Raw genomic sequence first — 57671 nt, 5'->3', positions numbered from 1 at the left:
ACTACTCATTCGCCAACAGCTGCCGCGGACAAAAAAACAGGCCCGCAGCCCATCGGCTGGTCAGAATTTTTTGATGGGGAGGACCAGACGACGCCTTCTGAACGATTCTGGGATCTTAGCGGCTCGACAGTTACGATCAAGGGGTTTATGGGCGAAGTGTTATCCTTTGAGAAAAACTGGTTTCTGCTCATTCCCGAGCCGGGGGCGGAATGTCCGTTCGATAACGGCGATGAGACATATTGGAACAAAATTATGATTGTGTTCGTCCCGGATGATGTGAAATTGAGATGTAAGCCGGAGCCGCTGCAAATAACAGGCCGTCTTGACGTTGGCATAAAAATCGATGAATCCGGTTATAAAACGATGTTTCGCCTGTATGATGCCTCCTTCAAAGAAATAAAATCATAGCAATGATTTTAAAAGACTTCTCATGGGTAATACTGGTCGGGAGGAGTCTTTTTTTATCGGAACAGGCTATACCAGGAGGGATCTCGAGCTGAAAATGGATTTAATTGTTAGCGAATTCCAAGTTGACACGTTTCAAAAAAAAAATTATTATGTCTAAGTACAAAAAACAGGACTTAAATTTGATAATACGGGTGATGACTATGTCTTACAGACCGAGTGTTGAGAACATGACCAAGGCGAGCAGCAACGAGAAGGAAGGGCTATACGAGTTTATCGTTAAGATGACTGACGGTACGGCGTGCCGGGTGTTTTTTCGCCGGGATCCGGAATGGCGGCTTACGGACATCAGCCGGCTGCAGAAAACTCCCTGTCCGGTCTGCCGCAAAGATTTTATTTGCAAATGCATGGACAGATTCAGCAGTGAAATCAGACGGCAAATTGAGGATGGTCAGTGGATCGATAAAGCGCTGGCTCAGTAAGATAATAGTCAACCAACGTTAGAAATAGTGTCATAAAAGGCAAAGCGGGCCGATCAAGGGACTTCCTTCTGATCGGCCCGCTTGCTATTTATATTGCCGGGCCTGTAAATAGCTGCCGCTGCTTCCCTAGAGCGGAAATGATATAATCACTCTGAAGCGAGGTGGTACGATTTGTCTAAACATACGGAGCAGGAACAGCCGCAAAATGTAATTTTGTTCGATGGGGTCTGTCATCTTTGTCAGGGAGCCGTCAAATTTATTATTAAACGTGATCCGCAGTACCGCTTTCACTTTGTCTCGCTGCAATCGGAAGCCGGGAAGAAAATATTGCAGGAAAGCCAGAGCGGGGAGCTTTCCTCCAAGCGGATAGATACGATCGTACTGTATCAGAATGGCGCTTATTATACCCGCTCAACCGCTGCGCTTCGCATCGCGAAGGGATTGCGTTTTCCCTGGCCGCTGGCCTATGGATTTATCGTTGTACCGCGATTTATACGGGATGCCGCATACCGCATAGTCGCTGCCAACCGTTATCGGTGGTTTGGCAAGGACGAGACCTGCTTGATTCCCACACCGGAGAACAAGGCGAGGTTTTTAAAGGACGGATGATCACCCGGGCTACCGGCACATGGCGAATAGCAAAAAAAACCTTGCACGAGTTCCATAACTATGATATTCTAACTGTAAATTTCAGGAATGAACGGCGGAAGCACCGTCCAACAACCGGAGACCGGTTATTGGATGGTGCTTTTTTTGCGTTCAAAAAGGTTGGTGATATCAATGGTTCCCGTTCGGCTTGTCCTGTCTGTGGAGGATGAGCAATATATTGAGCCTTTTCTCCACTATGTCCGTCAGAGCGAATTCGACCGCCGTCTCTCCGTAACGGTATTCAGTCGACCGGAAGCCTTCCTGCGCTATATGGAGACGAGCGAGCAGTTGGTAGACGTTGTTTTGGCCGAGAATAAGTTTTTGGATATGCTGCTGAATGCCGGCGCCCCCCGGGTACCGGTGATCTGCCTTGATGAAGGCGGGGAGATCAGTGAGAAGGTGAAGCGTATGTCCAAATATCAGCCGCTGCATCAACTTTTATCGGCAGTGCTGGAATATGTTCGCGGAGGCGCGGGGGGAAGAGATGCAGCAGATGGGAAATCTCTTGTTATCGGAGTGTACTCAGCCGTTGGAGGCTGCGGGAAGACGACCGTGGCGATTCATCTGGTAAAGCAGCTTGCCCGGAAGGACTGCAAAGTGTTTTATCTTAATTTGGAGACGGTATGCAGCGGCAGCTTATTTGAGGGCCAGTCGCTATATGAAAGTCGGTCGCTGTATGAAGGCCAGACGGCTGCCGGGGGCCGGGGGCTGGCCAGGCTGCTTTACGATTTAAAGGCGGCAAGTGAGCGGGGGGAAGCTTTGCAGCAGCCGATGTCCTCCTATGCGTATGGGCATCCTTTCTTGGAGGGAGATACCTTTGGACCGCTCGACAATATTAAAGAAATGCTGGAAATGGGGCGGAACGATACGAAAGGACTTATTGACTTCATCGTGGACAGCGGGCTTTACGATGCTGTTGTTGTGGATGTCGATTCGTATCCGAATGACAGGACGGAAATGGTGGCGGAGCGTGCCGATAAGCTGATCTGGCTTCTGGCCGATGACTGGAATGTCATGCGCAAAACCGGGATTTGGATGTCTCATTTAGAGAAAGCAGATCCTGTTGCATTTGGCCAGAGGATGGGAAAGTCCCTATTTGTGGTCAATAAATGTATGGGGGAAATCTCCAATTCATTACCGAGGCCAGGAATGACGGCAGAGATTGCGTTATCGCATATTCCATCTTGGAATGAGGGAAACCGGCCGGGGGCCCTTCAGCATTCTCCGATGTTTCAGAAGGATATGCTGAAGCTGTGCCGCAGTGTATACACCCGGAACTATACCTACGGAACAGGGGGAAGCGCAGGATGACAGAGGACCTTTTTGCCTCATTGCGTTCAAGTATTCGTTCCGGTCTGGATATGACTTCCACTTTAACGGATGAACAGTTGATGGACTATATCGAACATCGGGTGCTGGAGGAGGAGGCACTATACAAATTAACTGCTGCGGAGAAAAGAAAATGGGTGCGCAGGCTATATGACTCTTTTCGAGGATTGGACGTGCTGCAGCCCCTTGTTGATGATATATCGGTGTCTGAAATTATGATCAACAGTCATGAGGAGGTTTTCGTTGAGCAAGATGGTCAAGTGAGCCGTATTGGGGTTCGCTTCGAATCCAAAGAAAAGCTGGAGGACATCATTCAGAATATCGTTTCGAGCGTGAACCGGATCGTCAATGATTCTTCACCGATCGTGGATGCCAGGCTCGCCAACGGGTCGCGGGTAAATATCGTCCTTCCGCCTATCGCGCTTAAGGGGCCGACGATAACGATCAGGAAGTTTCCAGACCAGCCCGTAACGATGGAGCGGCTTGTGGAGTGGGGCTCGTTGAGTGAGGAGGCGGCCTTGTTTTTGCAAAGCCTGGTTAAGGGGAAATACAACATATTTATTAGCGGAGGAACGGGTTCGGGAAAGACGACGTTTCTAAACGCGCTGTCCCAATATATTCCGTCCGATGAGCGGGTCATTACGATCGAGGATTCGGCAGAATTGCAAATCGTGACCGTGCCTAATCTGGTTTCATTGGAGACGCGTAACGCCAATACGGAAGGGAAGGGCGAGATCTCTGTGCGGGACTTGATCCGGGCATCCTTGCGTATGAGGCCAAACCGGATTGTCGTCGGCGAGGTACGGGGAAGTGAAGCGCTGGACATGCTTCAGGCGATGAATACCGGGCATGACGGCAGCTTATCCACCGGGCATGCGAACAGCACCAAGGACATGCTTAGCCGTTTGGAAACGATGGTTCTGAGCGGTGCGGATCTGCCCATTCCGGTGGTGCGCCAGCAAATCGGCTCGGCCATCGATATTTTTGTTCACCTGTCTAGGCTTCGCGACCGCTCGCGGCGGGTGATGGAAATAACGGAAGTGTGCGGCTTATTCGATGGGGAGGTGGTGCTGAATCCGCTTTACGTATTTGAGGAAACGGAAGAGCGGGCCGGGAAAATACTCGGGCGACTGGCCAGACGGGGGAGCTTGCTCCATACCGATAAGCTGCGCATGGCCGGCATAATGCCGAACGAGGAGCGCGCGGAGAGAGTAAATGCGAAAGGAGAGCAGGCATGAAAATATTTTCGCCTCCAAGCAAGCTTGCAAATGTTTCCGGCGATCAGACAGCTTTGCTTCCAGATTACCGGAGTTATACCCTCTCGGGAAGACAAACGGTACTTTGTTTGACAGCAGGCGGCTTGCTGCTTTTTGCAGTCGGTTATATTTTTTTCCATTCCTGGCTGTTGGCGCTTTTTGTTACCATGGGTGCTGTATTCGTTCCAAAGCCGTGGAGCCGGTATTTGCTGCGCAGAAGAAGAGAGGCGCTGAGTCTGAACTTCAAACAGGCGCTGTATTCCTTATCTTCTTCCATGGCGGCAGGGCGCTCCGTTGAGAACGGATTTCGCGAAGCCATTCAGGATTTGCAGCTGTTATATCCCGATGGCGGTAATGATCTCATGAATGAGCTGAGGATCATATGTACCCGAATGGAATACGGAGAGCCGGTGGAGGTTGCGCTGCAGGACTTTAGCAGAAGAGCGGGGATGGAGGACATCAGCAATTTCGCCGACGTATTTACGACTTGCAAACGCTCCGGCGGAGATTTGGTGGAGGTCGTGCGGAGAACTTCAGCAATCATTAGCGAGAAGCTGGAGATTAGCCAGGAGATCAGTGTCATGATTGCGCAGAAGCGCTTTGAAGCTAAAGCGATGCTTGCTTCCCCTGTTTTGTTTCTACTGTTTATGGACCTGTCCTCGCCAGATTATATGCAGCCGCTGCATCAGGGGATCGGCCTGATCATTTCTGCCGCAGCTCTTATTCTCTTTGCTCTGTGCTCTTGGATCATGATGAAAATAATGGATATCCGCGTGTAAGGGGGATGGAAGTGAAGCTGCTTTGGGGGGCCCTTTTGGTCATTATGCTGCTTGCTTGGGCATTGCTGTACGGGAAATCCTTCCGGCAATACCCTCGCACTGCGACAATGCAAATGGAAGGATTAAGGCTGCAGCGCATCGCCCCGCCGATGCTTTATTTGCTCGAACAATGCAAAGTGTCACAGCGATTCCCGCTTTTTTTCTTCAAAATCCAGCGCTCGATCCAGCGGATAAGCGGCCAGCAGCGCGGCGGGGAATATACGATGCTGTTTCTAGCGGAAATGCTCTCATATAGCTGCTTGCTGCTTTCAGGAGGCTGTCTCCTATCCTTGTTAATGGACGGAGAGGCCAGCGGATTCATTATGGGAGGCGTATTGGCCGTATTGCTTCCTGTCGCCCTGATTCGGGATCTTCAAAGTAAGGTAAAACGGCGGGAGCAGCAGATTATCCTTGAGCTGCCTGAGCTGCTAAACAAAATCGTACTGCTGGTTGGCGCCGGATCAACCGTACAGCAGGCGATTAAGCAATGCCTGGAACGGAAGCGTGGCGAAGAGGAACATCCTTTGTATCGGGAGCTGTTTCAAATGCAAAGAGAATGTGAAGGGGGATATTCCTTCCCGCAGGCGCTTGAGAGCTTCAGCAAGCGTTGCGGTATTCAGGAGGTTTCCGCCTTTACGACTGCTGTGCTGCTGAATTTTCGCCGGGGCGGCAGCGATTTCGTTTTGGCGCTTCGCGATTTGTCCCATACGTTATGGGAGAAGCGGAAAGCTGTCGGCAAAATACTGGGGGAGCAGGCTTCATCCAAGCTTGTATTTCCAATGGTGTTGTTATTTATTATCGTAGTCATCCTGGTAGGGACTCCAGCATTTATGATGATGGATTTATAAGCTGAACTATTTTAAGGAGGAGTTAACGATGTTGAAGGCGATGCGGATGAAGGCGGGGGAGCTTTGGCGGAATGAGGCAGGGCTTGGCATGCTGGAAATGATTTTGATTATTGCGGTCATTGTCATCATTGCCATCTTGTTCCGGGAAGAGCTGTATAAAATAGTAGAGAATTTGCTGTCCAAGGCCGGAAAGAAAACAGACACTTTCATGGATGGAAAATAGTGAACGTATTCCGGGATAGAGAAGGGAATTTTACGATTGAAGCCTCACTCGTCTTTCCGGTCATCTTTTTCGCGGTATTGCTGCTCCTGTTTTTCTGCATGTATTTGTATCAAAACGTTGTGCTCGGCCATACGGCGGCTGTCGCGGCCGAGCGCAGCGCTTATACATGGGATAACAGCTACCGTGATCCGCGGACGGGAGCTTATGAGGAGGGCCAGCAGGATTCCCTTTACTGGCGTCTGCATGACGATGGCATACTGCAGGCTTTGTTCGGCTGGGCCGGGGGGAGTTCATCCGCTGTGTTTGAACTGCCAAACGGGGATCAAACCGGCGGATCCCTTTCATTAAAGAAGCTTGGAAATACGGGGAGTGAGATTCCGGGGGAAATTGAAGGGGACATGCGGTACGATAACAAGCTGCTGTTTCGCAAAGTTTCCGTTTCTTTGAACAGGCTTGTTCCCCTCGCCCCGCTTGAAGCTTTCATGGAAGATGTTATGCAATCGGGTCATTCCACAGCGTATGTCGTGGAGCCGGTCGAATGGATTCGGACCGTGGAGCTTGCGCGTTATTACGGTGCGAAATTCAAAGGGAAGGGAAAGGATCGCGTAGATCAGGCTGAAGCAGGTAATGCATTGAAAATACATGCAAAATAGGAGGTTGTTCATGTTTGACAAGCGCCGTTCAGAACAGGGGGCAGTGACGGTATTTCTGATCGTTATTTTTGCGGCTGTCTTCGCTTTTGTGGCCATTTTTATCGATTTTGCCAGAATGTCTGCGCTGCAGGCGAAGACAGAGGCGCTTGCTCATGCTGCAGCCCGTTCGGTAATGTCCGCGTATGATAAGCAGTTGCTGGAGGAATACGGCTTGTTTGCATTTGGCGAAACGGATGAAAGTTATATTATGTCCAAGGTGCTTCAGGACAATTTTGCTCTAGCGATCCGGAGCGATGATTTGCCGATCATGGGAGCGAGGCTGGATTCCTCATCGGTAGAATTGCTGAGTCCTTTGGGGACTTATTCTGTATTCAGTCAGCAGATTAGAGAAGAAATGAAATATAAGGCGCCGATTGATTTAACGATAGAGGTGATCAACCGTTTCAAACCGTTGTCCCAGGTTATGAAGGAAGCTTCCAATACGGTAGATTTGCTTGGCAAGCTGCACAAGCTGTACGACAAGCGAGAGGATAAGCTGGATGAACTTCTTGGCAAACAGAGAAAGGCTGCGGCCACAGTAAGCAAATATGCAAAACGATTGCCGCGCGGAAATGCTTCCTATATTCCAGACAGCTATCTTGGGGGCTATATTCAACTCCTTTCTGAGGCGGCAGCCCAGTACGAGGATTACGTATCGAAATGGGAAGAGGATCAGGAAAGAAATGTAGTGCTGCGAATTTATACCGAGCTGCTGTCCAATTACCGGAATTATACGATGCTTGCTTTCAGCGATCTTTATCAAATAAACGAGGCTGCGGAGAAGGAGCATGTGCGATTGCTGCCGGAAGCTAGGGCGTTGCTTGAAGAAGTGCGGCAAATTAACGAGCAGATGCGTCAGGTGATTAAAGAGTCCGAGGCACGTCCGGCTCAAAATGGATATAATGCGGTATCCCAAGGTCCAAGCACAGGCGGGAGCGAAGCCATCGCTGGAGACGATGAAATCGCGGCAATTCGCAGTAAAAGTCAATCCTTGTTGCTGCCCGAGTCCCTTTTCACCGATTTGGAAGCCGGGATTGAGAAGCAAGAATCCGCCTTTAACGATGTTCATCAGCAAGCAAACTCTTTAATGTCTCTAAGTTCCGATGTAATCTCCGCCAGTGAGGATTCAGTTACTTTTAAAATGGCGGTTGCTCGCGCAAGCCAGACAAGCGATCAGTACTTGCGGAAATATGCAGACTCCGGAAACGAGAATGCGCTTGGGCAAATGGAAAAGTTATTACAGGCTTACCGTTCCAATGACGTTGAACGTAAAGAAACGGAAAAAAATGCGGCAGCCGAGCTAAAAGAAGCGTCTAATTTGCTGCAAAAAATTGAAGAGTTGAAAAACAAGCTTGGTGAGCATCAGAAACAATTCGATCGGCTGGAAACTTATTATAACGATAACCGGAGCCTGAATCAGAATGAGGCGGAAGAGGGGCGAAATAGAAATGATCGCATAGATGATCCTTATGAGACTGGCAAGCGGGCGATGGGAAATATGGACGGGTTGTATGATTTTTTGGCGGGGATGCTGTCGAGTATGACCGATCATGCTTACCAGACAGAATATATTGTCAGTTATTATGATTTTTTCGATGTGAGTACTCTTGATGAAATGATGAAAGGAAGCTCAGACAAGCTGGATACGATCGTGCAGCAATTTGCACCGGAACGGCAGCAAGTAGAGTATATTTTGTACGGATTCCACAATCCGGTCGGCAATGTTGCAGCAGCTTACGGTGAAATATTTATAATGCGGCTAGCAATTCGCACGATGGAAGGGCTGATCAAAAACGCTTATAAGGCCGAACCGCTCTTTATCCTGGCTTCTGCTCTGCTCCATGGGGTGAGGGAAGCCGCCAAAGATATGATCATGCTTTGCCAGAAGGGCAGTTTGCAGCTTAGCAGTTTTTTGAAACTCGATTTAACTTACAGGGATCACCTGCGCTTATTTTTACTGCTGCATGGGGGGAGCGAACAACGGTTCTCGAGAATGCTGGGTCTCATTCGCTTCAATACGGGAATTAACCCGGATGAACGCCCTACTTATATTAAGGGAGAAGTTACGGTCGCTTTACCGTTATGGTTTTTGCCGGGGGTGTCCAAAGCGATTGGAGATGCCGGAGCTTTAAATGGTCGAGTGGAAGGAAGCAGATATTATGCTGTCAAGCAAGCGCACTACTCCTATTAACGCCGGCGGCAGCAGTTCACAGGGGAGTATCGTACTGGAAGCTGCCCTCGTAATGCCTGTTTTTATTATTGTAATGTTCTTTTTCATATATATGGTTCAAATGACGCTCTACTCAGTGCAAATGAATACGCTGGCTTCGAGCGCGGTAAAACAAGTGTCAGCGCATATATACCCTGTCGCTTTAGCTGTGGAGCAGCATTCACAGCAAGGCTCTGTGTCCAGTGATAGCGGACGGGAGAGTGCGTTTGAATGGACTATGCCGAAGCTGTCGCTAGCGGATTGGGCCGGCCAGTATACTGAAGGTCTTCCAGAGCCGTTGGCACAATGGATAACAGATGCGGTAGCCAAAGGGGAAGAGCCGCTGCATGATTTGAAGAACAGTGCGGTAGAGGCAGTTCTTGATCCTGTAGTCAAGCCGCTGTTGCGGCCGTTTCTGCAAGATACAATGTTGAATGATGAGCGCCTGCATGTCAGCGGAATTATCGTTCCAAATTTAAAAACAGGAAAAAACCCGTATTTTGCCCTCGAAATCAGTTACGAGCTGCCGGTGAAAGTGCCATTTTCCAACCGCCGGGTAGTACTTCAGGCGAAGGCTCAGGAACGGCTTTGGATCGGGGATACCGGAGAGTTGAACGATAATGCCGATAGCGAGGAGCAGACCGAGGGACAAGCCCCGATTATTTTATCAAAGCCTGAGCCGGCTTATGCCGGCAGTAGGACGCGGATCACTGCGCGTATTCCCGAGGGAACGGTCGCCAACTTGACGGTTTACTATAAAAGCGGCGTCAGTCAAGCGAAATTTTTGGGCGAGGCTTCCGTCAATGACGACGGAATCGTAGAGTGGCAATGGCTTGTCGGGGGGAATACGACGCCAGGTACCTGGACTTTCGTTGTGGAGACGCCGGACGGATTGCGTACAACTGGTGAATTTGTTGTGGAGAGTCCAAGTAAAAAATAAGGAGATTTGACCAAGTATGCCTTTGGAAATTTGGGGATGTTTTATTTTGTTGATTGCTGCATTCATTACAGATATACGCACAATGAAGATTCCTAATGTGATTACGGTTACGGGGCTGGCAGCAGGGATCGTGTTCCATACGATAACTAACGGCGGATCAGGATTTCTTTTTGCAGTGAAGGGAGCTGCCGTCGGGTTTGGACTAATGATCATACTGTACGTAGTGCGGGCAGTTGGAGGCGGAGATGTGAAATTGTTCGCTGGAATTGGGGCCTGGGTAGGCGTATCACTTACCTTATCTATGCTGATGTACTCGATTTTGACCGCGGGGGGTATCGGAATCCTTATTTTGATATGTAGAAGGGAGATGCTGGCTCGGTTAGGCGGTATGCTTCGCCGTGTACTGGGGATCGCCATGCTGCGTAAAACTCATTCGGGGCAATCATTTGCAACGATGGATGAACCGCTCACCTTCCCTTTTATGCTGGCCGTGCTGCCTGGTGCTATATTGGCTGTCTATTATTTTTAGAAGGGGGGGGACCGTTTGATGACGGCATTTGTAACCGATTTTGTCAGGAACGGTGGAACATATATGATTATTAATACAAGCGAAGGGCTTCGCACCGGCCAATTGAACCGGGTTCAAAGAAATATGCTCGCTGCGGTATCCGTACCTCATTTGCTAAGGCTGGATGTAAGGGAGATTGATTTTGAGATTACGCTGCACTATGAAATTACAGGCAAAAAAATGTTGTCCCAATGTCTAAAGAGCGACTGGATAACGATGACTGAATTTTATAGCCTTCTGCTGCAAATCGTTACAGTGCTTGATGACAGCAAGGAGTACATGCTCTCAACCGGAAACTACCTGCTCGATGAGGAGCATATTTTTGTAGAAGATCCATTGCCCAGCGGCACCGTTTATTTGGTTTATTTGCCACTGCTCCATATGCCGCAGGATCATTCCACAGCCCAATCTATGCTGAATCTCGTCAATCGGCTAATGACAAAGGTTAAGAATATAGAGGGGAGCGGCATCCAGAAAATTATCGGTTTATGCGGAGGAGAGCAGTTCTCCGTCGCCGGGTTAAAGGATTTGCTGATATCATTGCTGCTTGATGAAAATTCAACGGGAGGGCAAGGATCAAACGTACATATCGCTGATTCCGGGAGAAGTCGGCGAGAGTTAGATGCCCCTGGAATGCCGATGCCGCCGCAGTCCAAAGACGAGCCACTACAAATTCCGTTTTCCGCCCGTGAACCAAGCCGAAGATCAACTCCGAGCTCGAACTCACATTCAAACTCACACTCACACCTAAACACAAACCTAAATCTAAACCCAAGTCCAAGTCCAAGTCCAAGCCCAAACCCAAACCCAAACCCAAACCCAAACCCAAACTCAAACTCAAATCCAAGCGGGATAAATGCATGGTCCAGTTCTGCCAGCATTCATGCAGGGACTTTGATGGAGGGAGAGGAAGGCAGACATGAGGAGGAGGCAGGGAGCCGGACAGAAATTAAACCTACTTACATATGGCTAGGCGCTGCGTTACTGGTTGCGCTCATCTGGAAGTTTGCGTATTTGGATGGGCCTTCTGGCAGTGGATTTTACATTAGTGCGGGAGCATCACTGGCTGTATTATTTATCGTGCTGCTAATAAATAGCGGCAAGTTCGACCTGTTTAGTTATTTTAGGAACAAGGGCAGCAGTGAGGAAGGGGATTTACAAATTGACAATCATGTTCGTTTAGCTGGGGAGGAGGATCATGAAGAATCTAGGTTCACCAAGCGCCGCAAGCTGGACCGCTATGAGGAAAAATGGAGATGGAATAACCTATCCCCATCTATAGCGCCTTCCCCAAAGCAGTCATCCGAATTCTATGAACCGATTCGGACACCGGTATTCGAGCCGTACCGCGAGCTAGTTGAGGCACGTCCAGTTGAAGCACAGCCGCCCGCCACGGCGTTCCCGGCAACCGTATTGTTGAAGGATTTATCGAAGTCAGAGCAAGGACAGGCTGACAGCATAAACTATTTGGAGAAAATAACTTCTTTAGGTGCTGGATCCGAACGAATCCCTCTATCCAAAGGGAGCTTTATTATTGGCCGCTCCGAGGAATTAGCACAATATGTGGAGAAGGAGGCCGGGGTATCCCGTGCCCACGTCGAGCTCATGATTCTGGAAAGTGTCTGCCGCATCAAGGATTTAGGCTCCAGAAACGGCACCAAGTTAAACGGCGAATTGCTCGCGCCATATAAAGACTATCAGCTCGAGCCGGGAGATTCGTTTTCCATTGCCGAGGTTACGTTTCGTTACGGCAGGGAGATTCAAAATTCTGCATGACGAAAGGAAGAAGTGACTTGTAAGAAATGTGTATGCACAGCCCGCTGTCTCTGTATGGATGACGGGCTTATTGGCGTTTCTTCAAATCCGCTGCGGCTAATTCCAGCTCCGGATACTGAAAACGGAAACCGTGCTGCATCGCCGTTTGGGGCAAAACCTTTTGTCCTTCCAGCAGCAGAGCAGACATTTCGCCAAGCATCGTCTTTAATGCGAAGGCTGGGAGCGGAAGCCAGTACGGCCTGCTGTGTACCCGGCTAACGATTCTGCCGAATTCATCGTTAGTGACGGGATTTGGGCTTACTGCATTGATGGGGCCTTCTATCTCCAATTTTTTGACGCAAAAGTCAATTAACTCTACGATATCTTGGATATGAATCCAGGGCACCCACTGCCGGCCGGTTCCGATTTTTCCGCCCGCTCCAAGCAAAATCGGAAGACGCATGAGTGGATAGGCTCCGCCTTTATTTCCGAGCACTACGCCCGTCCGCAGCTTTACGAGCCGAATGCCCTGAAAGCCATCCTCTGCTGCGGCTTCCCAGCGACGGGTCACATTTGCGAGAAAGTCATCCGCTTCAGGCCGGGAGCTCTCGTCAAATGTATCCGTAAAGGAAGTTCCGTATATTCCGACGGCTGAGCCTTGAATAACTACCTCAGGTTTGGTGTCCAGGGACTGTACCCATTTGGCGGTTAAATCCGTCGCTTGCAGCCTGGATTGCATAATGCTGTCTTTGGCTTTACCGGTCCAGCGCTGATTCAGGGTGGTGCCGGCCAAATTGACGACCGTATCCACCTCGATGCCGCGCGAAAAAGGCTGAGCAAGCTGCTCCCAGGTCAGAAAGGCAACAGGGGCGGCGCCCTCCCTAGCCTGAGGTTTGGAATCGCCTTGACCGTACTGCTCGGGCTGGCGGCGCGTGATGACCGTAACATCATGTCCCTGCTGCTGCCAGAAGGAGGCTAAGGCGCTCCCGATAAATCCTGTTCCCCCGGTAATACAGATTTTCAAAGCGCTCCCTCCTAGAATATATATTCGCGATAGCTATAACAAAAACATCCGGCTATGGCGTTATTCAGACGTCGCGACCGGATGTTTAACCTGTGTTATTTATTGATCAAATGCTGATAGGGACGGTAGTCGATATTACTCTTTTCCAGAAAGTTCATCAGGAATTTGTAATCCCGTTTAGGCGTAGCAATAATATAACCTTTGATGCAGTGCTCCTGGGTTACCTCGCTCGCCTCCTCCTGCAAAGCGATTTTACCGATCTCTGCTGCAATCGAATGCTTGGCGATATCGCGGAATGGGGATGGCACCGGCTGTACAAGCTGATCCAGAAAAGCCTTAGCTTCATCGGTCCACAGATGCCTGCTCGTCTCAACCCAGTGATTTTGCCAGTCCAGCTTGGACATGCCGTCCGCTTTGGGCAGCACCTTCAGAAATTTACGAAACATAAAAAATCCGCCAATGCACATGACCCCAAGCATGACAAATCCCCAAAACGCTACCGAGTTCATAAACCAGCGATTAGGCTGAGATGAAGCCAGTGACAACAGAGTTATGTTCAGATGCAGCATCTATTCATTCACCTCAATTTATTAATCCTCTAACCCTTTAATCTTTAAGAATTATACCTTATTTGTGGATTTAAATCGATATTCAAGATAAAATAGGTTTGTTCAAAGATCGTTGTCCATAAGGGGGATAAAGGAAATGTTAAAAATTGGTTCGCATGTCTCATTCTCGGACAAGGGGCTATTAAGCGCTACTGAGGAGGCCGCATCCTACGGCTCCAGCTCGTTTATGATATATACCGGCGCACCGCAAAATACGCGCCGGAAACCGATTGAAGCGATGAATATAGAGGATGGCAGGGCGGCGATGGCCGTCGCCGGGATCGATGAAATTGTCGTTCATGCACCGTATATTATTAATCTTGGTTCATATAAGTCGAATACCTATCAGCTTGCCGTAGATTTTCTGCAGGAAGAAATCCGGAGGACCCATGCACTGGGCGTACGAAATATCGTACTTCACCCTGGTGCGTTTACGGATATGGATGCGGAATACGGAATAAACCGCATCGCTGAAGGGCTGAACGAAGTATTGAATGGAACGAATGAGACGGAAGTCAACATCGCGCTTGAGACGATGGCGGGCAAAGGTACGGAGATGGGGCGCAGCTTTGAGGAAATTGCCGCCATTATCGATAAAGTACAGCATAACGAGCGTCTGACGATTTGCCTGGACACCTGTCATATCCATGATGCCGGTTATGATATTGTGAATGATGTGGATGGCGTGCTTCAAAAATTTGATGAGCTGATCGGTCTGAACCGAATTGCTGTTGTTCATGTCAATGACAGTAAAAACCCCGTCGGCGCCGGGAAAGACCGCCATACGCCGATTGGAACAGGCTGGATCGGGTTTGAGGCGTTGAACAGAGTCGTACATCACGAGAAGCTGCAGGGACGCCCATTCATTCTGGAGACGCCGTGGATCGGTAAAGAAGCGAAAACCCAGCGTCCGATGTACGAAGTGGAAATCGCTTTGCTCCGCGGCGATCTTGCGGGAAGATTCGGGGAATCCTTCCTGTCCGAGCTTGAGCAGTTGAACAGCTTTTTTGCGAAGCGCGAAATTGATCAGCGGGCCTTTGTTCTGGATACGTGGACATTGCTTAAAAACGATGCCAAAGCGAGAAAGGCCGATCCGCGAGAGCCGCTTGAAAGGCTGTATGATCTCGTATGGGAAGCAAATCTGTTCCCGGATTATACTGAAGAGCAAATTAACTTCAGGCTCATTGGCTGGCTCGCCGCCAAGGATTTGTCCGTCATAGTATAATAGATGTTTACAATAGTTAGCGGGAGGACTTGAGAGAAAGATGGATCTACATGTCAAGACAGGCGTTAAACCTGTAAAATCTTATGAAAATCATCGTGCGCGGATGCTGATTTCGTGTCCGGACGGACCTGGCATCGTCGCGGCGGTTTCGGACTTTCTGTATCAGCACGGGGCAAATATCGTGCAGTCGGATCAGTATACGATGAACCCCGAAGGCGGCATGTTCTTCATGCGCGTCGAGTTTGATTTGGAACGGCTTCAGGATCGTCTGGGCAGTTTGCAAGAGGATTTCGCCGTCATTGCCGAAAAGTTCGAGATGAAGTGGGAAATTTTCCCGCTGAGCCATAAGAAGAAGCTGGCTATTTTCGTTTCGAAGGAAGATCATTGTCTCGTGGAATTGCTCTGGCAATGGCAAGCCGGGGATTTGGATGCCGACATTTCCATGGTCATCAGCAATCATCCCGACAATAAAGAATACGTCGAATCGTTCGGTATTCCGTTTCATCACATTCCGGTTACCCCGGACACGAAGAAGGAAGCGGAGCAGAAGCAGCTTGAATTGGTCAATGGCAAAGTCGATCTAATCGTTCTGGCCAGATATATGCAAATTTTGTCGCCTGCATTGATCGATCCTTACCGCAACCGGATTATTAATATTCACCATTCTTTCCTGCCTGCTTTTGTCGGCGGGAAGCCCTATGCGCAAGCCTATGACCGCGGCGTGAAAATCATCGGCGCAACCGCTCATTACGTCACCGAAGAACTGGACGGCGGACCGATTATCGAGCAGGATGTCCAGCGCGTTAGCCACAGCGATGACGTTGGCGAGCTCAAGCGGATCGGCCGTACGATTGAAAGAGTCGTATTAGCGCGCGCTGTGAAATGGCATATCGAGGATCGTATTCTCGTGCATCAGAATAAAACTGTCGTATTCAGCTAATAGCGACAAGGATATTAAATTACCTTAACAACTAGAAAGCCGTCTCAGTTGGCATGCCTGTCATACTGGACGGCTTTAGTTGTATGTTTTTGGCGGATACTTGTAAGTTGCTGCCGGTTTTTGCAGAGAAATAGAAGCCGGCTTGTAAACATTTTACGCATTGAATACGTCCTAATATATAGGATCATTTTCATGATGAGAGGAGAGAAGCATTTGTTTTTACATGACAAGAAAAGGGGAACCTTGGCCATGCTGTGGCTCTTAACCGCCATAATTACGCTGCTGCCGGGGGTTGTAAGTCCTCAAGCTGTATACGCGGCAGAGCCGTCGATCAGTATTAAGACGGAAGTCGGCCACGACGGCCATTACAAAATCGGAGAATGGACACAGCTAAAAATTACGCTGACCAGCGACACGGATATTTCCGGGGATATTGTTGTCCAAACAGAGTACCCGTACAATTCAAATCGGGCTTCGTACGCGGCAAGGGTCGATTTGCCGGCGGGAACCCCAAAGGAAGTTACTTTCGGCATCTTGGGAACTTCCTTTCATAAAGATAACAACTCCATTCGTTTTTATAAAGATTCGGCAGAAACGGGGAAATACATCCCATTTAAAGCCTCGACCCCGTATTTGAATACCAGCGGGGACACGGGCACCTTGATTGGCGTACTCGCTTCGGATCCGGACAGCATGAATTTTCTAAACGTGCTGAACGGCAAAGGGAAGGATGTGAAGGTTATTCCGCTCAAACCGGAGCAGTTGCCGGAGGACGGCGTGCTGCTGGAGGGGCTGGATATTCTTGTCATCAATAACTATCCGGCGGGCAATCTCGGGGATAAGCGAACGGAAGCAATTAAAGCGTGGGTGAAGTCAGGGGGAACGCTCGTACTGGGCGGAGGGGCAGGTTATGCGAAAACGGTCCAGGGGCTCGAGGATTTATCGCCCGTAGACTATTCGGGACTTGCCGATGTCACCTCGCTGCAGGAACTTGAGAAAGCGGCAGGCAAGCTGATATCCCTGGATGGGGCCTTTCCAGTCTCGGCCGCTAAGCTGAAGGAGGGCGCACGAACACTCGTAAAAGGCGAGCAGCCGCTATTTGCCTCCTGGAACGTGAGCGGGGGCGGCGTCATCTATGCGGCCTACGATGTTTCCATGGAGCCTTTGCAATCGTGGTCCGGCCATGCTGAGGTATGGAATACGGTGCTTCAGCAGCATTCCCCTTTGGCCTCAGCTTCGCAAGGCAATATTCCTGGGAGAGGGGATTTGGCACAAAGAATCAACTATTTGCTGGACTATTTTCCGAGCCTGACACTGCCTCCTTATTCCTTGCTGCTCTGGCTGCTGCTGGGATATGCGCTCGTCGTTGCACCGGGACTCTATTTCGTATTGAAAAAGCTCGATAAGCGCGAGTGGGCCTGGCTGCTCATTCCGGTTATTGCCGTATTGGCCAGCGGAGGCATCTATGTGGCTGGCACGACAGGGAAAAGCACCCTGCGAACGAACACGCTCAGTATCGTCGAATTGGATGGCCATGGGCATGCCGAGCGAAGCACGTCCACGGGATTATTTATCCCGCGAAGCGGCGATTACAAACTAAGCTTTCCGGCTGGCACGCACATCACAGTGCAGCGTGAAGACGGACTTATTTCCGGCGGACAGGCGGCTGGCTCGGAGCGGCAGCTGATTCGGTTCGGTGACAGCGGTACGGCTGTCGATTTAAAAGGAATGACGCATCGCTCCCTCGCCAAGCTTACCGTGAAGCAGCTGGAAGAACGTCAGCTGGGCCAGGTGGAGTTCGACATCTCCATTAATGACCGGGGCGTTCCTGAAGGGACAGTGACCAACAAGACTATTGCGGATTTAACGGACACAGCGATCATTTTGAACGATAAAATGTATCTGCTTGGCGATATTGCCAGAAATCAGACGGCAGCGATTACCTCCTTGCCGTTGACCATTAACCACTATGATTACGGCTACCTAATGTTTCCTTCCCAGGGCAATCGTTTGGAGGATATGAAGCTGGAGCGGCCCCGCGGTCTCGTTAACGCCTATTTCAGCCAGAACAATATGATGGATAACTATGCCTTTATCGGCTGGAGCAAGGATGAACTGCTGAATTATGAGGTGAATGGTAAAAAAGTAGCCGCCGACCCGCTGAACATGTGGGTTCAGCGCGTTGAGCCGGAATTCCACAAAGAGGGGCAATGGAACATACCTTACGGTTATATCGCGCCTGCCGTCAGCAAGGCGACTACTACGGACTGGGGATATGAAACAAGCCGCAGCATTCATATGTCCGCGGGTGAAATGGAGCTCGAATACATTTTGCCAAGCCATGTGAATTATTCAGAGCTTGCTATGCGCCAGAACAATCGGGGGCACAACATGTCCGTGGCGGTATGGAATGCGTCCAAGGGAGAGGCTGAGCCGATCCAATGGAATCAAGGGACAGCGCAGCTTCCCCAGCCGATCGAGCAATACCTGATTGGGGGAACGACGCTGCGTGTTGTCGTCACGGCGCAGGATTGGAGCAGTTTCGACCTGCCCGAAATCTCTGTAAAGGGGAGCAGCAGCCAATGATCGAGATACGTAATTTAACTAAAACTTACGGCGGCTTCGAAGCGCTGAAGTCGGTGAATATTTCCATTTCCAAAGGCACCGTATTCGGCTTTGTCGGGCCGAACGGAGCAGGCAAATCAACGACGATGTCGATCCTGGCAACGCTGCTGCTGCCGACCTCCGGCACGGCATCGGTAGGCGGTTTCGAGGTGACTGAGCAGCCGCATGAGGTACGCAAGAGAATAGGCTATATGCCGGATTTCTTCGGGGTATACGACCAATTCAGAACGACGGAATACCTTCATTTCTACGGAGCCAGTTACGGCATTCCGCGGCCTGATCGCGAGAAGCTTATTCCGCAGCTGCTGGACTTGGTTAATTTAAGCGATAAACGGGATGCCTACGTGGACAGCTTGTCCCGCGGCATGAAGCAGCGGCTGTGCCTGGCTCGCTGCCTCGTGCATGACCCGGACGTGCTGATTCTTGATGAGCCGGCATCCGGCCTTGATCCGCGGGCGCGGATCGAAATGAGAGAGATTTTGAAAGAGCTGAAGCTGATGGGCAAGACGATTATCATTTCATCGCATATTCTGCCCGAGCTTGCGGAGATGGTGGATGAGATCGGTGTCATTGAGCACGGCGAGATGGTTGCTCAAGGCAAGGTGGCTGACATTCAAAATCGCCTGCGCGTTAAGCGGGTGCTGCATATTCGCGTCATGGACCGCGGAGATGAGCTCGCCGCCATGCTGCGGGATGAGCGTCATGTCAGCCAGGTGCTGAGCGACGAAACAGGGGTTCATGTGCACTTCGGCGGTGGGGACGCCGAGCAGGCCCAACTGTTGAACAAAGTCATCGGCGCAGGTTATGGGGTCGTATCTTTCCATGAAGCACAGACGAATCTCGAGGATGTATTCCTGGAGATCACGAAGGGGGGCGCGGCAGATGGATTGGCGTAGAGTTCTAATCAATCCCGTGATGGATAAGGAGTTCAGACTGCGAATGCGCACCTCTCGTTCCGCGGTGACGGTGTTTGCATACGTACTGGTCATGGGGCTTCTGGCGATGGGCATCATCTATGTCATGATGAGCAGCGGAGCCGGATTGTCAGGGCGGATCGATCCAAGCACCAGCCGCGTCATGTTCTACGCGCTCAGCATCGCCCAGCTTGTTCTTATCGCATTTATGACGCCTGCGTTAACGGCGGGAGTCATAAGCGGGGAGCGGGAGAAGCAGACCCTGAACATGCTGCTGACGACACAGCAGAGTTCGTCGACGATTATTTTGAGCAAACTGGTATCTTCCTTGAGTTTCATGACGCTGGTCATTTTGGCGACGCTGCCCGTATATAGCATTGCGTTTCTTTACGGCGGGGTTGCCCCGAAGCAGCTCATATTCGTTTTCTTGTTTTATTTGTTCATCATGCTGCTGCTTGGCTCGCTTGGGGTGCTTTTCTCTACACTGTTCAAGCGGACGATCGTTGCGGTCATTATGACTTATGGTGTAGGGCTTGTTATATTCCTCCTTACCGGGATCATTTACTTGCTTGCCATGGGCGTTGTCCAAGCTAATTACTATGCTGCGGGGACGGTGACGGCCCCGGACTATTCGTGGGTTGGATTCATTCTCGGGCTTAATCCCGCTGGAGCATTGATCAGCATTTTTGAACCTTCGTTCTCGGATTCTGTCTTTCTGACGCGGTGGAGCAGCCAGCAAGCCGGCGCGCCGATCCAACTGTGGCAGCAGTTCCTGCTTGTATATAGTGTTGTCATTGTATTGGCGCTATGGCTGGCCATCCGCTATATTCGTCCGGTCAGACGAACCCGGGTCAAGAAGCGGCTGCAGACAGACTGGGAGCCGCAGGAGCAGGAGCAGGAACAGGAACAGGAACATGAGCATGGCAGGCAGCGAAATAAACAATAACTGTTCCAAGCAGAGGGTTGCAGATTGATTGAGGAAGGGAGGCCGGCAGCATGAAAGAAATTCACGAGCAGCTTAATGTAGTCCGGCGCCGCATGCAGCAGCTCAGAGCCTGGAAAGGGACCCGCTACGGACTGCTTGCCGGGCTTGGAGCCGCATTGTTATGGTTCACCGCCGGGCGTGTGTGGCCTATAGATGGCTTGCTCTGGCAAGGAGCGGTGTTAGTCGTGCTCTGCGCGCTGTGCGGGCTGCTATGGGGATACTTTGCCAAACGAGTGTCTCTGCAGGAGGCAGCTCGTATGATGGATCGGGCGGTTGCCGGTGAAGAGCGCCGCGACGACATGGCGACGGCCCTGGCGTATGGCGAATCCGACGCGTTAGCGGCCAAATGGCAGCGGGCGCAGGCCATTCAGTACGGTTCAGCCTACATTAGGGAAATCAAGCGGCGTCTACCCTTCCCGATTCGCCGTAAATTTTGGCTCTCGGCCGTCAGCTTGTTTATGGCGCTGGTCATTTTGGCCATCCTGCCGAACCCGATGCAGCAGGAGATTGCCAAGCGCAAGGAGCAGAGGGAATGGGTGAACGCTCAGCAGCAGGAAACGGAGGGAAAGCTGAAGGAGCTGGAGGCGCGCAAGCTTGAGCCGATCGCGAAGGAGGCGCTGGCGAAGGAAATCGCCGAGCTGCGGCGGGCGCTGGAGCTCAGCAAAGAACCGGAAGAGGCGCTGGATAGCGTAGAGCATGCGATGAAGAGCCTGAAGGAAATGTCCGACAAAATGGAGCTGAAGCAGCAGGAGATGGAGAAATGGCTGGAGGACTGGAAGGCCAATCCGCTTTCCCAGAGCCTGGCGGAGTCGCTGAAGCAGCAAAATCAGCAATCTCTGAGCGAGAAAATGGAGGAATTCCGTAAAAAGGCTGCTTCCATGTCCACCGAGGAGCGCAAGCGTCTGGCTGAGGATTTGCAGCAAATCGCAGAAGCCGCTCCTCAGGATAACGAGAAGGCTCAGCGTCTCGCCGAAGCTCTAAAAAAAGCAGCCGAAGCGCTTGAGAAGGGAAATCCGCAAGAAATAGAGCAGGCTCTGGAGCTGCTTGAGCAAGCGATCCAAGAGAGTATGGCTGGCCTGAAATCCGACCTTAACCAAGCTGAGGCTGCCGCGGCTTTAGCGGCGGCGCTGGCCAAGCAAGGGATGGGGCTGGCAGAGCAGATGGCCGCCTCCGGGTTCGCCGTATCCGATACGTGGAGCATGGGTGGAATCGCCGAGCAGTGGACCGGCGAAGCTATGCTGGCCGGCGGGGAACCGGGAAGCGGAGCATCTGGCGAAGGCGGAGCGGGCGGCAGTTCGGGACAGGGTCAAGGTCAGGGTAGTGGCCAGGGGAGCGGCCAGGGCTCAGGATCCGGGGCTGGCAGCGGTAACGGTAGCGGCGGGCAGGGAGCCGGGAACGGCCAGGGCGCTGGACTCGGCAGCGGTGGACGCGAGCTCGTGACGACACCGCGTGATCTGAAGGGCAGTGGAAACGTGGAGCGGGACAGCGGCGAAATCCACGGCGGCGGCGGAGATGTGCAAAAGGGCGGCAAATCGCCCGTATTTGACGGTGTGAGCCGGCCCTATGACGAGGTGTACAGCGACTACGCTGCCGAAGCCAAGCGCTCTCTGGAGCGGAGCGAGCTTCCGCAGAGCGTGCAGAGCCTGGTGGAGAGCTATTTTACAGAAATTGATCCGGGATATTGAGTTGAGGATGAAGGAGAAGGGGGACATATGATGTTGGAAGCAAATGCGCAGGTAGAGTCGTGGAAAAATACGATATCCGGCGTGCGGGAGCAGATCGGGAAAGTCATCGTTGGCCAGGAGGAGATCGTAGAGCAGCTGCTCTGGTGCGTCTTTGCCGGCGGGCATGCGCTGCTTGAGGGCATTCCGGGACTCGGAAAGACGATGCTCGTCCGGACGATTTCCGATACGCTTGACCTGTCATTCTCGCGGATTCAGTTTACGCCCGACCTGATGCCAAGCGATATTACCGGAACGAATGTCATTCGCTTCGGCCCGCAGGGCAGCGCGGATACCGTTTTTCAGCCGGGGCCCGTATTCAGCAGCATCGTGCTAGCGGACGAGATTAACCGCGCGACACCAAAGACGCAGAGCGCCATGCTTGAGGCGATGCAGGAGCAGACGGTCACCGTCGGCGGGGAGACGCACAGGCTGCCGCAGCCTTTTTTTGTCCTGGCGACCCAAAATCCGCTGGAGAACGAGGGGACGTATCCTTTGCCGGAGGCGCAGCTGGATCGCTTCCTGCTGAAGATCCATGTCAGCTATCCCTCGCCAGACGAGTTGAAGGAAATCGTTCGCCGGACGACCTCCAGCAGCCAGCCGACGGCCGACAAGCTGGCTTCGGCTAGCGAGCTGCTGGAAATCAGGCAGGCAGCGAAGGAGGTTCTGCTTGCCGATGATGTGCTGGATTACGGAGTGCGCCTGCTGATGATGACGCATCCCGAGGAGACCTCGGCACCGGATTCCGTCCGCAAATATTTGCGATTCGGATCAGGACCGCGAGGAATCCAGTCGATCGTATCGGTGGCGAAGGTAAGAGCGATCTCCAAAGGAAGGATGCATGTATCCACGGGAGATATTGCTGCGGTTGCTGTTCCTGCGCTGCGCCACCGTCTGTTTCTGAATTTCGAGGGGCAAGCGCTGGGGATCTCCACGGATTCGCTGATCCAGGATATTCTGTCCGCGCTTGAGGGGGAAAGAAGATGATCGAGCCTCTTCTTTCGCCGTCGCTTCTACCCCGCCTCGAGCGTCTGTCGATTGCGTCTAAGCGCCGGGTGCGCGGAACGATGCAGGGCAAGAGGCGCTCCAGCCGTTTTGGCTCGTCCCTGGAATTTGCCGATTACCGCGAATATGCGCCCGGGGACGACATTCGCCGCTTCGACTGGGGCGTCTATTCGCGGACAGGCCGGCCCTTCGTGCGCCAGTATTGGGATGAGCAGGAGCTGCAGGTGAGTCTGTTTGTAGACGTATCCGCCTCGATGGATTTTGGGGGCGGGGGGGCGCCGGGCCTGACGGATGGGCTAGCGTCTGATGGGAGCAAGTCTAATGGGAACAAGTCCGACGGCAAGAAACACGGGGGGAACAAGACCGACCGGAACAAGCTGATTTACGCGAAGCGGCTTGCCGCCTCGGTTGGCTATATGGCGCTAGCGTCCTATGACCGCGTGCAGGCAGCCGTATTCGACTCGGAGGTAACGAGGCAACTGCTGCCTGTACGGGGGAAGGCCTCCGCGGCTCGGTTGTTTTCGTTTCTGCAGTCGGCGGAGCCGGGCGGCGAGGGCAGGTTGTCTCAGGCACTGCGGCAGCCCAAAGCGCTTTCGAAGCAGCCGGGAATGACCTGGATTTTTTCCGATTTCTGGCTGGATGGCGGCATGGATGAACTGGCGGAGGCATTGTCTTTTTACCTTGCTGCGGGGCAGGAAATCGTCCTGGTCCACGTATTATCGCCGGAGGAAATCTCGCCTGTCTTAAGCGGAGATTTGCGGCTGGTGGACAGCGAGCTCGGGACGGGCAAGGAGATAGCTCTGACCGGAAAGGTGCTGGAGGAATATGGGCGGACGCTGCAGGCATATCAAGCGGAAATTGCGCGATTCTGCAGCGAGCGGGCTATTTTTTATATACAGGTGAACACGGGCGTTCCGCTAGAGACAGGAATCTTCGAGACGCTGCGCGGAGCGGGTGTGCTCGGCTAGCATGCAAGGGTTATGCAACAAGAAGGGGGTGAAAGGATGGGAATTGCCTCTTGGTCCGGACTGTGGTTCGCTTTAGCGATCCCGTTGATCATACTGATGTATCTGTTTAAGCGGAAGTATGTGGATACGCTGGTTCCCAGCCATATGCTGTGGAATCGGGTTCTGCGCAATATCGAGGCCAACCGTCCATGGCAAAAGCTGCAAAACCGGCTGCTGCTGTGGCTGCAGCTTCTGGCCGCGGCGCTGCTCGTGCTCGCCCTGATGACGCCATTCATTTGGGTCAAAGGCGGCCTGTCGGGACATACCGTCATTGTTGTCGATGCTTCGGCGAGCATGAGCGGGCAGCGGAACGGAGAACCGGGAAAGGATACTCCTTCATCCTCTACGGCGATGGATGACCTCAAAATCAAGGTTCATGAATATATCGACGCGATGGGCGCGGATGGCGAGGTTACTTTGCTCAAGCTGGGGACGGAGCCGGAAGTGCTGCTCACTCGTGAGACAGATCAGAAGGCTATCCGCGATCAGGTAGACAAGCTGGAGGCCGAATTCGGCAAGGCCGCCTACCGGGAAACGATATCCCTTGCAGCGGCCATGACGCGGGACGATCCCGATGCGAGAGTGCTCGTATTTACCGATGAACAGTGGAGTGAGCGGGCGGACGATATTTCGTTTGCTGCTCCGGTGGAGATTGTATCCCTGAAAGGCGAAGGGACAAGCAATGCCGCAGTAGAGCAGTTTGGGGTAAAACATGACGGTGATCTCGGCACAGGGGTGGCGGTCATCCGGAATTACGGCGAAAGGCCGTTTGAGACCGGCTTGAATTTGTTTGGGGACGGCCAGCTTCTGGCTTCGAAGTCCGTGAAGGTGGAGGGCGGCAAGGCCGTGACCGTTACCTTCGATGAGCTCCCCTCCTCGGACGTTTATAAAATAAAACTGGAGCGGGACGACGATTATGCGGCGGATAACGAGGCTTTCGCTTTTCGTGAGAGAGGCGGCGCTCCCCATGTGCTGCTTATATCAGAGGGAAATCTGTTCCTGGAAAAAGCGCTCCAGTTGTCCGGCGCGAGGGTGACCCGAATGGAACCGGGGACAAGCACGCCATCAAACGAGTCGGATAGGGAAGGGGATAAGGGACCGGCTCTTCCCAAGGATACGCCGGATATGATGATCATCGATGGCGCCCCTCCTGCCTATCTTAAATCCGGCGAATGGAGCCGCCTGGTTAAGGAGACGCCATCCTGGATGCTAGGCGGAGACGGCGAGAAGATTCAGCCGGAAAGCGGAAGAACCACCGCCGCCAATCATCCGGTAACTCGCTATATATCGCTGAATGATCCGCCGACCGCAGCCCTGCTTGCAGGAGACATCCCTTCATGGAGCAAACCGCTCTTGGAAATCGGTTCTAAACCGGCGGCCTATGCTGGTACGGAGAATGGGGTTAACCGGCTCGTCTTTCTATTCTCGTTAAGTGACGGCGATTTGCCGCTTCGTCCGGAGTTCCCGGTCCTGGTCAATAACGCCGTCCAGTGGCTGCAGGAAGGCAGAACGACAGGACTCGGCCGCCTGGTTGCCGGCGCGGAGCTGGAGATACCCTTGAACGTGGAGGCGGTGCAGGCTTCGTGGGTTGCTGCGGACGGTTATGCTTTGGACATGAGCGCTGCTCCGATTCCGGCGGCTGCTAAGGAGCACAGCGTGGCAGCGGTACAAACCGTACCGCAGCTTCCCGGTTTATGGCGTTTTGAGATGAAAGGCGCGGATGGCAGTGTATTGCCTGGATATAACCTAGAGGTGATCGCCCATCCGTCCGAATCCGCGATCGGTCAGGCGAAGCCGCTTGGTTTTGGCGGCGGTGGGGGTGCGTCCGCAGGCGCAGGCGGAGAAAATGGTACAGAGAACAGCACAGAGAACAGTACAGAGAACAGCACAGAGAACAGTACAGAGAACGCGGGGGCAGGACAGACTTCAGGAGATGCTCGTACTAGTCCGGATGCTTCCGGCAAGGCTTCGGGCGGCGCAGGCCCTAACCCTGAGCCGAGTTCCAAGCGTTCCTTTACGTATTTGGCCGCATTGCTGGCTCTGATCGTCATTATTGCAGAATGGGGGGTGTACCAGCGTGGGCGTTCAATTTAATCATCCGTGGGTATTGCTGCTGCTGATTCCCGCCGCTGCTGGTGCATTTTACGCGTATCGCTCGGATTTCCGCCTGCATGGCGGGAGAAAGAAATGGGCCGTTGGCCTGAGGGCAACGATTGTTATTTTGCTTATATTGGCTTTGGCTGGTTTTCAGACTTTTACATTGGTTAAAAATAAAGAAGTCGTGTTTCTGATCGACCGTTCCGCCAGCATGGAGGATACCGATGCCGCGTTGGCCTGGGCCGCGCAGGCAGCGGGAGCCAAGGGGGAGCAGGACAGCATTGCTGTCGTATCGGCGGGGCTGGACGGCGCCATCGAGAAGAACCTTGATCCCCTGCCCTTGTCTAATGGCGGAGCCCGGGCCGAGGTGAATGCGTCTTTTACCCATCTGGAGAAGGGGCTTCAACTGGCTGGCAGTCTGTTCGGGGGCAAAGGGAATCAGCGGATCATCGTCATCTCGGACGGTGAAGAAAATGTTGGAGATTCGTTCTCTGCAGCAAGAACGCTGAAGGAGAGAGGCATCAGCGTTGACGTACTCCAGGCTCCGACTATAGAGCGGAAGGATGCCGCCATCGAGTCGCTGCATCTTCCGGAGAAGCTGTACAGAGCAGAGTCTTTTACGTTCGAGGTAGCGATACGCAGTACTTTTTCCGGCAGTGCCGAGCTTCGCTTGTATGAGGACAACCGGGAGATCGGGCGCAAAACGGTTGCGCTGGAGCGGGGGGAGAACCGCTTCGCACTGCAAGGCCTGGCCAAGGAACCGGGGCTTCATCGCTACAAGGCGGAAATATTCATGGACGGAGACGAGCAGGCGGCGAACAATGAAAGTTATGCCTTTACCCGCGTCACAGGCAGCCCTAGGGTGCTGATCGTGGAAGGCAAGCCGGGAACGTCCTCCAACCTGGAGAATGCGCTGAAATCAGGATTGATTCAATATGCAGTCACCGAGCCGGGCATGCTCCCGGTGGAGATGGCGAAGTATGCCGGCTATGACAGCATTATTTTCAATAATGTGTCCGGCGAGCAGGTCGGCGGCAAGCAGATGGAGCTCATCGAGCAGGCGGTACGTTCCTATGGCATCGGTTTTATGATGGTCGGCGGAGAAGAGAGCTTTGGCATGGGCGGATATTTCAAGACCCCGATCGAGAAGCTGCTTCCGGTATCGATGGAGCTGCAGGGCAAACGCGAAATACCGTCTCTGGGGCTTATCCTCGTCATTGACCGGTCGGGCAGTATGGAAGGAGACAAGATCAGGCTGGCCAAGGAATCGGCGATGCGGACGGTAGAGATGCTGCGTTCCAAGGATACGGTCGGGGTCGTTGCATTCGATGACAGGCCGTGGTGGGTCGTTGAGCCGACGAAGCTCGGCGATCAGAAGGACGATGTCCTCGCCAAGATTAACAGCATACCGAGTGCGGGCGGGACGGATATTTACCCTGCCGTAGCGGATGCTACGGATAAACTGCTCGGCATCGAGGCCCAGCGGAAGCATATCATTCTGCTGACGGATGGACAGTCGGCGATCAACTCCGGGTATAATGAGCTGTTAAACACGATGAATGACAACCACATGACGATGTCGACCGTGGCTGTCGGCGACGGGGCGGACACACAGCTGCTGGAATCGCTCGCCCGGGGAGCCAAGGGGCGTTATTATTTCGTTAAAGACGCAACAACGCTGCCTACGATATTTAGCCGAGAAGCCGCTGTGATCGCCAGAACTTATATTGTGGACAAACCTTTCGTTCCGGCGCTCGTGCAGCCTGGGGACTGGCGCGAATCGTTATCCGGCGGACTGCCGACCATCTACGGGTATGTAGCCGCATCAGCCAAATCGACGGCACAGACGGTGCTGGCAAGCCCGGAGCCCGATCCGCTGCTCGCCCGCTGGCAGTATGGCTCTGGACGAACTGTCGCCTGGACGAGCGATCTGACGGGAAAATGGTCGCGGGATTGGGTGAATTGGCCAGGATTCCCGAATGCGTTTGCGGATATGGTGAAATGGACTTTTCCCCAATTTTCGGCGGCTCCATTTGAAGTGAGTACGACGATGAAGGGGAACGAGGTTTATTTTGAAGTGGCCGCATCGGAAGGTGTAGCACCGCCCGATGAGCTGGAAGCGGTCATTTCCGGCGAGGATTTGAATGATGCTGCCGTGCCGCTTATCCAGACGTCACCTGGGATATATAGCGGTGTGACGGCGGTAAGGGAGCCGGGCTCCTTTCTGCTGCATTTGCAGGGCAAGCGCGGGGATGAAGTCGTGGAAGGCGGGGGAACGGGCACCGGGTTCGTGATCCCCTATTCTCCGGAGTATCGGATCGTGACGGAGGACGCCGGGGAGAAGCTGGCCAAGCTGGCCGATTTAACGGGCGGACGCGTGCTGGCTTGGGAGGCACCGGGCGCGGCGTTCGACTTCCCGGTGCAGCCGCACAAGTCGCTGCGCAGCTGGGAGCGCGCGCTGCTGATCGCCGCGCTGCTGCTCTGGCTCGCCGACATCGCCGTGCGCCGTCTGGCGCTGCCCTGGGGCCGCATGGCGGAGCGGCTTGCTGCCGCCGCCATGCCTTGGCGCCGCCGCGGCGGTACGCCTGCGGCGGCAGAAGCCGGCGCCGCCCCTGCGGGAGCGGACGCTAGGCTGGCCCGGCTGGCCGTGCGCAAGTCGCGAACGGCCAGCTTCTACGGCGCAGAGGGCGGGGGCGATACGATCGCCCCCGGGGAGCCTGCGCCGCGTACGGCCCGTCCGCCTGCTGGCGGGACGGGCGGCGAGCCCGCGGGGCCAGCGCCGCGGGCCAAGCCGGCTTCCCCTCCGCAGGAGGAAGCCGGAGGCACGGGGCCCGGCGCGGCCGAGGCGCCGGGCGAGGGCACGCTTGGCCGGCTGCTGGAGGCCAAGCGGCGGGGGCGGCGCTAGCCCAGGCGGCAGGGGCATGCGCGTGGCCGCATGCGCAATGCCTTTGCCGGGAGCCGGCCTAGCCCGATTTTCTCCGCAATCGAGGCAAATGCATAAAAAAGTCACCATCCAGGGCAGGGTATGACAAAAAGGGATATGGAAAGGTGCTTAACAACGTGTTACAATATATAAAGTCAAAATGATTTTTTCAAAGTGATTGTTTTGTAACCAAAACGTAATTTCTTCATTACTAAGGAGGAAGCTAGAATGCCACTTTCAGACAACAAGGTCATCGAAAATTTGTCGATCACTACGATTCGTACTCTTGCTATAGATGCGATCGAGAAAGCTAAGTCGGGTCATCCAGGCATGCCTATGGGCGCAGCGCCAATGGGTTATCAGCTGTTCGCCAAGACGATGACGCACAACCCTGACCAACCAACCTGGGTCAACCGCGACCGTTTCGTATTGTCCGCCGGACACGGCTCCATGCTGCTCTACAGCTTGCTGCACCTGAGCGGTTATGATCTTTCCCTTGACGATCTCAAGCAATTCCGTCAATGGGGCAGTAAAACGCCGGGTCACCCTGAATTCGGACATACCGCAGGGGTAGACGCGACGACAGGTCCGCTTGGACAAGGTCTCGCGATGGCTGTGGGTATGGCTATGGCTGAAACTCAGCTGGCTGCTACTTACAACAAAGGCGACTATAAAGTCATTGACCACTATACTTACGGTATTTGCGGTGACGGAGACCTGATGGAAGGCGTAGCTAGTGAAGCGGCTTCTCTCGCAGGCCATCTGAAGCTTGGCAAGCTGATCTTCCTGTATGATTCCAACGACATTACGCTCGATGGTAAATTGAACCTGAGCTTCTCTGAGAATGTCAGACAGCGCTTTGATGCATATGGCTGGCAAACGCTGCTTGTAGAAGACGGCAATGATTTAGATGCGATCGAAAAAGCTATCGCCGAAGCCAAAGCGGATACCGAGCGTCCTACACTGATCGAAGTGAAGACGATTATCGGTTACGGCAGCCCGAACAAGCAAGGTAAAGGCGGATCCGGCGGGACGCACGGTTCACCGCTCGGCGCGGATGAAGCGAAGCTGACGAAAGAATATTACAAATGGGTATACGAAGAGGACTTCTACGTACCTGAAGAAGTGCGCGAGCATTTTGCAAAAGTAAAAGAACAAGGCATCGCCGCAAACAAAGCTTGGGATGAGCTGTTTGCGAAATATAAAGCAGAATACCCAGAGCTGGCAGCTCAATTCGAGCTTGCTATTGCGGGCGATCTTCCAGAGGGCTGGGATGCTGATCTTCCTAAATACAGTGCAGATGACAAACCAGTATCTACTCGCGTGGCTTCCGGTAATGCCCTTAACGGCTTGACTGGCGGCGTTCCTCAGCTTCTTGGCGGATCCGCTGACCTTGAGAGCTCGACGATGACTCACCTGAAAGGCTTGCCGCTCTACACACCTGAATCCCGCGAGGGACGCAACCTGTATTTTGGTGTTCGCGAGTTTGCTATGGCTGCTGCGATGAACGGTATTGCCCTGCATAGCGGTCTTAAAATTTTCGGCGGTACGTTCTTTGTCTTTACAGACTACTTGCGTCCGGCAGTGCGTCTGTCTGCGCTGATGGGACTTCCGGTTACGTATGTTCTGACGCATGACAGTATCGCAGTCGGCGAAGACGGACCTACGCATGAGCCGATTGAACAGCTTGCTTCCCTGCGCATCATTCCTAACCTGACGGTCATTCGCCCGGCTGATGCCAACGAGACATCTGCGGCTTGGGCTTATGCAGTTGAGAACAAAGGCAATCCGGTAGCATTGGTGCTGACTCGTCAAAACTTGCCTGTGCTCGAAGGTACGGCCGAGAAAGCCCGCGAAGGTGTAAAACGCGGCGGATACGTTGTTTCCGAAGCGAAGGACGGCAAGGCGGTTGCTCAGCTGATTGCTTCCGGTTCCGAGGTGCAATTGGCAGTTAAAGCGCAAGCGGCGCTTGCTGAAGAAGGCATCCATGTTCGTGTTGTCAGCCTGTCCAGCTGGGATCTGTTCGACAAACAGGATCAAGCGTACAAAGATTCTGTTATTCTCCCGGACGTTAAAGCACGCGTAGCTATTGAAATGGCACATCCATTCGGATGGGAGCGTTACGTTGGCGAGAGAGGCTCCATTATCGGCATCAGCACGTTCGGCGCATCTGCACCTGGCGATAAAGTCATTGCAGAGTACGGCTTTACGGTCGAGAACGTTGTGAAGCATGTAAAAGAGCAGTTGAAATAGTTTTCACTTAACATGAAAAAGGCAGGCACTGCGCGCAACGCAAGAGCCTGCCTTTTCTGCCTTCGTGGGGCAGGGTTTGGTAATGGTAACGGACCGTGGGTCCGCTATTTCGCTGAAATGGTGTAAATTGCGGTGCTTACGGACACAGAAGCCGTTATTTAGCGGAATTCTCGGAAAATGCGACGGCTGGACCCATGGTAGCGAACTGAGGGTCCGTTAGGTACTCGAAAATGCTGAAAAGTCACAAATAGCGGATCTGTTGTCCCTTAGCCTGCAGCGGTTTGGTAGAGTAGGGCAGGGCAGTATGTATCCTGTTGCGCCTTTGTTGGCTCCGCTATCTCGTGTAGGCGCTTCCGCCATCAGCCCGCGCCCTGGGCCGGCTACATCCCATCCAGGCAATCCGCCGGTTTCTCACCAGGCGGGTCAACCGGGCTTGCCATATCGGCCGACACTCGGTCTCAGGCCTAACCCCGGCGCTCGAGCGCGGCCAACCGGGCTTGCCATATCGGTCGACACTCGGCCTCAAGCCTAACCCCGGCGCTCGAGCGCGGCCAACCGGGCTTGCCGTATCGGCCGACACTCGGTCTCAGGCCTAACCCCGGCGCTCGAGCGCGGCCAACCGGGCTTGCCATATCGGCCGACACTCGGCCTTAGGCCTAACCCCGGCGCTCGAGCGCGGCCAACCGGGCTTGCCGTATCGGCCGACACTCGGCCTCAGGCCTAACCCCGGCGCTTGAGCCCGGCCAACCGGGCTTGCCGTATCGGCCGACACTCGGCCTCAGGCCTAACCCCGGTGCTTGAGCGCGGCCAACCGGGCTTGCCGTATCGGCCGACACTCGGCCTCAGGCCTAACCCCGGTGCTTGAGCGCGGCCAACCGGGCTTGCCGTATCGGCCGACACTCGGCCTCAAGCCTAACCCCGGTGCTTGAGCGCGGCCAACCGGGCTTGCCGTATCGGCCGACACTCGGCCTCAGGCCTAACCCTGGCGCTCGAGCGCGGCCAACCGGGCTTGCCGTATCGGCCGACACTCGGTCTCAGGCCTAACCCCGGCGCTCGAGCGCGGCCAACCGGGCTGGACGCCTGCGCAGCCAAAGCCAGACGGTCGGCTACAGCTCTTCGCCGCCGACCGTTCGGCCGATCCAGGCCTCGTAGAGCTTGACGACGGAGGAGAGGTCCTCGTCGCCGAAGCCCTCGGTCTGGCCGGCCTGGAACAGGCTTTTGGCCGCGTTCAGCATCGGGGCGGGGATGCCGGCGCTATCCGTCAGCGAGGAGGCGAGCTTCAGATCTTTGAGCATTAGCGAGAGGGAGAATTGGTTAGTAAAGTCATGCTCGATGATTTTACGTCCCTTCAATTCCGCTTGCTTGCTGCCAGCCGAGCCGTTCTGGACGAGCTCAAGGAAGAGGTCGGCAGGCAGTCCCGATTTGGCGGCGATGGCAAAGCCCTCGGCCAGAGCGAGGTTGTTGATGCCGACGATCGTGTTGTGCGCCAGCTTGGCGACGGCTCCGCTTCCGTTAGGGCCCATATGGAGTATTTTCTGACCCATCGTCTCGAAAATATCCCGCTGCCCGGCCAGCGCCTCGGCTGATCCGCCGATCATGAATACGAGCGTGCCGGCATGAGCGGCCGGGGAACTGCCAGTAACGGGAGCGTCGAGGAACTGTCCGCCGAGCCGGGCAATGTCGCTGGCCAATCTATGAACAAGCGCGGGAGAGATTGTGCTGCAGTCAATGACGGTGCTGCCTGGTCGCAGTCCCTGCAGAAGGCCTTCCTCACCGTCGTAAACAGCGGCAATTGAGGCGTCGTCGCTGACCATTGTAATTACGGTGTCGGCAGCCTGAGCCGCCTCCTTCGGAGTGGCTGCGAGAGCAGCTCCTTGCTGTATGAGCGGTTGAGCCTTCTCCGCCGTACGGTTAAACACGGTAACCTGGTATCCTTGTTTCAACAAATTTGCAGCCATGGGAGCTCCCATCGTTCCAAGGCCGATAAATCCGACTTTTTTCATTATGATCACCTTCTATAATGAATTGAACAGCATTTAATTATTTTAACACGACTATAGGAATACTGCATATTATGCCTTGTCTTCACTGGGAATTTACAGTATCCTAGGTGTAAGTTAATTGTGGATAGGGCAGTGAGATAGAAACAATATTGTATAGACGGAGGAATGATTTACCATGTCTAAAAAAGTCACTTTTGATTACAGCAAAGCTCTGGAGTTCGTAGGGCAGCACGAAATCGATTATTTGACGGAGTCAGTGCGTTTAGCTCATGAACAGTTACATAACGGTACAGGAGCAGGTTCGGACTATCTCGGGTGGATCAATCTGCCTTCAGAGTATGATAAAGAAGAATTTAGCCGCATTCAGAAAGCTGCTGCCAAAATTCAGAGCGATTCCGACGTGCTCATCGTTATTGGAATCGGCGGTTCCTATCTTGGCGCACGCGCAGCGATTGAATCGTTGTCACACTCTTTTTACAATTTGCTTCCGAAAGATAAACGCAAAACTCCGGAAATTTATTTTGCCGGTAACAATATTAGCTCCACATATGTAAATCATCTGCTTGACCTGATTGAAGGCAAGGATTTCTCGGTTAACGTCATTTCCAAATCGGGTACAACGACGGAGCCGGCGATTGCATTCCGCATTTTCCGTGCAGCGCTTGAGAAGAAATACGGCAAGGAAGAAGCTCGTAAACGCATTTACGCTACAACCGACCGCGAGAAAGGCGCTCTTAAGAAGCTCGCCACAGAGGAAGGCTACGAGAGCTTTGTTATTCCGGACGACGTCGGCGGACGTTATTCCGTACTTACAGCTGTAGGCCTTCTGCCAATTGCTGCGGCAGGCATCAACATTGAGGAAATGATGCAGGGCGCTGCCGAGGCTGCCAAGGAATTCAGCAATCCTAACTTGGCTGAGAACGCCAGCTATCAATATGCGGCAGTGCGCAACGCATTGTACCGCAAGGGTAAAGTGACAGAAATTCTCGTGAATTATGAGCCGTCTCTGCACTATGTGTCCGAATGGTGGAAGCAACTGTTCGGCGAGAGCGAAGGGAAAGACTATAAAGGCATTTACCCGGCATCGGTAGATTTCAGTACAGACCTTCACTCGATGGGGCAGTTTATTCAAGAGGGGAACCGGAACATTTTCGAAACGGTTATTCAGGTAACAGAGGTACCTAGCCATATTACGATTGAATCCGATCCTGCCGACCTGGACGGCTTGAACTTCCTTGCCGGCAAGACGCTGGATTTCGTGAATAAGAAGGCGTTTCAAGGTACGCTGCTCGCTCATACGGACGGGCAAGTTCCTAACTTGATCGTTAACGTACCGGATTTGACGCCGTATTCCTTCGGCTACCTCGTTTATTTCTTTGAAAAAGCTTGTGGCATCAGCGGCTATTTACTCGGAGTAAACCCGTTTGACCAGCCGGGTGTTGAAGCCTACAAGAAAAATATGTTTGCATTGCTCGGCAAGCCTGGCTTCGAGAAAGAAAAAGCAGAACTGGAAGCAAGATTGTCCGAATAACACCTTAAGTAATTTCCAAGGACAAGAATCAGCAGCGTTTAAGACAGAAGATATCAGCGCCAGGGAAGCAGTTCGCCGGATTATCCCCGGTTGAGCTGCTTCTTGGCACATTCCATAAGGATGATGTAATATGCTAGAGCGTTATAAGACGGTTCGCGGAGCCGGAGAGAAGGAAATCGTCATTAAGAAATCGCGATTTATCGGACATATCAAGCCGGTAGAAAGTGATTCTGAGGCGATAGAGTTTATTGAAGAAATCAAGAAAAAACACTGGAACGCTACTCACAACTGTTCCGCCTATATGATCGGGGAGCGGGATGAAATTCAAAAGCAGTCGGATGACGGAGAACCGAGCGGAACGGCCGGCAAACCAATTCTGGAAGTGATTAGACAGCAGGGCCTCAAAAATGTAGCTATCGTAGTGACGCGATATTTCGGGGGCATTATGCTTGGGGCGGGCGGATTGATCCGGGCTTATACAGACGGTGCGGTTGCGGCGACCGAGGCAGGGGAAGTCATCACCCGCGTGCTTCATCGCGAAGTATTTGCCGAGCTTGACTATACGTGGCTGGGCAAGGTCGAAAATGAGTTGAGAAACCGGGAAATCCGGACGGGGGAGACCGCTTTTGCGGATAACGTCACATTGTTATGTTTGCCGCTGGAGAGCGAGGCTGAAGCTTTTAAGGCTTGGCTGATCGATTTAACTCAAGGGCAGGTCGTATTAACGGAAGGTAATAAGGTTTACTTTATTGAAGGGGAATAATGCCTATGGCAAGAAGAGCAGTAGAGCAGGAGTTGTCGAGAGAAAGAATAATGGATGCAGCCAGACATTTGTTCATTACCAAGGGCTACCGGGGAATTTCGATGAGGAGTATCGGCCAGCATTTGGGATATAGTCATGGTTCCCTTTACTATCATTTCAAAGAAAAAGCGGAACTGTTCTACGCGATTGTGGTACAGGACTTCAATCATCTGATCCAGTTGTGCACCCAGGTAACGAAATCTCCAGCTGTAGAAGGGCTGACCAAAATTGAGCAGCTGATGCTTGAATTTATCAAATTTGGTCTTGAGCATCCGCATCAATATGAGATTATGTTTATGCTTCGGGATGAAGAAATATTGGCCTATTGCCGCAGTGAGCAGGCGAAATGCTTCGATATATTCGAATCGATCGTCAGAAAATTTCTGAAGCAAGAAAGACATCCGATGGAAGATAACCAGGCATTTCCACTAAGCTTGTTTTTGGGAATTCATGGGTTCATATCATTCTATATTCAAGATCGGTTGACATTCGAGGAAATTATGCCTGCTGCCATTGCTCATGTAAAAATGCTAAGTCAGAGCAATTATCGCTTGACGTCGTAGGACGTTTTTGTTTTATATCTGCACTTTACTCGTTTACATTGTTATAGCTGTACTCCTTTATTACATTACTTTAATAACGTAACGAACTTGCAAATGGTTAATACAGCAGAAGAACAAGCGACGAAGCGATCGATTTCCTGGTTCCAGGGATCGGTCGCTTTTTAACTCCTACCTACTATGATATCGTTTTGATGTTGCTCTTTCTATACAAAAATTCATAGGCGCTTTATATTCCTCACTCTGGCGGATACAATATCATAAAGTACAGAATAAAGGAGAGTGCAGAGAATGAACATTCAGCAATTAAGACAGCATCGGCAGTTTCCTGATCAGACTGGATATGAGACCAATCGGGCGACTTTTGAGCGTGATTATTCCCGTCTCATTCACTCTCCAACCTTTCGGCGGCTGCAGGGGAAATCGCAGGTTTTTGGAGCGGGCACCGGTGATTATTATCGGACAAGGCTGACACACTCCCTGGAGGTCGCTCAAATTGCCCGTGAAGCGGCACGCAGTCTTCTTCGGACCTATCCGGCTGTCGCTACGGAGAATGCGGAGCACCCCGGGCTCATCATTGATCCTGAAGTTGTGGAATGCGCCGCGATCTGTCATGACTTCGGTCACCCGCCCTTCGGCCATAAGGGGGAAGAGGTGCTGGACGGCATTTTGGAAAACTTGATCGAGGACAAGACGAGAGAAGCGCTAAAAGGGCAGACTGCTTCGGCTGATCAGACGGAGAAAGTACGGGCGGCCTTGCGGGACAAATATGAGCATTTTGAAGGCAATGCGCACAACTTTCGGCTTATGTTGTTTTTAGAGAAGCGAGAGAACCTCGACGGCCTGAACTTATCTGATGCGGTTCTGCTCGGAACGAATAAATATCCTTTTCCGGGAACGGTGAACAAAAAAGGACTATACCGGCATGAATGGGAATACATTTCCGAGATTCGCAGCCGTTGGAGCATACCGCCGGGCAAAAGAACGTTTGAAGCGCAGCTCATGGATTTATGCGATGACATTGCTTATTCGGCGCACGATTTAGAGGATGGGATCAAAGCCGGAAAAATTGAGGTTCATGAGCATTTTCTGTTTGATTCGAACATCCAGCGGTTGATTGTCGATAAGGTTCTGACGCTGGAGGATGCATTCTGGAAGTATTGGACTCCAGAGCAGATTCAGATCAAAGTAGAGGAAGTACTGACTTCCTTTTTGAACATTTGGAAAACCAAACTGCCGATCTGCGATTATGACCCATCCCGTACTCGAAGAGAGGTCAAAGCCCATTGGGTCAGCCTGTTTGTCGGCAGTCTGGGCGTGATTGAAGAAGAAGGCTGGCAGAAGGTAACGTTCGTTCAGGAGGAGCGTGAGGATGAGGATATGCTGCGTACGGTAAGCGTGCTGAAAAGCTTTGCCTGGGTAACGATGATCCGTGATCTCAGAGTACAGCGGCTGCAAAAACGCAGCGCATGGGTGATTAAGCGATTGTGGGACGCTTTTGTTGATCCGGTCACCTCCAAATCGATCATACCGGGAGATTGGCTGCGCCGTTTCGACCGTGACCAGCAGCAGCAGCAGCCGATCTGGACGTGGGAGCACATGATCATTGACTATATTGCCGGTATGACGGATGCGTACGCCGAGAAAATTTACAACGAGCTTTATGGACTTAAAGTCGGTACGATCTATGACATGGATTAAAGCGGGATTCATCCCAATCAAGAGTAGAAGACAGAGGCGAGCTAAAGCTCGTCTTTTTCCCGTTGTTCTTATAGGATAACGGGCGAGGTCTTGTTGTCTTGTCTGTTATTAATGACTGAGTCTAGGTTCCTGAGTCATCAAATAGATACGAGTATAATAACTAAAATGACAAATATACCTTTAACTTTGACCAATATACTTGTCAAAATAATAAATATACTTTACAATAAGTTCATAAGGAGGTGGGGATGTTGAAAAGTCGTCTGAAGGAGCTTCGTGCGCGTGATGGATTGAACCAGACTGAACTTGCCAAATTGGCCAAAGTATCCAGACAAACCATTAGTTTAATTGAACGGGAAGAATTTATTCCTTCGTTACTTATAGCTGTCCGGATTGCACGGATTTTTCAAGAACCTGTCGAGGATATATTTATTATTGAGGAGGATGAATAAAGGGATGAAGATTTTTAGAAGCTTATGGTTCGGAGGGGTCACGGGATTAATATCAGTGCTGCTGATTTACAATACGGACCGGCTTAATTCCGAGTATGCCCAAGTTATCATCATCGGGATGCTGGCCATTATTGCATTGATGTTTGTATTAAGCGGAGCTATGTATAGTCAAGTGAAGAAGTTGAATAACAAAGAAGTTACAGGCGATGAAGAGGATGAGATCGACTCTATTAAATACAAGAAATTTACAGACTATTCTATTTTCATTCAGATCAGCCTGACGCTCTCTATTATGTCGCTATGCATCTCAATCATTATGACAGGGAACATGGTGCTCATTATTTTGTCTGTCGTCTCCCTACTGATCACCTTCTTATTTTCAGGCGGTTTGATGAATTTAATGAGACTGGTATATCCCCACCGCAGCATTCCAGATGCAACAGATGCTAATTACTCGGAGATGCTGTTAGAAATAGCAGATGACGGTGAGAAGCATATTATGCTGCAAGGACTGTATAAAGCTTACCATTTTATAAACTGGGTAATTATATTAGCTATTGGGTTGGCAACTGTATATTCCTTGCTTTCAGATCATTCTCAGTTGTTCTCTATCATTGTAATGAGTCTGGTACTGGTTTCAGTGAATTTAACATATCTGCTGTATATTCGAAAAAAGAATTAGAATGGTATTACTTTAATTGCGGTTTGTTTGCTCCGTTATCGTCTGTATCCGCTGCTGCCGCGCCTAAGGAGTCGATGAAAGTAAGCGGAATACCCGTGATGGTGAAAGGAGAGAAGGCAAAGTGTTAAAATGACCGTTTTGTCAAGTCTGAAGCCGTGACGACGATCGGTCATCATTGTTTGCGAAGTAATCAGATATGCTAGCTATTAAAATCCCCTCCGATCCGCAGTAATTAATCCATGCCCATGGACGTTGTTACTGTAGATCGTGAGGGGATTTCTTCTAATCTACTTGATTTCTATCCATTCCTTACGAAGCGGATGATAGAATTTGCCTGATCCTTCTGTGATTCCGTCAGCCGTGTAGGCTGTGAAGCTTACTTGTTCCCAATCGATATGGTCCGTCGTCAGCGCAGCCTCTACATGCGGGATCGCAGCGCCAGCCCGAACGAGCATAATGATCGGAATTTGACCGGCCTGGATCGTTAACCATTGCTGTCCTTCATATACCGCTCCAGTCTGATAATCCACCCATTGTCCTTGCGGCAAGTAGACGGTGCGATGATCGGTTTCTTCGAACAATGGCGCGACGAGAATGTCGGAGCCGAAGAGATATTGATCCTCGATCATCCAGCAGGTCGGGTCCTCCGGAAACTCCAGGAACATCGCTCTCAGCAGCGGATGGCCAGCCTCTGAACTCAAATAGGCCTGCGTATAAATGTAAGGCATCAGCTTGTATTTCATTTCGGCCGCAGCGCGGAAATCGTTCATGAACGATTCGCTGTAAGCCCAAGGCTCCTTCGGAGGGGCACCATGGCAGCGGCTGTGGGAGGTCAGCATGCCAAAAGGCATCCAGCGGCGATATAGAGCTTCAGGGCTTTCCTTCACGAATCCGCCGATATCATGGCTCCAATAAGTGAAGCCGCTCAGACCGATCGAAAGGGCTGCTCTCAAGCAAGCCAGCATGGCGGAATCGGTGTTCTCCGTATCGCCGCCCCAATGGATCGGGTAGCGCTGGCTGCCGGCCCAGGCGCTGCGTGCCCAAATGATACTCTCTCCGTTGACGCGCTCGGTCACATCGGCAACGGCTTTGTTGTAGCGGAGCGGGTACAAATTATGCTCCAATCGGCCGCTTTGGCCGGAATGGAACCGTCCAAAGATTGGTGCGCCTTCGCCAAAGTCCGCTTTAATGGCGCTTACGCCCATTTCAAGCAGCTCGGCGATTTTTTCCTGATACCAGGCTACGGTTTCCGGATTACTGAAGTCCAGAATTGCATCCTCTGTCGGCAGGTTTCCGTCTGGATCGGTAACGACAAGCCCTCTATCGATCAGCTCCTGGAAGTAGCGGTTCGTCGGTGTGAAATAAGGAATTTGCCATAGGCTGACGCGAAGTCCCTGCTTGCGCAAATCTTCGATCATTTTCCGCGGATCGTCGAACCGGGTATGGGAAAATTCGTAATCACAGCGCCAATCCTCTTCAAACCACCCTGTATCGAGATGAATGACGTCGCATGGGATTTGGTGCTCCTGCAGCTTCTGAGCAACTTCCCGGGTCTGTGCCTCCGAATCATACGTAATCCGGCTCATCCACAGGCCAAAGGACCATAATGGCGGTACCGGGCTTTTGCCGGTCAATGCCGTATATTCGCTCAGCACTTCTTTCGGATCGCCGAAGAAGAAGAAGAGATCCATACTGTCGTCATCCATGTAAATCGTATTGGCCGCATCGTACTCTTTGCCGATATCGAGCGTGATTGGCGCTGTGGAATGGATAAACATGCCGTACTGCCTGCTGCTCAGGAAGAAAGGAATCGGCTTGTACATATCGCCAGTCTGTACGCTGAGCGAGTCGCGGGTCCACAGGTCGATGCGCTGGCCGCGCTTATTTAATCCGGTGAAGGATTCGCCGGTACCATAAATTTTCTCGCCTGGCGCCAGGCTGAAGGTAGCTGCGATTTTATGGGACATATCTTGAATCGAACGGGCAAATGAGAATGGGACAGGGTACATATTTTGCAAACTGAAGGTATCTTGATGATGCCAGGTTTGCGTCAGCACTTTTCCGTTCGCGTCTTTAAAAGTCAGGTGGAAAGGATGAAGCCCAAGCTCGACCTTTCCGTATTGGCTTTCCCATACATAGCCATCATCGGTCTTTGCAGCCGATGTCCATGTCGAATCCTCGTTAATTTCTCCTGATATCATGAGAGAAGGCTGTTCTTTGGCAACTTTTCTCCGAGTTTGTATGCGAATACGCGCTGTTCTTGGTGTAACAAAAGAAATATCAAAAGGCATTTCAGGAGACTCCGGATACTCTACCGGGAACTCCCAAGATTGAGTAGGTTCAATAAAGAAATCGTATTGGTTGAACGCAAGCCTCGGCTTGCGGGTAGAGCGCAGCCATTTGATCCGGCCGTTTCTCGTTTGCGGATCAAAGCCGGTGACCTGATCGCCCATAAAGTTCAGTGTATCGGACTGATGAAAGGGAATGCTAACATCGATAGCTTCATTGAGTCTGCTAGTTTGATAATGCTTCATGGTTTTCCCCACCTATATCTATATTATTTAACCGCTCCGTTAGTAAGTCCGCTGATGATATAACGTTGTAATACGATGAACATAGCAAGTACCGGAAGAACGGTTATTGTGGCAAAGGATAATAGATTGTTCCATTGAATGCCGTATTTACCCATGGAATTGTATACGCCGGCAGTTAACGGCCACATTGCGGAATTACTAATGAAGGTCATGCTGTAAATCAAATCGCCCCAGGCAAAGAGGAACGAGAATGTAGCCGATACGATAATTCCTGGATAAGAAATCGGAATCATGATTCTTAGGAATGCGGTGAACCGGTTGCAGCCATCGATCATCGCCGCATCCTCGAGCTCTTTAGGCGCGTTCAGGAAATAGGTTCTGAGAATGAGCACCGAGAACGGAATCCCTAGCGTTGCCGTAGCGAGAATAGGTGCAGCCAAGCTGTTGAGCAGTGCCATCTTTTTGAACAAAATAAACAACGGCGTAAGCACTACGGTTACCGGCAGCATTTGTGTAACTAGGAAGAAGAGAATCATCCACTTCTTGCCGGGCACCGGATATCTCGCAAGTCCGTAGGAAGCGGGAATGGCGAGCACAACGACGATGGCCATCGAACTGATAGCTACAATTAAACTGTTAATAAAGCTTCTTCCGAGAGCGCCGCTGAGCTGTGAGGTGTAGCCTTCCACATACCAGTCATTCGGAATAAGCGTCGGCGGCATCTGGAATATTTCTCCCTGTACTTTGAACGAGCTGACGATCATCCAATAAATAGGGAACAGGAGGGCACCTACAATGATGATCCCAACAATGCTTAATATGAGCTCTTTTGATCTTCCCATTTTTACATCACCTCATCGCTGCGAACCATGCGCAAGTAAATCAGACTGACTATGAACAGAATCAAGAAGAGAATGTTGGACGCCGCTGCGCCTTGAGAGAAATTGAATTGATCAAAGGACAGCTTGTAGGCCAAGGTCGACAGCACTTCCGTCGCATTTACCGGTCCGCCGGCGGTCATGACGAAGATCAGGTCGAACACTTTAAACGTAAAGATGAAGCCCATCATGATGACGATCATAATGACCGGACGAAGCATCGGCAGGGTCATATACATGAACTGCTTGAATTTATTCGCGCCGTCGATGGAAGCCGCTTCGTAAATATCGTCAGGCAGCGAGGAGAGTCCCGTAGAGAGCAGCATCATGTTAAATGGTGCTCCAACCCAGACGTTGGCGATTATGACGCTCCACATAGCGAGCTCCGGATGCGTCAGCCACTCGATCGGCTGATCCACAAAACCGATGGAGAGCAGGATATAGTTGATAATCCCGACGCTTTGGTTGAACATGAATTTGAACAACAGCGACGTAATAACGATTGGAACTAGATAGGAGACCAGCGTCAAGCCTCTTAGAAACCCAGCCAAACGGAATTTCATATTGAAGAACAAGGCGAGCGCAAAGCCGATCGTAAATTGCAGGAAGATACTCCAAAATGTAAAGAAGAAAGTGTTTTTAAATGCGATATGAAAAGAGTCCAGACCGATGACTTTCCGATAATTTTCTAGACCTGCAAACGCGATATCGGGATTGTTCAGCGACATTAGATCCAGATGCTGAAAGCTGATTTTGACGTTGTAAAAGAGCGGATAACCGATCAATACGAGCATGAAAATTAGCGCTGGAACAACATAGGCCAGACTAATCAGCAGATTTCTTTTATTTAATTCCACAAGAACTGCCCCTCTCTAAGGGATTGTCCTTCTCCATGACCTTTAAATAAAGGTCTTGGAGAAGGGAAAATAGAGTCTAAATTGCCTTTTTGCGCAAGTGCGCGATGGCTATGGATTGATAATGTCTTTGATTTTTTGTCCGGCTTCTGCTGCCGCAGCGGCTGGGTCCATCGCCATGGAGAACGATTTTTGATATGCTTCCTGCAGGATGGACGAAATTTCAGGCCATTTTGGATGCGGACCGCGCGGTTGTGCGGATTGCATTTGCTCCAGGAATCCGCTTAAATGTGCGTCGCTTTTCCAGTGATCGGACTTTTCGGCCACGTCTTTGCGAGGCGAGAAGTAACCGGTTTGTACGAGGTAGGATTCCATTTGCTCAGCTTCGGACATCCATCTCAAGAAATCCCAAGCCCCATCTACGTTATTGCCTTTAATTACGGCGATATTCTCTCCGCCGAGTACGGAAGCTTCCTGCTTGTCGATCGGCAGTTTGGCAATGGCGAAATTCATATTAGGAGCATCCGCTTTTACGCCGGCAATGTTCCATGGACCATTCACCATCATGGCCAGCTTGCCGGAGGAAAATTGTTTTAAAGTATCGCTGTTAGACAGGTTGATGACTTCTTTGCTGACGGAGCCGTCTTTGATGAGATCCGTCAAGAAAGTGAATGCGCGGGCAGCTTCAGGAGAATCGATGCTGTCGTAATTTGCGCCGGTGGAAAGGAGCCATGGAAGGAAGTCGAAAGCGCCTTCTTCGGATTTAACGGCAGCAAACCCAAGGCCGTAACGATCACCGACGGTTAATTTTTTTGCTGTTTCGCGAAGCTCGTCCCAAGTTTTTGGCGGCTCGGCGATACCGGCATCTTTAAACATATCGGTGTTATAGAAGAGGGCAAGCGTGTTGCTTGTAAACGGCAAGCCATACAGTTTGCCTTCGTATTTGGCGGATTCCAACGGGCCTTCAAGGTATTGACTGCCTTGGCCCCATTCGTTTACACGTTCCGTAATATCCTCGAAGATACCGGCAGCGGCAAAGGAGGCATGGTCAGGGTTGTCAACGGTTACGATATCTGGTAATTCTTCACCCATCAGGCCTACGGACAATCTTTTTTTCATATCGCCGAACGGTACGTATTGTCCAATAACCTCATATTGATCCTGCGAGCTGTTGTATTTTTGAATTGCTTCTTTAAGTGCAGTTTCTTCATTGCCGCCAAAATAATACCAGAAAGAAACTTGTTTTTTGTCTCCGCCGTTACTGGCATCGTTTTGGCCGGCGCTTTTTTGTTCCCCTCCGCATGCGGTAAGTATGAGACTGAAGATCATCGTGGCAATGAGAATAAGTGATGCCTTTTTTTTCATATATTCGAGCCCCTTTGTTTGATAAAATGAGTTGAAATATGATTGGAATGTTTTAGAAATGATGTACGTTGATCATTTTGTTGCAAAAAGTACTGTACTGATAATATAGCGCAAAAAAATCACAAAAAGAAATTGGCGTTTTCGCTTAAAGCGACTTCAAGCTTGCTTAAGTTAAGAGATGGAATGAACTCGGTTGGGCGAGTCAAATGATCAAACAACAGTTTAACAGCGGTATAGCCTTGATTATGCGGATCCTGGCAAATCGTCGCTGTAATGATATCTTTCTGCAAATAATCATGCACTTCTGGAGTCATGTCATGACCGATCAGAGCTGCGTCCAGCCCCCAACTTTCGATATATTGGGCCATGGCGGCAAGTTGTCCGGTAGCCAAATAAATGCCGTCTACATCCGAAAGCTGGTCTTTTATTAAGTGTTCCAAAGAGCCCTCGATATTATTCCTATCCAGTTTGAGGGGGCCGATCATTTGCACGTTGTCGTAACGTCCGATGACCTCGCGAAAGCCCAGGATCTTTTGCTGGAACTGGAACATATTTTCCGTCTCGAGGATGAAGGCTGTTTTCCCTTTGCGGCCGATAAATTTGCACAGCAGTTCCGCGGCTAATTTACCGGCATCCCGATAATCGCAGCCGACGTAAAATAAGCGCTTACTAATAGGAGAGTCAGTGTTGAAGGTGCAGGTAGCAATGCCTCTGTTAACAGCTTTGTCAATCAGCTCCGCGATCTCGAAGGAACCGTCAGAGGAGATGGCGATACCGTCGTATTTCCCGCTGTCGACGACTTCGTTGATCTTTTCGATCTGCTCTTCAATGTTAGTATTCATAGTACGGATAATATCCACTTGAAGACCGAAATGCGACAGCTCTTGAAGGGCGTTGTTTACGCCAATCTCAATTTGCTCCCAGAAATAGATGGGATATGTTTGAAAAATAACTGCGATAGATATCATTCTGTTTCTGGATAGATAGCTTGCCGACTTGTTAGGTGAATAGTTCAGCTCCTCGACAGCTTGCATAATTCTGTCGTAAGTAGCCTTTTTGACATTCCCCCTCTGGTTTAATGCTCGATCGATCGTAGCTACTGACAAACCGAGTTTTTCCGCTAGCGTTTTGACGGTTACCTTGTTGTAAGACTCTTTTGACATGTTCATCACCTTTCACATCCCTGCTCTCGAAACTAATCATAAAATATAATGTGAGGATATGTCAACGTTTTCACAGAAAAAATGATCAACGTTAATCATTTCGGAATTCATCATCCTTATGAATGCGATATGGGAGTAGGAATTGAATGGAATAAGGATCATGAGGGTAATCTCTTTGAAACGCTAAAAAATTTATGAACCGTAATGGATTGACGGTAAAGGCAGGGTTTGGTAAAGTGTTTTTAAGATTATAATGCCGAGTAAGTTCATAAGAATAATATACGAAACGGTCGGGTAAGGATTCAACGAAAGGGTGTGGCCTGGAATGCATGTTGAGGTTAAAAATTTGGAAAAACATTTTGGAAGTTTTCATGCGGTGAAGGATGTCAGCTTCGGAATTGAAAAGGGGCAGCTCATCGGCTTGCTCGGTCCAAGCGGCGGCGGAAAAACTTCTATTTTACGCATTTTGGCAGGGCTGGAACAGCCTGATTCCGGTGAAATATTGTTTCATGGGCAGCGGGTGAACGGACTTGCTCCGCAGGAGCGGGGGATCGGTTTTGTATTCCAGAGCTACGCACTATTCAAGCATATGACCGTTTTTGATAATATCGCTTTCGGTCTTCAGGTGAAGAAAGAGGCGAAGTCCAAGATCAAGGAACGGGTAATGGAGCTTGTTGAACTAACCGGATTGAAAGGCTTTGAACACCGCTATCCTCACCAGTTATCTGGAGGGCAGCGCCAGCGTGTTGCTTTTGCCCGCGCTTTAGCGCCAGAGCCCCAGCTGCTGCTGCTGGATGAGCCGTTTGCTGCCATTGATGCCAAGATTCGTCAGGAGCTTCGTTCCTGGCTTCGCGAGCTGATTGAGCGCGTGGGAATTACTTCAATCTTCGTAACACATGACCAGGATGAGGCGATTGAAGTAGCCGATGAAATTATGATCATTAACCAGGGACGTCTGGAGCAAAAGGGAACGCCTTGGGATATTTATAAGGATCCATATACCCCGTTCGTGGCGTCGTTTGTCGGTCAGTCAACGCTTGTAGAGAAAGCGTCCGACCTGAAAGGCTTTGAGACGGAGGCGGAGGACCCGGGCATTCGCGCACTCATTCGTCCCGAGTATATTGAGGTAGGAACCGAGCAGGAGTTCGTCCTTAAATCAGCTACAGCAGCCGGGGTCGTTAAGCACCTGCACTTCCGGGGCAGCGAATGGCTCGTCGAGGTCGAGGTGGGTGGACATAAATTAACTACTTTCCGGTCCTTGGAAAAGGAGACCCTCCAGGCCGGACAAGAGGTACGAGTGCTTGTACACCGCGCGTATCTGTTTAATGATGAGAAGAGCTGGATTGTAGAAAATCCGCTAAAAGGCGATCCGTTAACCGTAGTGATTTAAGCTTGATGAATGTCAAATCATTATTTTTGTGAAGTAAACCAACATAAATAAATAACCGTCTTGGGAAATCCGGGACGGTTATTTTTCGTGGAAGCAGGAGATATCTTAAAGTGAGAAAAACTGTTTTAAGGTATTTGCATCCTAGTTTAGGGAAACGGCGGTGCTATTCTGTGAATTGTATGAACGAATGCACCATGCGATCTTTTGGGGTCGAATTAATCGTGTCAATAAATTCAATATCCAAGAACTTTAATTTATTTTTCCAAGCGAACTCTTCAGAATCTGCATTAAATTCCGCGTATCTATCAAAAATATAACTCAAATAAAGCAGATTAATGAATACACGTCCATCCTCGAACTTAAACCAGCCGCTTGGTACTACAACTTCATTGTCTTGTTCTGGGTAAGAAGCGGATAGAGCAAACACAAGCTCTTGTCCATTGTTGCTTATTTTGGCTATTTTAGCTTGATGATCCCATGTAATTTTATCCACGTTCGATGCAAAAATATCGCGTACTGCCACATCATTTCCTTTTACGGTAAAGGTGCTGGCTTCTTTTGTCCCCTGTCTAACGATAACTTCAGTGGCTTCATTATTCGTGGGATAAATACTCACTATCCTCTCTTGAAACGGGATGAGCTCGGCATAGGTTCTTAATGGGTCAGCAAAAAGTATGAAAATAAAACAAATCCATATTTTTCTCAATGTTATCAACTCCTTATAGGCAACATAATATAATGCCATTATATTACTTTTTCCTTTTTTGAGAATACTGATGCTATGATGGATTGGACAGTATGCAGGAGCTAGAGCTGGAGCTGGAGCTGGAGCTGGAGCTGGAGCTAGTGTATCTTTCAGAAGTGATAAATCTTCCAGGATGGGACATCTTCAGCTAGCCATCGATAGATATGCATTTACGAGATTCTGCTGACAACGGGGTGACTAGGAAAGTGAGCAAAAGAGTACAGGGCAAGGCCGGACAAATTACGGATCAACTACACGGGCGATTGGATGAACAAATAGCTAATCCGATAGTTAAACACATAAATGATGAAACCGGGGATCGATTAACGTTTTGGGGAACGGGAGACGCAATGGGCGTACCCAGAGTATACTGCGAATGCGGGGTATGCCAGGATGCGAGAGAGCAGGGCGTCAATCGGCGGTACCGTTCATCCGTACTGCTGGAAAGCAAGGAAGGGTCATTTCTAATCGACTGCGGTCCGGATTGGCGTACGGCGATGGAGCGCCATCGTGTGCGTTTTGCTGAACAAATTTTGGTGACGCATGCTCATTTTGACCATATCGGCGGGCTTCCGGAATGGGCCGATTCCTGCCGGTGGTTGAATCGCCGGGGCCAGCTTTACGCCCCACAGGAAGTAATCGACATAATTATACGTCAATATCCATGGCTGCCGGGGCAGCTTGATATGCATCCCATCGGCCAAGGGTTGGAATTAGCAGGATGGCATATTGAAGGCTGGAAAGTATTCCATGGCAAAAACGGCTACTCCTATGCCTATCGCCTCACCAAGCGGGGATATGTCTGGGCGTATTGCTCCGACGCGATCGCGCTTTCCGAGGAACAGAAGGCGCCGCTTCACGGCTTGGACCTGCTCATTCTCGGAACGAGCTTCTACGAGGAGAAGGCCGAATTCTCGACCCGGTCTGTTTATGACATCAAGGAAGCGCTAGAGCTCCTTCAGGAAATTCAGCCGAAGCGCTCGCTATTCACTCATTTATCTCATGATATCGACTTGCGCCGTGACTATGGACTGCCTGACAATGTCGCCTTAGCCTATACAGGAAAAACCGTTCTGCTGAAGTAGCAGGATGGTTTTTTCGTATGCGGCCAGTATGGGATCACCCTACGATGCAAGCCTGTCTTCTAGGGACAGTGACCTATGTTGGAGGAAGAGAATAGTTAAGTGGGGGTATACCCTGTTCGGCGAATATGTTACCATAAGGCCCAAGTGGAATATATATCCTTATAATGATAAATTTTAAATGGAAGCGTTTCCCCTTGGAGATGCTTATTCGTTTTGTTTAATTATGATCGGGGTGTGAGACATGAAAAGGTGGCTGGGAAAATCTCTTAAACATAAGTTATCAATCTTAATCATTATAGCAACACTAGTTCCCCTGCTGTTTCTTGGATTGTTCTCTTATAACTTAGCGTCAGACCTTACAGAGGAGAAGGCCAAAATATCGGGGATGAATACGCTGCGCCAGCTGGAAGCTTATTTGGCGACGATGGTCAAGGATGTAGAGAACATGTCCTTATTTCTAATCGGACACAATGGGGTGCAGAATTATTTAAAGTCGCCTGAGGGCGACTTTGTCCAGCAAACGTCGATCATCAATTTCTTGACGAATCTGGCATTCTCCAAAGATTACATTGCGAATATTATTATTGAACCCTTGGGCGCCAAACCGCCTATTTCACATAAGTCATTAACCGGATCTGATTTCATTGATATTACCGAATCCGTTCCTGATTATTATGATGAGCAGCCCAAATGGTGGTCGGGTGTACACCAGCAGTGGTCCTTCGATGGAGTCCGCAAGGTCATTACGCTCTCCAGGCCGATTCGCAGTACAGACAAGTACAAATTGATTGGCAAAGAGCAAATTAATCTCGATCAAGCTGTTATTGCAGGGGAAATCAGGCAAGCGGTTTTGGAGAAAAGCGGATTTGTACTGCTTCTCGATGAGCAGAATCGGATTCTGGCTGGACCGCCTGAATGGGAAACAAACTTTTTAATCTCGGATTATTATCCGGACATTGGACCGTTCGAAGGCGTGAGCGGGTTTCTGGACTACGGGGAAGGAGCTGAGAAGAAAACGATTCTCTACAAAACGATGTCCAGTGGAAATTGGAAGCTGGTTGGAATTATTCCATCTGAAGAATATCGTTCGCAAAACCGCTATTTCCTTACTTTGACGGCCGTAGCCGTCTCGGCCGCAATCCTGTTTGTTATCATTTTCGTGCTCTTTATTATCCAGAAAATAACGAATCCGTTGTCCCAGCTAACTAGCTTTCTTAAGCATAAGAGCCCAGAGGAGTCTTTGCCTGCCATTCCTGTGAAATCCATCGATGAAGTGGGCCAGCTGATTATAAGCTATAACAAGCTCAGCTCCCGGATTGTCAAATTAACGGACGAAGTGAAGCGGAATGAATCGCTTAAAAAAGAAGCGGATATGCATGCCCTGCAAATTCAGATGAATCCGCACTTTCTGTACAATACGCTATCTTCAATTCATTGGCTGGCTCTTATGAACCACGATAATAAAATAGCGGAAATGGTAGGCTCATTGAGCGACTTTTTAAGGTTTAGTCTGAATAACGGTCAAGAATATTGCTCCATCGAGCAAGAAATCATCCATGTCAAAAATTATGTAAGCATTCAATCCATTCGGTATCCGAATAAATTTTTATTTCAGGTCAATGTAAGTGCAGCTATACAGGAGCAGCTCACATTGAAGCTTCTGCTTCAGCCATTGGTAGAGAATGCCATGCTTCACGGCATATTGAAGCGGGAAGAACAAGGCTGTATTACGATCTCAGCCGAGTGCGATGAGCAAGGCATTCATTTTACCGTTACAGACGATGGCATCGGGATAACGCCTGAGCGTTTGAAATGGCTTCGCACTCAATTGTCGGAGCATCCGGATCATAAGAAAGAGCATTCCGTTCATGGCGGGTATGGGCTGCGTAACGTTCATAACCGGCTGGTGCTTCATTACGGCAAGGAAGCAGGGCTGCATATCGATAGTAGAGAAGGAAAGGGAACTCGCGTCATGTTTACGATCCCCTGCACAGAGAGCGCAAACAACTAACGGGCGGTGTTCAAGAAGTCTTCCTCTGAACACGAAATAATCAAGGGGCAGAACGCGTTTTCTACAGCAAACAAGCAATGCTGCAAAGGAGATGATGACAATGAAAGTACTGATTGTGGACGATGAAGTGATCATTCGCACTGGATTAAGCAGCGTAATCAATTGGGAAGCTAATGGATTTACGGTACTGGAGCCGGCCGCCTCGGCGGAGGAGGCTTTATTGCGCATACCTGCGGAACGCCCGGAAATTATTTTTACAGACATTCGGATGACTGGGAAAAACGGTCTGGAGATGGCTCATGAAGTTAAGAAGGAATACCCTGACACTGAAATGATTGTCATCTCTGGATTTGATGAGTTTGTATATGCCCAGCAGGCCTTGCGGGAAGGAGTCAGTGATTATCTGCTCAAAACAAGCCGTCCTGATGAGATCATTCAAGCTGCTCTACGGGCAAAAGGGCGGCTTGAGCAGCGAAGACAAGTGGATGAACTGGGAAGGGCGAAGGAAGCTGTTGTGAACCGCAGCTTTTTAAGAGAACTAATGACTTCTGCTTCAAACCCAGATGAGCAAATGGCAGTGGAGCTATGGAACAGATATCCGCATCTGCGGACGATCAAAGGCCAGCAGCAGCTGCAGATCTGGATTATCTCAGCGCAAACTGAGGATCTGGGGGAAGTCAACAATCTCGAGGTTCTGCATAGCAAGCTTGGTGAAATGTTAACCGGACTGCTGCCTAGCGAGTGGCTGCCTTGGAATGAATCTTTACTGCTGCTCGTAAAAATCGAAGTGAATCATCAAGGATGGAACCCGGTTGAGCAAGCGATTCAAAAAGCTGGACAAGTGCTCCAATGTGAGACATTCGCCGCTTGCGGCCGGAGTGTTGAGGATGTGCGCCAACTGCGTGAAGCTGTTGATACAGCTGTACAAGCTAGCTCCTATGCCTGGCTATTAAGTCATGAGCGGTGTATACGCTATGACGAACTTGGTGAACGCAAAGGGCTGCGCATGGTCTGCACGCAGGAAGAAGAAGCTGCCCTTTCCTCCTTGCTGCGGGCAGGCAGCACAGAAGACTTACGGACGGAGATCGGAAATATTTTAGAACGGATCAAGCAAAATGATCAGGCGACGCCCGGTTCGATGCAGGCTTACTTGCATTCCTTACTTATCACGGGTTATCGGTGGCTGGAACGCACCGCATCTTCAATCGGATATTTAAATCCGCTGCCTCATGGGGAGCAAATAGATAAGTTGGCGTTGGCGAACAGGCCGGAAGAGACGCTTATGGTTCACCTTGAATCAGTGATGAAGCAGTACAGCCTGATGGTTTCTGGAATAAGTCCGGTTCAGCGGGCCCTTGCCTACATTCACGATCATCTGGACCAAAGCCTTTCACTGAGTCAGGTAGCCAGGCATGTACATATGAACCCAAACTATTTTAGCGAAGTATTTAAGCGGGAGACAGGACAGAACTATATTGAATTCGTTACGCAGGCCAAGCTGCGCAAAGCGATGGCACTGTTAAGGGAGACGCCTGCTAAAATCAGCGAAGTCGCAAATCAAATTGGATATGAAGATATTAAGTATTTTAATCGTTTATTCAAAAAATTTACGGGTCAAACCCCTTCAGAGTATCGCAGCAAAAGCTGAATTAAGTCCCTCTATCAACTGAATTATATCCCCTATGAGCCGGTTTCCCTCCTCACTATACTTTAAGAAGGAGGTTCAAAAAGTTATCTTTTACGAAGTATCCAGAGGCATATTCGCCGTTGAGTCTTCATTCTGCCGGGAGCTTACGCAGGTGTTGCAAGCGTATTCTTTTGAAGTCGTTTCTGCATAAACATGCAGCACCACTCCCCGGCCTCCAGCTTCATTCAACCTTCTGAAGGATTTGGAGGAGTCGCTGCATCGTAAGTCATAAACTCTGGTACAGAAGAAGCTGACTTTTTGAACCCTGCCTAAGGTATTCATTATTACTGGATGAACCAAGGCTGTTCTTTGGTTCGCTCCGCATAACTAAGGGGGATTAAATATGAAATCAATCAGAAGAATGAGTCTTTTGCTGTTGATTATGGCGATGTTCCTCGCAGCCTGTGGGAACAGCGGCAGTGGCAGTAACAAGGCGGACGGAACCAAGAAAGAAGAGAAAATAAAGCTGTCTATCTGGCATAACTTTGCCGGTGATGACCTGCGGGCCAAGACGGTAAGGGATCTCATCGATAAGTTTGCTCAGGAACATCCTGAGGTGGAACTCGATGCACAAGCAATTCCGCCTGATGGCTACCGCCAACGTTTAAGCACAGTCGCTGCTGGAAACGAGCTCCCGGATTTATTTTTCGTCTATGCGGGAAGTCATTCTGCGGAATTATACAATGCCGGACTATTACAACCGATTACAGAAGTTACTGATCAATATCCCGAGTGGAGAGACAAGTTCCTTCCAGGTGCATTTGATCCGTATACATTTGAACCGGACAAAATTTACTCAGCTCCTATAGGGATGTCGGCAACTTCCATCCTTTACTACAACAAATCCTTGTTTGAGCAATATAATGTTAAAGTCCCAACAACATGGGATGAAATGATGATAGCCATCGATATTTTCAACGAAAATAAAATAACTCCGATTGCATTAGGGAATAAGGCGCCATGGGTGGCACAGTCGACCATCATTGGTTCGCTCGCCGATCGTGTAACCGGAACAGAATGGTTTATGAATGCTGTTGCCCAAAACGGCGCGGAATTTACAGACCCTGAATTCATCGAAGCGCTGGGTTACTTTAAACAGCTTGTTGACAAAAAGGTTTTCCAAGAGGGAGCAAACAGTATCGACAATACGCAAGCAGAGCAATATTTCATCCAAGGCAATGCGGCTATGATGATTAGCGGCGCCTGGAGTCTTACCAATATGGCAGCTTCAGCAAGTGAGGAGCAAATGAATGTCGTTGATGTTACCGTACTTCCAGCTATTCCAGGAGGCAAAGGAAATGCGAATTCGATTTCCGGCGGTGCAGGCGGCGGTCTGGCTTTAAGTACACGAACTGAAGGCGCAGTGAAAGACGCGGCCCTCGAGCTTATTTATGCCGTTAGCGGCCCGGAAGCACAGAAGGCGATTGCAGAGAGCAATTCTATGGTGATGTATGATACGGATATTGATGAATCCAAAGTAAGCTCACTTTACTATAAAGCTTTCAATTTGGTTAAGCAGAGTAATATTACACCGGTCTATGATGCATATTTATCTGCTGAAGCGGCAGAAGTGATCAACAACGGACTCCAAGAAATTATGGTAGGCGGTACTCCAGAAAGTGTCGCGAAGAAGCTTCAAGAAGCACAGGCAAGGTCAAAAAACCAATAATAGGCTATCTTGAGTCAACATAAGGAGGTAGACTTCTCATGCCTACCGCTCTGCGGAGTAAAGGATTTATTGCACTAGCCCTGCTTCCGGCGCTGCTTCTATTCGTGGTCTTTGTTATCGTTCCTATTTTTTGGTCCGCTTATTATGGAGTATTCGAGTGGAAAGGAATCGGAGCATCTAAATTTATTGGTGCAGGTAACTATCGTGAAATTTTACAGGACCCTATTTTCTGGAGAGCGCTAAAAAACAACTTGATTCTAGTTATATCGGCAATCATAGGGCAGATTCCTATTGCGCTTCTCTTAGCTTTAGTTCTCGTCAAGAACTCGTTTTTCTCCCGCTTTATACGTTCGGCAGTATTTATGCCTATGGTTCTTTCAACTGTTGTAGTAGGGCTGATTTGGGGATATATCTATCATCCGCAGTTCGGATTGGTCAACACCATTTTGGAGGCCGTCGGGCTGGAGTCTTGGACACGGGCTTGGCTATCCGTACCTCATGTGAACATATTCGCGATCACAATTCCGATTAACTGGAGCAATATTGGGCCCTACATGATCATCTTTATTGCAGCGTTGCAAAATATATCGTCAGAAATTTACGACGCGGCTCATATCGATGGAGCATACGGGAGAAAAAGGCTGTTTTACGTAACACTGCCTATGATCTGGAGTACTGTGGTTGTTACCATGGTACTCTGTATCTCGGGAAGCTTGAAGGCGTTCGATCATGTAATGGTGATGACGCAAGGAGGACCGGCACAATCGACAGAGTTGCTAGCCACTTATATGTATAATAACACGTTCCGTGTTTATCGCTATGGATACGGTTCTGCCGTGTCTACCATCATCATGATCATAAGCGCCTTACTGATCGGGATTAATTATATCCTGACTCGAAGGAAAGAGAGATAACGAGGAGGGGAAGGAGAGTGGAACTTAGAACAACTACAGCTGCCAATATTGCCATAGATTCCACCGGTAAAAAGCTTGCATTAAAGGGATTATCCGTTCTCGGGAAATTGATATTAATCGGATATGCGGTTCTTACGCTGTATCCCTTGTATTGGTTGTTTATTAGTGCATTTAAGACAAATGAAGATTTTTTTAAGAACCCTTACTCGCTGCCACACGCCTGGATGATAGAGAACATCACCCGGGCGTGGAAGTTAGGAAACATGGGAAGGGCGATGCTGAATTCTACATTTGTGACGATAACAGCTGTCATCCTCACGCTTGTTCTTGGCATTCTTGCCGGATACGTGCTCTCACGATTTGAATTCCGGTTTAAGAAAGTAGCTGTAACCTTATTCCTGGCAGGTCTGCTTATTCCGATTCATAGTACGCTTGTGCCTTTATTTCTAATGATGAATAAGATCCACCTGCTGGATACTTACTGGGCGCTAATTTTACCTTACACGGCATTTGAGCTTCCACTCGCTGTATTTTTAGCTATAGGCTATATGGCCTCTATTCCGCGGGAAATTGAGGAAGCGGCCATGATCGATGGTAATGGCTGGTGGGGAGTTTTTGGCCGGGTGATCTTCCCGCTGTGCAGTCCAATCGTCGCGACCATTTCAATTTTAGCGTTTCTGCGGTTCTGGAATGACTTTTCTTTTGCCCTTGTATTCATTAACTCACAGGTGCTGAAGACACTACCGCTAAGTTTATCCTTATTCTCGGATGGCTTTGGTACGGATTATAGCCTGACGATGGGGGCAATGGCTATCGCCGTCATACCTACCATTGCTGTGTATTTGATCTTGCAAGATCAAATTATGAAGGGAATGGTGGCAGGCTCGGTTAAGGGCTAAGAAGGCTAAAGGTGCTAAGGAGCGCGCTAAAAGCTGTTCGCTAAGAAGTGCCTAGAGGCGCTAAGAAAGGTTAAGAAGTGTGGCAAGAAGTGCTTAGAGTTGCTAAGAAGTGCTCTGAAAAGAGCTCGCAAGAAGTGCTTAGAGGTGCTAAGAAGGGCTAGGATAGGAAGTGCTAAAAAGTGTGCTCAGAAGTGTTCGCAAGAAGCGCTCAGAAGTACCAGGTAGGCTAAGATAGTACTAGAAAGTGCTAGGAAGTGCTAGAAAGTTCTAGAAAGTGCTAGGGGTTCTAGGGATTTATGGAAGTGCTAGGAAGAACTCAGAAGGGCTAAGTAACGGCTAAGAGCGACTAAGTAACGACTAAGTAACGACTAAGTAACGACTAAGTAACGGCTAGAGCGACTACAGACGATAAAGCTAGAGAGAGGGGCTGTCTAATAAGCCCCCAAATAAAAAGTTGGGTGGAAAAATACAATGTTTTCCATCCAGCTTTTTTATGGTTTTGCTTTTTGATGTGATCCGCCCTTATTTAATGGATTCATAGTAGTTATTTTCGGCAGCAAAGAAGAGAATGTAAATTTAAGTGGATTTCATGTCATTAGTAGGGGGAAGAGGGTCATCCTGGACTGGATTTTTGATTTTTGGTGCATCAAATCCATCTAATCCCCTGAAATATTCGTTTCGAGCATAATTAGATACACGATTTCCATTTAGTCTAAGTCCCTGCTTCGTGTCCGACAGTTTTATAGAGGAGCTAAAGATGGAGATGGGTGCCCTCAGTCACCTATCACTTTTGAGACAGCCCCTTTTGCTTTAATTACCCGAAAGTTACAGTGAAAGCCCCAGGCCTGAAAATAAAGGCTATATTGTCCTGCACCCTGCAGAATATTTACAGATTTCTGCATCCTATACTAAGTATTTACGAATGGCCACGCAGTCACGCTTATCAGCCTCTGTTGTTTGATTCTAGCTATGATGAACGATAAACAGACAGCCCTCCACATTGCTACATCTCGTAGGTTAAAATGGAAAGTGGAAAGACCAACCATTTCAGAGCTACATAGCAAAGGAGAGCTGATACTATGCAGTCTATCACAAAATTCGTCGGTTTAGATGTATCCAAAGCAAAAATTTCGGTGGCCATTGCGGATTCAACCGGGGAAGCCCCTCGCTATTACGGGAGCATTCCACATTCGGCGGCGGCACTTCGTAAACTCATCAAAGAACTGGGGCCAGCCGATCCCCTTTC

46 protein-coding genes (1 of these 46 running past the window's edge) are annotated in these 57671 nt (G+C 50.4%); 37 read left to right on the top strand and 9 right to left on the bottom strand.

Annotation, left to right across the window (positions count from 1 at the left end; translation table 11 throughout):
• The 13 genes from G358_RS34025 to G358_RS0117185 all read left to right on the top strand — a co-directional run.
• Positions 1–408, top strand: the 3' end of a protein-coding gene (locus tag G358_RS34025) for a hypothetical protein (RefSeq protein ID WP_019638496.1). 630 nt of this gene lie to the left of the window's left edge; the window shows 408 of its 1038 coding nt (coding positions 631–1038); the start codon falls outside the window, past its left edge; it ends in the stop codon at positions 406–408.
• Between the two features lie 200 nt (positions 409–608).
• Positions 609–887 carry a hypothetical protein gene (locus G358_RS0117240; RefSeq protein ID WP_026342319.1) on the top strand — a complete coding sequence of 93 codons (279 nt, stop codon included), beginning with the start codon at positions 609–611 and terminating at the stop codon, positions 885–887.
• Between the two features lie 171 nt (positions 888–1058).
• On the top strand, positions 1059–1496 hold the full coding sequence (locus tag G358_RS0117235; protein WP_019638494.1) for a thiol-disulfide oxidoreductase DCC family protein: 438 nt from the start codon (positions 1059–1061) through the stop codon (positions 1494–1496).
• A gap of 171 nt (positions 1497–1667) precedes the next feature.
• The gene (locus tag G358_RS0117230) at positions 1668–2846 is read left to right on the top strand and encodes a P-loop NTPase family protein (protein ID WP_033404175.1); all 1179 of its coding nucleotides are present in this window, start codon (positions 1668–1670) and stop codon (positions 2844–2846) included.
• Positions 2843–4102: a TadA family conjugal transfer-associated ATPase gene (locus tag G358_RS0117225; protein WP_019638492.1), complete on the top strand. Its 1260-nt coding sequence runs from the start codon at positions 2843–2845 to the stop codon at positions 4100–4102. Before G358_RS0117230 ends, G358_RS0117225 begins: the two co-directional genes overlap by 4 nt.
• The gene (locus G358_RS0117220) at positions 4099–4899 is read left to right on the top strand and encodes a type II secretion system F family protein (protein ID WP_019638491.1); all 801 of its coding nucleotides are present in this window, start codon (positions 4099–4101) and stop codon (positions 4897–4899) included. Before G358_RS0117225 ends, G358_RS0117220 begins: the two co-directional genes overlap by 4 nt.
• A 44-nt stretch (positions 4900–4943) precedes the next feature.
• Positions 4944–5786, top strand: coding sequence for a type II secretion system F family protein (locus tag G358_RS0117215; protein ID WP_420836066.1), 843 nt, complete (start codon positions 4944–4946; stop codon positions 5784–5786).
• Between the two features lie 28 nt (positions 5787–5814).
• Positions 5815–6009: a Flp1 family type IVb pilin gene (locus G358_RS0117210; protein WP_019638489.1), complete on the top strand. Its 195-nt coding sequence runs from the start codon at positions 5815–5817 to the stop codon at positions 6007–6009.
• Entirely contained in the window at positions 6009–6662 is a 654-nt protein-coding gene (locus G358_RS0117205) for a TadE/TadG family type IV pilus assembly protein (RefSeq protein ID WP_019638488.1), read from the top strand. Before G358_RS0117210 ends, G358_RS0117205 begins: the two co-directional genes overlap by 1 nt.
• A 10-nt stretch (positions 6663–6672) precedes the next feature.
• Positions 6673–8892, top strand: a complete 2220-nt coding sequence (locus tag G358_RS0117200; RefSeq protein WP_019638487.1) for a hypothetical protein — start codon at positions 6673–6675, stop codon at positions 8890–8892.
• The gene (locus G358_RS0117195) at positions 8861–9850 is read left to right on the top strand and encodes a TadE/TadG family type IV pilus assembly protein (RefSeq protein WP_019638486.1); all 990 of its coding nucleotides are present in this window, start codon (positions 8861–8863) and stop codon (positions 9848–9850) included. The genes G358_RS0117200 and G358_RS0117195 overlap by 32 nt, the downstream gene beginning before the upstream one ends.
• Positions 9851–9866: 16 nt before the next feature.
• Positions 9867–10379, top strand: a complete 513-nt coding sequence (locus G358_RS0117190) for an A24 family peptidase (protein WP_019638485.1) — start codon at positions 9867–9869, stop codon at positions 10377–10379.
• Positions 10380–10397: 18 nt separating this feature from the next.
• On the top strand, positions 10398–12194 hold the full coding sequence (locus G358_RS0117185; RefSeq protein ID WP_019638484.1) for a DUF6382 domain-containing protein: 1797 nt from the start codon (positions 10398–10400) through the stop codon (positions 12192–12194).
• A 67-nt stretch (positions 12195–12261) separates the two neighbouring features.
• Here G358_RS0117185 and G358_RS0117180 read toward each other — a convergent pair whose 3' ends face one another.
• Positions 12262–13197, bottom strand: coding sequence for a TIGR01777 family oxidoreductase (locus tag G358_RS0117180; RefSeq protein WP_019638483.1), 936 nt, complete (start codon positions 13195–13197; stop codon positions 12262–12264).
• Positions 13198–13292: 95 nt separating this feature from the next.
• A complete protein-coding gene (locus G358_RS0117175) occupies positions 13293–13766 on the bottom strand; it encodes a DUF2621 domain-containing protein (protein ID WP_019638482.1) in 474 nt (157 codons plus the stop codon).
• A gap of 136 nt (positions 13767–13902) precedes the next feature.
• Here G358_RS0117175 and G358_RS0117170 point away from each other — a divergent pair, with 136 nt between their 5' ends.
• The 11 genes from G358_RS0117170 (at position 13903) to tkt (ending at position 31500) form a co-directional block, all read left to right on the top strand.
• Positions 13903–15030 carry a deoxyribonuclease IV gene (locus G358_RS0117170; protein ID WP_019638481.1) on the top strand — a complete coding sequence of 376 codons (1128 nt, stop codon included), beginning with the start codon at positions 13903–13905 and terminating at the stop codon, positions 15028–15030.
• A gap of 40 nt (positions 15031–15070) precedes the next feature.
• Positions 15071–15970 carry a formyltetrahydrofolate deformylase gene (gene purU / locus G358_RS0117165; RefSeq protein WP_019638480.1) on the top strand — a complete coding sequence of 300 codons (900 nt, stop codon included), beginning with the start codon at positions 15071–15073 and terminating at the stop codon, positions 15968–15970.
• Between the two features lie 213 nt (positions 15971–16183).
• The gene (locus tag G358_RS0117160) at positions 16184–18556 is read left to right on the top strand and encodes a DUF7408 domain-containing protein (RefSeq protein ID WP_019638479.1); all 2373 of its coding nucleotides are present in this window, start codon (positions 16184–16186) and stop codon (positions 18554–18556) included.
• Positions 18553–19491 carry an ABC transporter ATP-binding protein gene (locus G358_RS0117155; protein ID WP_019638478.1) on the top strand — a complete coding sequence of 313 codons (939 nt, stop codon included), beginning with the start codon at positions 18553–18555 and terminating at the stop codon, positions 19489–19491. Before G358_RS0117160 ends, G358_RS0117155 begins: the two co-directional genes overlap by 4 nt.
• Positions 19478–20455, top strand: coding sequence for an ABC transporter permease (locus G358_RS0117150; RefSeq protein ID WP_019638477.1), 978 nt, complete (start codon positions 19478–19480; stop codon positions 20453–20455). The genes G358_RS0117155 and G358_RS0117150 overlap by 14 nt, the downstream gene beginning before the upstream one ends.
• Before the next feature lie 50 nt (positions 20456–20505).
• Positions 20506–22179 (top strand): hypothetical protein, encoded by a 1674-nt coding sequence (locus G358_RS0117145; RefSeq protein WP_019638476.1) that lies wholly within the window; start codon positions 20506–20508, stop codon positions 22177–22179.
• A gap of 30 nt (positions 22180–22209) precedes the next feature.
• Positions 22210–23202: an AAA family ATPase gene (locus G358_RS0117140; RefSeq protein ID WP_019638475.1), complete on the top strand. Its 993-nt coding sequence runs from the start codon at positions 22210–22212 to the stop codon at positions 23200–23202.
• Complete coding sequence (locus G358_RS0117135; protein WP_019638474.1) at positions 23199–24188, top strand: DUF58 domain-containing protein; 990 nt, start codon at positions 23199–23201, stop codon at positions 24186–24188. Before G358_RS0117140 ends, G358_RS0117135 begins: the two co-directional genes overlap by 4 nt.
• Before the next feature lie 36 nt (positions 24189–24224).
• Positions 24225–26321, top strand: a complete 2097-nt coding sequence (locus G358_RS0117130) for a vWA domain-containing protein (protein ID WP_019638473.1) — start codon at positions 24225–24227, stop codon at positions 26319–26321.
• The gene (locus G358_RS0117125) at positions 26305–29229 is read left to right on the top strand and encodes a VWA domain-containing protein (RefSeq protein WP_019638472.1); all 2925 of its coding nucleotides are present in this window, start codon (positions 26305–26307) and stop codon (positions 29227–29229) included. Before G358_RS0117130 ends, G358_RS0117125 begins: the two co-directional genes overlap by 17 nt.
• 246 nt (positions 29230–29475) lie before the next feature.
• Positions 29476–31500: a transketolase gene (gene tkt / locus G358_RS0117120; RefSeq protein WP_019638471.1), complete on the top strand. Its 2025-nt coding sequence runs from the start codon at positions 29476–29478 to the stop codon at positions 31498–31500.
• Between the two features lie 1106 nt (positions 31501–32606).
• Here tkt and G358_RS0117115 read toward each other — a convergent pair.
• Positions 32607–33503 (bottom strand): NAD(P)-dependent oxidoreductase, encoded by an 897-nt coding sequence (locus G358_RS0117115; RefSeq protein ID WP_019638470.1) that lies wholly within the window; start codon positions 33501–33503, stop codon positions 32607–32609.
• Between the two features lie 175 nt (positions 33504–33678).
• Between G358_RS0117115 and G358_RS0117110 the strand changes: the two genes are divergently transcribed.
• From G358_RS0117110 to G358_RS0117085, 6 genes are all read left to right on the top strand, one after another.
• The gene (locus G358_RS0117110) at positions 33679–35034 is read left to right on the top strand and encodes a glucose-6-phosphate isomerase (protein WP_019638469.1); all 1356 of its coding nucleotides are present in this window, start codon (positions 33679–33681) and stop codon (positions 35032–35034) included.
• Positions 35035–35164: 130 nt separating this feature from the next.
• A complete protein-coding gene (locus G358_RS0117105; RefSeq protein ID WP_019638468.1) occupies positions 35165–35797 on the top strand; it encodes a YigZ family protein in 633 nt (210 codons plus the stop codon).
• A gap of 5 nt (positions 35798–35802) precedes the next feature.
• On the top strand, positions 35803–36399 hold the full coding sequence (locus G358_RS0117100) for a TetR/AcrR family transcriptional regulator (protein WP_019638467.1): 597 nt from the start codon (positions 35803–35805) through the stop codon (positions 36397–36399).
• A 288-nt stretch (positions 36400–36687) separates the two neighbouring features.
• Positions 36688–38097: a deoxyguanosinetriphosphate triphosphohydrolase family protein gene (locus G358_RS0117095; protein WP_019638466.1), complete on the top strand. Its 1410-nt coding sequence runs from the start codon at positions 36688–36690 to the stop codon at positions 38095–38097.
• A 251-nt stretch (positions 38098–38348) separates the two neighbouring features.
• Positions 38349–38549: a helix-turn-helix transcriptional regulator gene (locus G358_RS0117090; RefSeq protein WP_033404185.1), complete on the top strand. Its 201-nt coding sequence runs from the start codon at positions 38349–38351 to the stop codon at positions 38547–38549.
• Positions 38550–38553: 4 nt separating this feature from the next.
• Complete coding sequence (locus G358_RS0117085; RefSeq protein WP_019638464.1) at positions 38554–39231, top strand: DUF3169 family protein; 678 nt, start codon at positions 38554–38556, stop codon at positions 39229–39231.
• Positions 39232–39518: 287 nt separating this feature from the next.
• Here G358_RS0117085 and G358_RS30335 read toward each other — a convergent pair whose 3' ends face one another.
• The 5 genes from G358_RS30335 to G358_RS0117060 all read right to left on the bottom strand — a co-directional run bounded on the left by G358_RS30335 (position 39519) and on the right by G358_RS0117060 (position 46031).
• Positions 39519–41765: a glycoside hydrolase family 31 protein gene (locus G358_RS30335; RefSeq protein WP_019638463.1), complete on the bottom strand. Its 2247-nt coding sequence runs from the start codon at positions 41763–41765 to the stop codon at positions 39519–39521.
• A gap of 23 nt (positions 41766–41788) precedes the next feature.
• Positions 41789–42607, bottom strand: coding sequence for a carbohydrate ABC transporter permease (locus G358_RS0117075; RefSeq protein ID WP_019638462.1), 819 nt, complete (start codon positions 42605–42607; stop codon positions 41789–41791).
• A 2-nt stretch (positions 42608–42609) separates the two neighbouring features.
• Positions 42610–43500 carry a carbohydrate ABC transporter permease gene (locus G358_RS0117070; protein ID WP_019638461.1) on the bottom strand — a complete coding sequence of 297 codons (891 nt, stop codon included), beginning with the start codon at positions 43498–43500 and terminating at the stop codon, positions 42610–42612.
• A gap of 108 nt (positions 43501–43608) precedes the next feature.
• On the bottom strand, positions 43609–44862 hold the full coding sequence (locus G358_RS0117065) for an ABC transporter substrate-binding protein (protein WP_019638460.1): 1254 nt from the start codon (positions 44860–44862) through the stop codon (positions 43609–43611).
• 119 nt (positions 44863–44981) lie between these two features.
• The gene (locus tag G358_RS0117060; RefSeq protein ID WP_019638459.1) at positions 44982–46031 is read right to left on the bottom strand and encodes a LacI family DNA-binding transcriptional regulator; all 1050 of its coding nucleotides are present in this window, start codon (positions 46029–46031) and stop codon (positions 44982–44984) included.
• 319 nt (positions 46032–46350) lie between these two features.
• Between G358_RS0117060 and G358_RS0117055 the strand changes: the two genes are divergently transcribed.
• Entirely contained in the window at positions 46351–47415 is a 1065-nt protein-coding gene (locus G358_RS0117055; RefSeq protein WP_019638458.1) for a sulfate/molybdate ABC transporter ATP-binding protein, read from the top strand.
• A 163-nt stretch (positions 47416–47578) separates the two neighbouring features.
• On the opposite strand, the gene G358_RS0117050 is transcribed toward G358_RS0117055, so the two are convergent.
• Positions 47579–48121, bottom strand: coding sequence for a hypothetical protein (locus G358_RS0117050; RefSeq protein WP_157274400.1), 543 nt, complete (start codon positions 48119–48121; stop codon positions 47579–47581).
• Positions 48122–48510: 389 nt separating this feature from the next.
• On the opposite strand from G358_RS0117050, the gene G358_RS0117040 reads away from it, so the two are divergent.
• From G358_RS0117040 to G358_RS0117010, 6 genes are all read left to right on the top strand, one after another.
• Complete coding sequence (locus G358_RS0117040; RefSeq protein WP_019638455.1) at positions 48511–49245, top strand: MBL fold metallo-hydrolase; 735 nt, start codon at positions 48511–48513, stop codon at positions 49243–49245.
• A 241-nt stretch (positions 49246–49486) separates the two neighbouring features.
• The gene (locus G358_RS0117035; protein ID WP_026342315.1) at positions 49487–51256 is read left to right on the top strand and encodes a cache domain-containing sensor histidine kinase; all 1770 of its coding nucleotides are present in this window, start codon (positions 49487–49489) and stop codon (positions 51254–51256) included.
• A gap of 100 nt (positions 51257–51356) precedes the next feature.
• Positions 51357–52904, top strand: coding sequence for a response regulator transcription factor (locus G358_RS0117030; protein WP_019638453.1), 1548 nt, complete (start codon positions 51357–51359; stop codon positions 52902–52904).
• A gap of 382 nt (positions 52905–53286) precedes the next feature.
• The gene (locus G358_RS0117020) at positions 53287–54612 is read left to right on the top strand and encodes an extracellular solute-binding protein (RefSeq protein ID WP_019638451.1); all 1326 of its coding nucleotides are present in this window, start codon (positions 53287–53289) and stop codon (positions 54610–54612) included.
• A gap of 38 nt (positions 54613–54650) precedes the next feature.
• The gene (locus tag G358_RS0117015) at positions 54651–55526 is read left to right on the top strand and encodes a carbohydrate ABC transporter permease (protein WP_019638450.1); all 876 of its coding nucleotides are present in this window, start codon (positions 54651–54653) and stop codon (positions 55524–55526) included.
• A gap of 17 nt (positions 55527–55543) precedes the next feature.
• The gene (locus tag G358_RS0117010; RefSeq protein ID WP_019638449.1) at positions 55544–56425 is read left to right on the top strand and encodes a carbohydrate ABC transporter permease; all 882 of its coding nucleotides are present in this window, start codon (positions 55544–55546) and stop codon (positions 56423–56425) included.
• Positions 56426–57671: the final 1246 nt, after the last annotated feature.

Source organism: Paenibacillus fonticola DSM 21315 (assembly GCF_000381905.1).
GTDB classification, from domain to species: domain Bacteria; phylum Bacillota; class Bacilli; order Paenibacillales; family Paenibacillaceae; genus Fontibacillus; species Fontibacillus fonticola.
Note: the sequence above shows the minus strand (reverse complement) of the source record. Positions and strands in the feature narration are given on the sequence as shown.

Coding starts and splice junctions, on each gene's coding strand:
- G358_RS0117035 (WP_026342315.1), top strand. CDS start 49,487: ATGAAAAGGTGGCTGGGAAAATCTCTTAAACATAAGTTATCAATCTTA.
- G358_RS0117185 (WP_019638484.1), top strand. CDS start 10,398: ATGACGGCATTTGTAACCGATTTTGTCAGGAACGGTGGAACATATATG.
- G358_RS0117240 (WP_026342319.1), top strand. CDS start 609: ATGTCTTACAGACCGAGTGTTGAGAACATGACCAAGGCGAGCAGCAAC.
- G358_RS0117105 (WP_019638468.1), top strand. CDS start 35,165: ATGCTAGAGCGTTATAAGACGGTTCGCGGAGCCGGAGAGAAGGAAATC.
- G358_RS0117115 (WP_019638470.1), bottom strand. CDS start 33,503: ATGAAAAAAGTCGGATTTATCGGCCTTGGAACGATGGGAGCTCCCATG.
- G358_RS0117015 (WP_019638450.1), top strand. CDS start 54,651: ATGCCTACCGCTCTGCGGAGTAAAGGATTTATTGCACTAGCCCTGCTT.
- G358_RS0117140 (WP_019638475.1), top strand. CDS start 22,210: ATGTTGGAAGCAAATGCGCAGGTAGAGTCGTGGAAAAATACGATATCC.
- G358_RS0117155 (WP_019638478.1), top strand. CDS start 18,553: ATGATCGAGATACGTAATTTAACTAAAACTTACGGCGGCTTCGAAGCG.
- G358_RS0117060 (WP_019638459.1), bottom strand. CDS start 46,031: ATGAACATGTCAAAAGAGTCTTACAACAAGGTAACCGTCAAAACGCTA.
- G358_RS0117215 (WP_420836066.1), top strand. CDS start 4,944: ATGCTGCTTGCTTGGGCATTGCTGTACGGGAAATCCTTCCGGCAATAC.
- G358_RS0117085 (WP_019638464.1), top strand. CDS start 38,554: ATGAAGATTTTTAGAAGCTTATGGTTCGGAGGGGTCACGGGATTAATA.
- G358_RS0117075 (WP_019638462.1), bottom strand. CDS start 42,607: ATGGGAAGATCAAAAGAGCTCATATTAAGCATTGTTGGGATCATCATT.
- G358_RS0117135 (WP_019638474.1), top strand. CDS start 23,199: ATGATCGAGCCTCTTCTTTCGCCGTCGCTTCTACCCCGCCTCGAGCGT.
- G358_RS0117055 (WP_019638458.1), top strand. CDS start 46,351: ATGCATGTTGAGGTTAAAAATTTGGAAAAACATTTTGGAAGTTTTCAT.
- G358_RS0117195 (WP_019638486.1), top strand. CDS start 8,861: ATGCTGTCAAGCAAGCGCACTACTCCTATTAACGCCGGCGGCAGCAGT.
- G358_RS0117130 (WP_019638473.1), top strand. CDS start 24,225: ATGGGAATTGCCTCTTGGTCCGGACTGTGGTTCGCTTTAGCGATCCCG.
- G358_RS0117175 (WP_019638482.1), bottom strand. CDS start 13,766: ATGCTGCATCTGAACATAACTCTGTTGTCACTGGCTTCATCTCAGCCT.
- G358_RS0117220 (WP_019638491.1), top strand. CDS start 4,099: ATGAAAATATTTTCGCCTCCAAGCAAGCTTGCAAATGTTTCCGGCGAT.
- purU (WP_019638480.1), top strand. CDS start 15,071: ATGGATCTACATGTCAAGACAGGCGTTAAACCTGTAAAATCTTATGAA.
- G358_RS0117030 (WP_019638453.1), top strand. CDS start 51,357: ATGAAAGTACTGATTGTGGACGATGAAGTGATCATTCGCACTGGATTA.
- G358_RS0117100 (WP_019638467.1), top strand. CDS start 35,803: ATGGCAAGAAGAGCAGTAGAGCAGGAGTTGTCGAGAGAAAGAATAATG.
- G358_RS0117065 (WP_019638460.1), bottom strand. CDS start 44,862: ATGAAAAAAAAGGCATCACTTATTCTCATTGCCACGATGATCTTCAGT.
- G358_RS0117200 (WP_019638487.1), top strand. CDS start 6,673: ATGTTTGACAAGCGCCGTTCAGAACAGGGGGCAGTGACGGTATTTCTG.
- G358_RS0117225 (WP_019638492.1), top strand. CDS start 2,843: ATGACAGAGGACCTTTTTGCCTCATTGCGTTCAAGTATTCGTTCCGGT.
- tkt (WP_019638471.1), top strand. CDS start 29,476: ATGCCACTTTCAGACAACAAGGTCATCGAAAATTTGTCGATCACTACG.
- G358_RS0117230 (WP_033404175.1), top strand. CDS start 1,668: ATGGTTCCCGTTCGGCTTGTCCTGTCTGTGGAGGATGAGCAATATATT.
- G358_RS0117020 (WP_019638451.1), top strand. CDS start 53,287: ATGAAATCAATCAGAAGAATGAGTCTTTTGCTGTTGATTATGGCGATG.
- G358_RS0117150 (WP_019638477.1), top strand. CDS start 19,478: ATGGATTGGCGTAGAGTTCTAATCAATCCCGTGATGGATAAGGAGTTC.
- G358_RS0117040 (WP_019638455.1), top strand. CDS start 48,511: ATGGGCGTACCCAGAGTATACTGCGAATGCGGGGTATGCCAGGATGCG.
- G358_RS0117110 (WP_019638469.1), top strand. CDS start 33,679: ATGTCTAAAAAAGTCACTTTTGATTACAGCAAAGCTCTGGAGTTCGTA.
- G358_RS0117170 (WP_019638481.1), top strand. CDS start 13,903: ATGTTAAAAATTGGTTCGCATGTCTCATTCTCGGACAAGGGGCTATTA.
- G358_RS30335 (WP_019638463.1), bottom strand. CDS start 41,765: ATGAAGCATTATCAAACTAGCAGACTCAATGAAGCTATCGATGTTAGC.
- G358_RS0117190 (WP_019638485.1), top strand. CDS start 9,867: ATGCCTTTGGAAATTTGGGGATGTTTTATTTTGTTGATTGCTGCATTC.
- G358_RS0117145 (WP_019638476.1), top strand. CDS start 20,506: ATGAAAGAAATTCACGAGCAGCTTAATGTAGTCCGGCGCCGCATGCAG.
- G358_RS0117210 (WP_019638489.1), top strand. CDS start 5,815: ATGTTGAAGGCGATGCGGATGAAGGCGGGGGAGCTTTGGCGGAATGAG.
- G358_RS0117095 (WP_019638466.1), top strand. CDS start 36,688: ATGAACATTCAGCAATTAAGACAGCATCGGCAGTTTCCTGATCAGACT.